The organism is Hymenobacter psychrophilus (assembly GCF_900107135.1).
In the GTDB taxonomy this organism is placed as follows: domain Bacteria; phylum Bacteroidota; class Bacteroidia; order Cytophagales; family Hymenobacteraceae; genus Hymenobacter; species Hymenobacter psychrophilus.
In genome coordinates, this window is the sequence record NZ_FNOV01000002.1 from 171,305 (window position 1) to 228,975 (window position 57,671).

Below are 57,671 nucleotides of genomic sequence, written 5' to 3' on the forward strand. Positions count from 1 at the left end.
GGTGCAGGTGCCGCCTGGCGGGCAGCCCATCGTGCTGCTGGCCGACCACCAAACCACCGGCGGCTACCCCCGTCTGGCCCTGATAGCCGCCGCCGACTGGTCCCGCCTGGCCCAGGTGCCCCCGGGCGGCACGTTGCGGTTCCAGGAAATCAGCCTGCCGGAAGCCCAGCAGTTGTATTTAGCCCAGGAAGACCAGCTGCGGCAATTGGAACGGGCCGTGGCACTGCGGTTTGGTGGAACGATGTAGAGACGCGTATTCGCGTCTCGTCGTTGCTGACATTAGGTACACTTGGTGCCGGTTTACTTTAGCGCCCATACTCGCCTGGCTCCCCCTCTCCTTTTCCGGAGAGGGGGCCGGGGGGTGAGGCGAACCAACAGAACAGTCCGGACACAAACCTGAAATTCGTTTTATCTCGGCTTCCCAGCTGTTCCGCGCCTCATTCTGGCGGGGCGGTCCTTCCCGTTCAACGAGGAGACGCGAATACGCGTCTCTACATCGACCCGACAACCTACCCAATCCCCCGCTTCCGCCTATCTTGCCGGCCATGAATCCAACCCTTACCATCGACCTCAACTGTGACCTGGGGGAAAGCTTTGGCGCGTACTCCTTGGGGCAGGATGAAGCCATTCTGCCCTTCGTGACGTCGGCCAACATTGCCTGCGGCTACCATGCCGGCGACCCGGCCGTGATGAAGCGCACCGTGCGGCTGGCCCTGCACCACGGCGTGGCCCTGGGCGCCCACCCCGGCCTGCCCGATTTGGTGGGCTTCGGCCGGCGCGAAATGGCCATTTCCCCCGAGGAAGCCTACGACATGACGGTGTACCAGATGGGAGCCCTGCTGGCTTTCGTGCGGGCCGAGGGCGGCACTCTGCACCACGTGAAACCCCACGGCGCCCTCTACAACATGGCCGCCGTGAGCCCCGCGTTGGCCGAAGCCCTGGCCGAAGCCGTGTACCGCGTGGCCCCCGAAGCCTGCCTCTACGGGCTGGCCGGTAGCGCCCTGACCCGAGCCGGCGAAAAGCTCGGCCTGCGCACCGCCCACGAGGTATTCGCCGACCGCAGCTACCAACCTGACGGCACGCTTACGCCCCGCCGCCAACCCGGCGCCCTGCTCACCGACCCCGCCGAAGCCGAGGCCCAGGTGTTGCGCATGGTCCGCGAGGGCCGGGTCCGGGCCCAATCGGGCGAGGACGTGGTTATCCGGGCCGATACTGTGTGTTTGCACGGCGACGGGCCCCACGCCCTGGAATTTGCCCGCCGGCTCCGGGCCGCGCTGGCGGCGGCCGACGTGGCCGTGCAAATGCCCGCCGGGCTCCGGGTATGAGGCCGGCGCGTAACTGGGGCGTGCTGCTGGGGGCCGCCTTTCTGATGGCCACTTCGGCCGTGGGGCCGGGCTTTCTGACCCAGACCACCGTGTTTACCGAGCGGCTCGGGGCCAGCTTCGGCTTCGTGATTCTGCTCTCCATCGTGCTCGATATCGGGGTGCAGCTGAACGTGTGGCGGGTAATTGCCGTGGCCGAGCTGCGGGCCCCCGACATTGCCAACCGGGTGCTGCCGGGCCTGGGCAGCCTGATTTCGGTGCTGATTGTGCTTGGGGGCCTGGCCTTCAACGTGGGCAACGTGGGCGGGGCCGGGCTGGGCCTGTCGGTGCTCACGGGCCTGCCCGTAACGGTCTGCGCCGGGCTGGGCGCCGGCGTGGCGCTGGGCGTGTTTCTGGTGAGAGAGGCCGGCCGGCTCATGGACCGCTTCGCCCAGGTGATGGGCCTGGTGCTGGTGCTCACCATCGTGTACGTGGCCTTTTCCACCCACCCGCCCCTGGCCGAAGCGGCCCGCCGCAGCCTAGCCCCCACTCAGCTCGACCTGACGGCCATTATCACGCTGGTGGGCGGCACGGTGGGCGGCTACATCACGTTTTCCGGCGGCCACCGACTGCTCGACGCCGGCATCCGGGGCGAAGCGGCCCTGCCCGAAGTCACGCGCAGCGCCGTGCTGGGCATTTCGGTGGCCTCGCTGGTGCGGGTGTTTCTGTTTCTGGCCACGCTGGGCGTGGTGAGCCAGGGCTTGGCCATTGATGCGGCTAACCCGCCCGCTTCGGTGTTCCGGCTGGCGGCCGGGGAGCTGGGCTACCGGCTGTTCGGGGTGGTGATGTTCGCGGCGGCCGTTACGTCCATTATCGGTTCAGCCTACACGTCCATTTCTTTCCTCAAGGCCTTGCTGCCCCGGGTGGCAACTCACGAAAACCGCTGGATTATCGGCTTTATTGTGCTTTCGACGCTCCTGTTTCTCACCATCGGCCAGCCCGTGCAGGTGCTGCTCTGGGCCGGGGCCCTGAATGGCTTCATCCTGCCCCTCACCCTGGGCACTTTGCTGGTAGCGGCCTACCGCCCGGCCATCGTCGGAAGCTACCGCCACCCGCTGGTGCTGGCCGTGTTCGGGGTGTTGGTAGTACTGGTCATGACCTGGCTCAGCGGCTCGGTGCTGCTGAAGGCGCTGGGGGTGTAGCGCGAAGCTCCAGCTTCGCGTATCGTTGCTGACTTCCGGTATCGTTGCTAACTGCCACACGACTTCGTTCAACGAAACGCGAAGCTGGAGCTTCGCGCTACTTACCTTCAACCTATGCGCAACCCCGCCCGACTCCTGCTTTCCGCCGCCCTACTGCTGGCCGCCGGCTGCACCACACCGCCCGCCACCACGCCCTACGACCTGGTTATCACCCACGCCAACGTGGTGGACGTGGAAACTGGCACCATCCGGCCCGACCAGATGGTGGCCGTAGCCGGGGGCGTTATCCGCCAGCTCGGTGCTACTACGGCCAGCACCCCGCGGGCAGCCCGTACGCTTGATGCCCAGGGGCGCTACCTCATGCCGGGGCTCTGGGATATGCACGTGCACTTTCGGGGCGGCGACTCGCTGATAACTGCCAACCGCAACCTGCTACCCCTGTACCTGGCCCACGGCATTACCACAGTGCGCGACGCGGGCGGCGACCTGACCCCAGCCGTGATGGAGTGGCGGCGGCAGATTACGGCAGGACGGCTGGCGGGGCCCACCATCTTCACTTCAGGCCCGAAAATAGACGGACACGGCGCGTTTTGGGCCGGCTCGCTGGAAGTGGAAACGCCCGCCCAGATTGCCCGGGCCCTCGATTCGCTCCAGGCCCTGAAGGTGGACTACGTGAAGATTTACGAGAGCACGATTTCGCGCGTGGCATTTCTGGGCACCGTTGCGCAGGCCGAAAAGCGCGGGATGCGTACCACTGGCCACATGCCCTACACTGTGACGCTGGCCGAGGCCGCCGCGGCGGGCCTCGACGCCTCCGAGCACCTCTACTACGTGTTCAAGGCCTGCTCTAACCGCGAAGACAGCCTCACGGCCGTTATCCGCCAGAGTCAGGGCACCGCTAAGCCCATCGGGCTGTTTGCGGCCCTGCCGGCCGTCTACCGTACCTACGACCCGGCCACCGCCGCCCGCACGTTCCGCATGCTGGCCGAGCGGCGCACGGCCGTAGTGCCCACGCTCTACATTCAGCAGCTACTGGCCGATCTGCCCACCACCGACCACTCCCGCGACTCGCTGCTGGCTTACATCGACCCCGCCCTGGAGGCCACCTACGCCCGGCGCCTGGCCGGAGCCCGGCAGCAGTCGGCCGCCACCCGGGCGTTCAACCAGCAGCTCGGGGCCCGGTTCCGCAGCCTGATTCCGGGCCTGCAAAAGGCCGGCGTGCTGCTGCTGGCCGGCTCCGACAGCGGGGCCTCCAACTCCTACGTCTACCCCGGCGCCGCCCTGCTCGGGGAGCTCGACCAACTCGTGCGCGCCGGCCTCACGCCCGCCGAGGCCCTGCGCACGGCCACTATCAACGGGGCCATCTTCTTCCACCAGGAAACCACGGCCGGCTCCATCGATGCTGGCAAAGCGGCCGATTTGCTGCTGCTCGAACAGAATCCGCTCACCAGTCTGGCGGCGTTGCGCGGGATTCACACCGTGGTAGCCCGGGGCCGGGTGTATTCGGCGGCCGAGCTACGCCAGCAGCTGCAAGCGGTGCGGCGGCGGTAGCCACGGGTGTGGTTCCTGGTCAGGGCGGCGCAAGTAGCCCGCCCGAAACCTCTCCGCTCCGGCTGGGTTGGGGTTTACTAGTCATAGGATTTACGCAGTCAGGTCGGTTTTGAGCCCCAGCGGGGCGCTTTGTCTATAGCAAAAGTTCCTTCCCTGGCAACCGAGCCCCGGAGGGGCGGCATATATCCGGTGAACCATTAATGCCGCCCCTCCGGGGCTCTGAAACTTTAACGGCTCAATTTGCTATAGACATAGCGCCCCGCTGGGGCTCAAAACCGACCTGACTGCGTAGGTCTTAGTTCTCCTCCTCCTCCCCTGAACCCCACCAGCTTATGCGTCTTCTCTACTTGTTACTGCTGTGGCTGCTGCCACTCATCAGCTGGGCCCAGACGGGCGTGCTCAGTGGCACAGTGCGCGACCGGGCCACCCAGCAGCCGGTGCCGGGCGCGACCATCACGCTGGAAGGCAGCGCCCTGGGCACGGCGGCCGATGAGCAGGGCCGCTTCCGGCTGGCCGATATTCCGACGGGCAGCTACAACGTGCGGGCTTCGTTTATTGGTTACGAGCCGCTGCTGCGCGCCAACATCGTTATCACCAGCGGCAACGCCAACATTGTGGGACTGGAGCTAGTGGCGGCTCAGCAGCAGCTCGGCGAGGTAACCGTAACGGCCAGCCGCGCCATTCGGGTGGCTACGGCCGAAACGCCGCTGAGCGTGCAGCGCCTGAGCGCCCAGGAAATCAAGAGCAACCCGGGCGGCAACTTCGATATTTCGAAGGTGGTGCAGGTGCTGCCCGGCGTGGGCGGCGGCGGTACGGGCGGCACCGCCGGCTTCCGCAACGACATCATCATCCGGGGCGGCGCGCCCAACGAAAACGTGTACTACCTCGACGGTATCGAGGTGCCGGTCATCAACCACTTCCAGACCCAGGGCAGCGCCGGCGGGCCGGCCGGCATGCTCAACGTGAGCTTTATTGAGGACGTGACGCTGAGCACCTCCGCCTTCGAGGCCCGCTACGACAACGTGCTTAGCAGCGTGCTGCAATTTCGCCAGCGCGAGGGCAACCCCGACCGGGTGCAGGGTAACGTGCGCCTGAGCGGCACCGAAGTGGCCGGCACCCTCGAAGGTCCGCTGGCCCCGAACACCACCTTTCTGGCCTCAGTGCGCCGCTCCTACCTGCAGGTGCTCTTCAAGCTGATTGACCTACCCATCCGCCCCGATTACTGGGATTCGCAGTTCAAAATCACTTCCAAGCTGGGGCCCAAAACCACCCTCACGGCCCTGGGCCTGGGCGCTCTGGACCACTTCGAGGTGGCCGTGCCCCGCTCCACGACGCCCGAAAAGGCCTACATCCTCCGCAACACGCCCACCATCGACCAGTGGAACTACACCGTGGGCCTGAGCCTGCGCCAGCTGCTGCCCCGGGGCTACCTCAACCTGGCCCTGAGCCGCACCCAGCTTAGCAATCAGGTCGATTTTTTTGAGGGCGGTTCTGAATTCCGTGGTGATGAGAGCCGGCGGGTGCTGCTCACGCGCTCGGGCGAAACCGAAAACAAGCTCCGCCTCGACGTGAACCGCAGCGCCGGCCGCTGGCGCTACGCCTACGGGGCTGTGGGCCAGCTCGTGCACTACGACAACCGCTTTTTCAACCGCCTGCGCCAGGCCGTGCTGGCCCCCGACGGCACGGTGCAGCAGCCGGCCGTAACGGTCAACTTCAACTCCAGCCTCGACTTCGCCCGCTTCGGCGCCTTTGCCCAGCTCACCCGCTCCTTTCTGGCGGCCGACCGGCTCACGCTCTCGGCCGGGGTGCGCACCGACGGCAACAGCTTCACCGACAGCGGGGCCAACCTGCTGCACACCGTGTCGCCGCGCCTCTCGGCCACCTACGCCCTCACGCCGCGCTGGAACCTGAACGCCAGTGTGGGGCGCTACTACAAAATCCCACCCTCCACCCTGCTCGGCTTCCGCGACAATACGGGCCGGCTCGTGAACAAGTCCAACCGCTACATCGGCAGCACCCACTACGTGGCGGGCCTGGAATTTCTGCCCAGCGCCAGCCGCCGCGTCACGCTAGAGGGCTTCTGGAAGCAGTACGACCACTACCCCGTGAACGTGCGCGACGGTATCTCGCTGGCCAACCTGGGCGGCGACTTTATTGCCCTGGGCAACGAGGCCGTGACGAGCACCGGCCGGGGGCGGGCCTTCGGGGGCGAGCTATTTTTTCAGCAGCAGCTCACCCGCAACCTCTATGCAGTGGCCTCCTACACGCTCTTCAACAGCGAGTTTACCGGGGCCGATGGCCGTTACAAGCCCTCGGCCTGGGACACCCGCCACCTGGCCTCGGCGCTGCTGGGCCGCAAGTTCGGCCGGGGCTGGGAGCTGGGCCTGAAGTACCGCTTGGCCGGCGGCGCGCCCTACACACCCTTCAACGCGGCCGCCTCCCGGGCCAACTACCTCACCGTGGGCAACGGCGTGCTCGACTACGACCGCCTGAACACCCAGCGCCTGGGCACCTTCCAGCAGCTCGATTTCCGGCTCGACAAGAAAATCAACCTGCGCCGCTTCACCTTCGATTTCTACGTCGACATCCAGAACGCCTTCGCCTTTAAAACGCCCGGCGTACCCAGCTACGCCTTCCAGCGCACCCCCGACAACACCGAGTTCGTCTCCACCGATGGCCAGCCCCTGCGCCCCGACGGCAGCAACGGTATTCCGGTACTGCTCGACAACACCGGCGCCACGGTGCTGCCCACCATCGGTTTTATCGTGGAGTTTTAGTGGTGGAGTTGTGTGGAAGCAGGACTTGCGCAGAAGGGGCATAAACCCAATTTTCTGAATAAATCAGATTTCAGAATCCGGCCCAAAAGCACCGGCCAACCTACTCAGTTGGCGTTTGGCTGAGGTTTAGGAACGCCCTGATTTCGTCGGCAGTGGCGCGGGCCGAGCGGCCCACGCCGATGAGCGTGGCCGAGGCAAAACCCGTCCAGGTGCCGTAGCCCACCAGCCACAGGCCAGACACGGCGGTGGCGCGGGTACCAGCGGTAGCCACCCGGCCATCGGGCTGTAGCACGCTCAGGTCGGCCAGAAACGATAGTGCGGGCCGGAAGCCAGTACACCAGATAACCGCGTCCACGGCTTCCTCGCGGCCATCGGCCCACACAACGCCCGTGCGCGTGAACCGCCCGAATGGCCGCACGCTGCCCAGCACGCCCCGGCCGCGGGCTGCCTTCACGGGCGGCACCATCACGATGTCGCCGAGCGTGGCTGGCGGGGCCGCCGCCGCGCCGGCCTGGGCGTGGTAGCGCTGGGTGGCCTGGGTGAAAAGTACCCGGCCATCCACGTCGTCGGGCAGAAAGCGGGGTTCTTTTTCGGTGATCCAGGTGGTGTGGGCCACCCGCGAAACTTCGGCCAGCACCTGGGCCCCGGAGTTGCCGCCGCCCACCACCAGCACCCGCTGCCCGGCAAACGGGGCCGCTTGCTGATACTGGGCCGAATGCAACTGCACGCCGCCAAAATCGGCCTGGCCGGGGAACTGCGGCACGAAGGGGTTGCGCCAGCTGCCCGTCGCGCACACCACGGCCCGCGCCCGGTACGTACCGACATCTGTTTCCACCGAGAAGCCACCTGCTGCTTGGCGCACGACGGCTACGCGCACGGGCCGGCGCACCGGTAATTCGTAGCGTTGCTCGTACTGCGTGAGGTAGTCAATCACTGCGTCGCGGGTGGGGAAGCCGCTGTCGTCGGCGGGTGGGCGGGGCATGAGCCAGCCGGGCAGGGAGCTGGCATCGGCCGGCGAGAACAGCCGGAGCGAGTCCCAGCCGTGGGGCCAGGCACCACCGGGGGCCGGCTGGTCGTCAAGCAGCACAAAACTCAGGCCCGCCCGCCGCAGGTAGTAGCCCACGGCCAGCCCGCTCTGGCCGGCCCCGATAACGAGCACATCGGTAGTGAAATCAGCAGAAATGGTATCCATAGGCGTCAGGTTGTTGGGAATTCGGCCCGCGCGAAGTCGTGAGCATAGGCCTTCACCTGGTCGCGCACCTGGCGAAACTGCTGGCTTATTTCTTCTTCGGTGCCCGTGGCTTTGGCGGGGTCGGGGAAGTTGTGGTGGCGTTTCTGGGCCGTAGACGGGAACACCGGGCACACTTCCTGGGCATGGTCGCACACAGTCAGCACGTAATCGAAGGGCACGGCCGCGTACTCGTCGACGTGGTTGCTGGTGTGGGAGCTGATGTCCAGGCCATCCTCGGCCATCACGCGCACGGCGCGGGGGTTAAGGCCGTGCACTTCCACGCCGGCGCTATACACGGCAGCTCGCTCGCCCAACACTTGTTCGAGGTAGCCGTGCAGCAGCTGGCTCCGGCAGGAGTTGCCGGTACAGAGCACCAGCACGTTTTTCTTGCTTTCCATAATCAGGGGTGAGAAGCGGGAGATGAGAAGCGGGAGATGAGAAGTGAGAAGAACTTAGGCCGCCGCCGGCTGGCCGTACCAGCGGCGGCGAAACCAGAAGGCCACGTTCACCAGCGCAATCAGGGCGGGCACTTCAATCAGCGGGCCAACGACGCCGGCAAAAGCCTGGCCCGAGTTCAGGCCGAACACCCCAATGGCCACGGCAATGGCCAGCTCGAAATTGTTGCCGGTGGCCGTGAAGGCGATGCTGGCATTCTCGGCGTAATCGGCCCCCAGCCACTTGCCGGCCGCGAAGCTGACCACGAACATGATACCAAAATACAGCGCCAGCGGCAGGGCAATGCGCAGCACATCGAGCGGCACCTGCACGATGGTTTCGCCCTTGAGGCTGAACATGACCACGATGGTCAGCAGCAGGGCCACCAGCGTTATCGGACTGATGGCCGGGATGTAGACCCGCTCGTACCAGGCGTCGCCCTTGAGCCGGCGCAGCACCAGGCGCGACAGGAACCCGGCCGCAAACGGGATGCCCAGGTACACGAGCACGCTCTGGGCTATATCCCAGATACCGATGTTCACGGCGTAGCCCTGCAGCCCAAAATACGGCGGCAGCACCGTGATAAACAGCCAAGCCAGCGCCGCGTAAAACAGCACCTGGAAAATGGAATTCAGCGCCACCAGCCCGGCCGCGTACTCACGGCTGCCATCGGCCAGATCGTTCCAGACCAGCACCATGGCAATGCAGCGGGCAATCCCGATAAGGATCAGGCCCATCATGTATTCGGGCTTGTCGGGCAGCAGCCAGATGGCCAGGAAAAACATCAGCAGCGGCCCCACCACCCAGTTGAGTAGCAGCGAGAGCCCGATGATGCGCGTGTTGCGGAAGACCGTGGGCAGCTGCTCGTACTTCACCTTGGCCAGCGGCGGGTACATCATCAGCACCAGTCCGATGGCCAGCGGCACATTCACGGTGCCCACCGAAAAGTAGTTCACCGCGTCGTTGAAGCCGGGCACGAAGTAGCCCAGACCCACGCCCAGCAGCATGGCCAGAAATATCCAGAGCGTGAGGCCCCGATCGAGGCCCGAAAGCTTTTTTTCGGCCAGCACGGCGGGCGCCGGGGCGGATTGGGTGGATGGGTGCGAAGTCAAGACGAAATGAAGAAAAAAGGACTCAAAGCAATTTCCACGGCTATCTACCCGCCGTTGCGCCTATCCCTTGCCCGGTAATTGTTCAACGACGCGGCACGAAGGATCAGGTTTCTGCAGCGGATACGCCAAGCCCTAGCAGCAACCGCCGCCGGGCGTGCAGGCAGCCATTTGCAGCTGCGGTAGGGCCACTTGCTGGGCGGCGGGGATGCCGCAGGCGTCCTGGGCCAGGCAGGCGGTTTGCTTGGCCGTGAGCACGAAATCGGTGCCGTCGAAGGTGAGGCCGAACTTGCCGATGGTGGCCTGCTGGTACTCTACTTCGATGGCTAGATCCTCGCTGCCCAGAATCCTATCCGACAGGTTGAGGATGTGCAGGAATTTCTGGGGAGCCAGCCGGTGGTCGTAGTCGCCGGCCTCCCAGAGCTGGAAGTTGGCCACTGTTTCGCGGCGCTCGACTCCGCCGCAATCAATGAAGTGCTTGCTGACCAGGCCTACTTCGGTCACGTGGAAGTGCGGGGGCAACTGCTCACCGGTGGGCAGGCGAAAGTTCACGGCGCTGAGCCCCGTCAGGGCCTGCTTCATTTCAGAAATATTCATGGTTAAGGGGATTAGAAAAGCATGGATTGAATGTCTGTCACAGTGTTTTCTAAGGAAATTAGCTGCTATCGAACCGGAGAGCTAATGGCTATCAGCTAAAGGCTAACAGCTTACCAATCAGCACATGCAACTATCGTCCGGGCCGCAGGCCGCGCCGGCAGTTGCGGCCGTAAAGAAGCTGGTGAACTGCTGCTGCACCTGCAGTAGCAGCTCGGTATTGAGGCAGTAGCAGACCGTAAGCCCATCGATTTCACCCCGAATCAGGTCCAGGGCTTTGAGTTCCTGCAGGTGCTGAAAAACGGTGGTGCGCGAGAGCGGCAGCTCGGCGGCAATATCGCCCGAAATGCAGGTGTGCTTGCTGGCCAGCAGCTGAATAATGGCCACCCGCGCCGGATGGGCCAGGGCTTTGGCCACGCGGGCCAGTTGCTGCTGGTCGGCGGTAAAAGCGGCAGTTTTAGCGTAGGTCATAGAGGAAGAGAAGTAACTATGTCGCAAATATACGACATATTACGACGTATGTTTGCGACATAGTTATTTAAAGTAGCGAGCGACATGCTCGGTTTCAGGTAAACCAACTTACTCTTCCTGACAATCAACTAGGTAAACCCAATAGCTTATCTCCGAATCGTCATTCCGAAACTGCCGCTTTTCAATGTGTGGCGAGCTGCTGCTGACTATTACCTGATTCGGGCGTATTTCGCTATTCGACTGCGGTTTACTTCTTCATTCGTCGCTGTGGCCGCTTCCGAAACCGATTGGCTACTTGAGCTCCCCGCTTTCCTCTTGGCCGCCGAGTGTGCCAACCCAATTGCCCACAAGGAGCAGCGAGGAGTTGTCTGAAGCCGCTTTGGCTCCCGGGGGAAGAGGTGATGCCGACAATTTCACGATAACCAGCTAGCCCGCCATCCCGCCGTACCTTGCGGTCCTATGCCCACAACGCCCCCCGACACCCACCCCTTCATCCTCACCCAGGTTTCGCCGGAACTGCTGACGCCCGAGCGGCAGCAGCGCCTGTTGGTCGACCTCTCGGACATGGACGATTACTACGTGGTGTTTGAGCGGTATGGATTTGGCGGCGGCGGGGCCAGCTGGGCCGAGCACATTGAAACCATGCTGGAGGAGCACGACCCGGAGCTGCTCGACCATGTGGAGCTGGCCGGAGCAGGCGAGATTTTCCGGGCCTACACCGACGGGCCGGATGCCACAGCGCGGCTGCTGGCCTTGGTGCAGCCCGTGTTTGCCGATTTGGGAGCCTTGAGCAAGTACCTGGCCCAGGCCGACCCCACCGACTTTTTCGAGTAGCCGTGGGGGCTACTTAGCTGGCCTGAGAGTAGCCCGGCATGAAGAGCACAGACATATAGCTTATTCGTGATACTTTCGTGAGATGCAGGGACGAACTTTAACACATTGTTCATCCATTTTCTCCAACGCATGAAAAAGCTACTGTTTCCCCTTTTGCTAGTGGCCCTGCTAGGTGTGCCGGGCCTGCTGTCGTCCTGCTCCAGCAGCAACGACGACGACCCGGCTCCGCAGACGCCCACCACGGGCACGGTTACGCCCAACGGCAACCTCACCACGCTTAAAACCGGCACTATTGCGCCCCAGAGCGGCACGCCTACCACCGGGATGCTCACCATTGTGCGCGACACCGACAACCGCGAATTCGTGCAGCTGGCCGATGATTTTGTATCAGATTTCCACACCGGTACCGTTACTATTTACCTGGCCAAAGACGCCACCAACATCGGAGCCCAGCGCCGGGCCGATGCCACTAACGTGAAGGTGGTGGCCTTGGTGAACAAGAACGGCCGGCAGGTTTTCCTCATCGACCGGGGCGGGCTGGAGTCGTTCTCCACCGTGGTGTTCTACTGCGAAACCGCCGCCATTAACTTCGGGGCGGCCCCGCTGAAATAGTGCGGGCGGCTGTTCGGACCGGCGTGGGGCTGCTGCTGGCGGGCAGGCTGCTGGGCACGGGTGGCCCCGCTCATGCTGGTGGTGGCTGGATTCGGCCCGCCGGTGGGGCCTACGCCAAAATTGGCCTTACCAGCGTCAATACAAACAAATATTACACGCTCGCGGGCCAGGAGATTACCACCAATCGTTTCACCCAGCAGGTGGCCAGCCTCTACGCCGAAGTGGGGCTGGGCCACCACCTGGAAGCGGTGCTGAGTTTCCCGGCTTACCGGCGGGCTAGGTTCAGCGCCTCCACGGCCACGCAGGGCATCGGCGATGCGCAGCTGGGGCTGCGTTACGGGGTGCTGCGTGGGGCCTGGCCGCTGGCCGTGAGCGTAACCGCCGAGCTGCCCACCGGCAACCCCGATGCCCGCGGCACCAACACCAGCAACTCACAAATAGCCATTGCCCTGCCCACCGGCGACGGCGAGTTCAACATCTGGACCCACGCCGTCTTGTCGCACAGCTTCTTCGAGCAGCTTTACGGCACCGTAGACGCGGGCTTTAACGCCCGCACCAAAGGCTTCACCAATCAGTATAGCTACAGCGCCCAAGTGGGTTATTTATTGCTGCGCAAAGTCTGGCTGACGGGCACGGTCCGGACGCTGGCCAACGTGCAGACACCGCGTTCCGGTCGGCTGGCCAGCATCGGCATTGGCGAGGGCGTGGCCTACTCCACAGCCGCGCTGGGGGCCAACTACGCCGCCACCGACCACCTCTGGTTTACGGCCGACTGGGCCACCGGCTTCGGCAAGCTGCGCAATGTGTACGCCGGCAGCCAGTTCACGGTGGGCGTGGCCTGGGAGTGGAAGTAGTTTTTGAACTGCGTCTTACGGGTTATCCTGCGTATGTTCGTTACTCTGATAGAAGCTGATTAGGAAGTCAAGCTTTGTAGTGGGTTTGTCATCCTGAGCGGAGCGAAGGACCCTATCAAGTCGGAACAATGACCGTTCAGGCGTGATAAGGTCCTTCGCTTCGCTCAGGATGACAGTGATACTGACTTTATAAACAACTTCCCCAGAAGCTAACAGCTACTAGCTATCAGCTCAAAAAAATACCCACCAAACACGCCCTGATTGTGGAGGACGACGCCGACATTGCCGCGCTGGTGGCTGTGAATCTGCGCGACATCGACTGTGGTGCAACGGTGGCCACTAATGGGTTGGAAGGGCTACGGCAAGCCACCGAGGGGGATTTTGACGTGATTATTCTCGACATTATGCTGCCCGGCTTGAGTGGCATTGAGGTGTGCCGCCGCATTCGGGAGCAGCGCGTAAGCACACCCATTCTGATGCTCACCAGCAAGGCCGAGGAAATCGACAAGGTGCTGGCCCTGGACCTGGGTGCCGATGACTACCTGACTAAACCGTTCAGTGTGCGTGAACTGCTGGCCCGGGTGAAAGCCCGCCTGCGCCGCTCGGCCCCCGATAAGGAGCCCGGATTTGCCGGGGCCGCCGCGCCCATCCGCTTCCGTTGCGGGGCGCTGGAGCTCGATACCGAGTTGCACCGCGTGAGCGTGGCCGGCCGGCCAGTGGAGCTAACGGCCAAGGAATTCGCCCTGTTGGCCCAGTTCATGTGCCACCCCGGCCGCACGTACTCGCGCACCGAGTTGCTGGATCAGGTGTGGGGCTACTCCTACTCGGGCTACGAGCACACGGTGAACTCGCACATCAACCGCCTGCGACTCAAAATTGAGCCCGACCCTGCCCAGCCCACCTACGTGCTGACTGTGTGGGGCGTGGGCTACAAGCTCACCGACGACGCGCCTGTATGCTAAGTTGGCCCCGCCCCCGGAGCCTGCAGCTGCGCCTCTCGCTGCTGTTCGTAGTCCTGCTGGTGACTGTGAGCGGGGTGTACCTGCTGCTCATCTCGCGCACTGCCGATGACTACCTGGCCGAAAACATGCAGCGCCGCAACCTGGATTTGGCCGCCTCAGTAGCCAACGTGCTCCGCATCGACTCGGCCACCAACGAAATTCCGCCTGCCGCCATTGCCGAAACCTTCCATGCGGCCATGGTCATCAACCCCAACATCAAGCTCTACCTCATTGGGCTCGACGGGCACCTGCTGGCCGCCTCCGCCCAGCCCAACGAAATCCAGACCCGCACCGTGGCCATGGCGCCGGTGCAAGAGCTGCTGGCCGGCCGCCAGCCCCTGCCCCTCTACGGCACCGACCCCCGCCATCCCGCCCGGCCCCGGCCCTTTTCGGTGGCCCCGCTGCATAACGCCGGCGGCGCGGTACATTGTTACCTCTACATCACCCTCGACGGGCCGGCCGCCGCTTCTTCCGAACCGGCGGCGTTGCGCCAGAACCATTTGCTGGGCGTGCTGCTGCGCACGCTGCTGGTAGCCGGGGCGGGCGTGCTGGTGGTGGGCCTACTGCTAATTTCGCTCCTCACCCGCGACGTGCAGCGGCTGGTGGCAGTGGTGCGCCGCCTGCAAGCCGGCGACTACTCGGCCCGGGCCCGCGGCATTGGCGCCAACGACGAACTGAGCGAGCTGGCCGCGGCCTTCAACGCCATGTCGGTGCGCACCGAGCAGGCGCTGGATGAGCTGCGCACCACCGATACGCTGCGCCGCGAGCTGGTGGCCAACATCTCCCACGACTTGCGCACCCCGCTGGCCAGCATTGAGGGCTACACCGAAACTATCCTGCTCCGCCAGCACCTGCTGGCCCCCGCCGAGCAGCAGCAGTACCTGGAAACCATCCTCAAAAACACCCACAGCCTGAAGCGTTTGATGTCCGAGCTCTTTGAACTCTCGAAACTCGAAGCCCACCAGACGGTGCCCCAGCCCGAGCCTTTTTCGCTCCCCGAGCTGGTCCACGACGTGGTGCAGCAGCTCAAACCCACTGCCCAAACCCAGGCCGTTACCCTGCGGGTTGAACCCACCCCCGCCGCCCTGCCCTTTGCCTACGCCGACGTGGGCCTGCTGGAACGGGTACTGCAAAACCTGCTCGACAACGCCCTGCGCTACACGCCCGCCGGCGGCGCAGTGTGCGTGCAGGTAACCCCCACCGCCGGCCGCCTCGCGTTGCAGGTGCGCGATACCGGCCCAGGCATTGCCGCCCCCGACCTGCCCCACCTCTTCGATCGGTTCTACCACTCCGACCAGGTGCGCCGCAAGTCGCGGGGCGGGTCGGGGCTGGGGCTGGCGATTGCCCGCAAGATTGTGGAGCTGCACGGCGGCGAGCTGACCGTCAGCAGCACCCAGGGCCAGGGGGCGTGCTTTACGTTTTCGGTGCCGGTATACGAGCCTTGAGCAGTCGGGGCAAGCCTGAAGATGCGCCGGCAACTTCTCTCCCCAAAAGCGTTCTGCTGCCGCCAATAGCAGCCACCCGTCAGGCGCTACCGATTTGCTGGTAATTATTCCCGCCGCCGCCGCTGGGATTCTCTTTCTATCAGCCAGCGCATGCAGCCTCTGGTATCCTATATATACACCCGATAAAATCAGCAGTTCCGAACGGTTTCTCGTCCCTAACGAGGCCGGATTGCCGGCTTTGCGCCTGGTAGCGGGAGTAGCCGGGGGACGGGTAGGGCATTAACGCTTTTTAATGTCGCCTTAACCTGACCCTAATCCGGGGGAATGACTTTTGTGCCGTCGGGCTGCCTTCCGACGCACTTCTTTCGTCCCCAACTCCTCTCCAATGCCCCTGCCCCTGCTCGCCCGTTTCCGTTGGTTGCTGCTGCCGCTGTGCGCCGCTTCGCTCGCCGGCTGCGGGGCCGAAACCCAGGCCGACACGCCCAGGAAAGACACGCTGCCCGAAATTCTGGTGACGGCGCTGCACGCCCGCGACACGGTGCTCACCCACGCCTACGTGGCCGACATTCAGGCCGTGCGCAACGTGGAAGTCCGGGGCCGGGTCGAAGGATTTCTAGAGGAAATTTACGTGGACGAGGGCCAGACCGTGCGCAAGGGACAGACGCTTTTCCGCCTCAACGACACCGAGTACCGTAGCCGCCTGAGCCAGGCCCGCGCGGCCTTGGGCAGCGCCCGCGCCGATGCCCGTGTGGCCCAGCTGGAAGTGGAGCGCGTGCAACTGCTGGTGAGCAAAAACATCATCTCGAAAACCGAGCTCGATGTAGCCCGCGCCAAGCTGCACGCCGCCCAGGCGGCCGTACAGCAGCAGCTGTCGGCCCAGGCCCAAGCCAACCTCGACCTATCGTACACACTCGTCAAGGCCCCTTTCGACGGTGTTATCAACCGCATCCCACTTAAGAAAGGCAGCGTGATTGAGGACGGAAACCTGCTCACGTCCATTTCCGACGCGGCCGACGTTTTCGCCTACTTCAACGTGTCGGAGGCCGAATACCTGGAATATGTGAAGACCCGCCGCCAAGACTCGGCCCGCGCCACCAACGTGGCCACACTCATTCTGGCCGACGGCAGCACCTACCCGGTAGCGGGCAAGGTAGAAACCGTCGAGTCGCAGTTTGCGCCCAATACCGGTTCCATTGCTTTCCGCGCCCGTTTCGACAACCCCAAGTTTCTGCTGCGCCACGGCGCCACGGGCAAGGTGCTGCTCACCAACACCGTGAAAGACGCCGTGCTCGTGCCCCAGAAATCGGTGTTTGAGGTGCAGGACAAAAACTATGTGTACCTGCTCGGCACTGGTGGCAAGGTAAGCCAGCAGGCCTTCGAGCCCGAAGCCCGCCTCGCCGATTACTACGTGGTGAAGGCCGGCCTCAAGCCCGGCGACCGGGTGGTGTACGAAGGCATCCAGGAGCTGCGCGACGGCGCCATCATCAAGCCCCGGCTGGTTACGATGAAAGAGATGCTGAACAGGTAAGAACAGCGGGGAATAACGGGCTAATAGAACCGTCATGCTGAGCATGTGGCGCATAGAGCCAGTGTCGGAGCGTAGTCGAAGCATCTCGCGTGCAATGGTAATCCAATCATCACAAGCTACTTCTGCACGCGAGATGCTTCGACTACGGCTGCGCACCCTGGCTTGATGCGCCATATGCTCAGCATGACGTCCTTATAAGCCCCACCCCTACTGAACGACCTAAGCACAAAAAACTAAGCACCAAGCACTAACAAGAAAGAATGCTCGCACTCTTCATTCGCCGGCCGGTTTTGTCGCTGGTTATTTCACTCTTTATTACCCTGCTGGGCGGGCTGGCGCTGTTTACGCTGCCCATCACCCAGTTCCCCGACATCGTGCCGCCCTCCGTTACGGTGACGGCCAAGTACACCGGCGCCAACTCGGAGGTGCTGGCCAAGGCTGTGGCCACGCCGCTGGAGCGGGCCATCAACGGCGTACCGGGCATGACCTACATTCAATCGGTGAACAGCAACAGCGGCACCACGCTGATTACCGTGTTTTTTGAGGTGGGCACCGACCCCGACTTGGCCGCCGTGAACGTGCAGAACCGGGTGCAGACTGTCATTGACGAGCTGCCCGAGGAGGTAATTAAGGCCGGCGTGGCCACCGAGAAAGAGGTGAACAGCATGCTGCTCTACCTCAACATCATGAGCGAAGACCCCAAGGTGGGCGAGAAGTTTATTTATAACTTCGCCGATATCAACGTTTTGCAGGAGCTCAAGCGCATTGATGGCGTGGGCTTCGCCGAAATCATGGGCTCGCGCGAGTACTCGATGCGGGTGTGGCTGCAACCCGACCGCATGGTGGCCTACAACGTGTCGGCCGACGAGGTGGTGGAGGCCATCCGGGCCCAGAACGTGGAGGCGGCCCCGGGCCGCTCGGGCGAAAGCTCGGGCTCGCAGGCCCAGGTGCTGCAGTACGTGCTGCGCTACACCGGCAAAATGTTCGAGCCCAAGCAGTACGAAAACGTGGTGCTGCGGGCCAACCCCGACGGCTCGGTACTGCGTCTCAAAGACGTGGCCGAAGTCAAGTTCGACGTGCTCAACTACGGCATGACCTCGAAGATTGACGGCCGGCCCTCGGCCGCCATCATGCTCAAGCAGCGCCCCGGCTCCAACGCCTCGGAGGTAATTGCCAACGTAAAAACGCGCATGGCCGAGCTGAAAGGCACCAGCTTCCCGCCCGGCATGACCTACAACGTGTCGTACGACGTCTCGCGCTTCCTCGACGCCAGCATCAACGCCGTACTCATCACGCTACTGGAGGCCTTCGTGCTGGTGTTTATTGTGGTGTACCTGTTTTTGCAGGACTGGCGCTCGACGCTGATTCCGGCCTTGGCCGTGCCGGTGGCGCTTGTTGGCACGCTGTTTTTCATGCAGCTGCTGGGCTTCAGTATCAACCTGCTCACGCTGTTTGCGCTGGTGCTGGCCATTGGTATTGTGGTCGATAACGCCATTGTGGTGGTGGAAGCCGTGCACGCCAAAATGCACGAAAAGCACCTCTCGGCCATGGATGCCACGCTGGAAGCCATGGGTGAAATCGGGGGCGCCATTGTGGCTATTACCCTCGTGATGTCGGCCGTGTTTATTCCGGTGTCGTTCATGGACGGGCCGGTGGGCGTGTTCTACCGCCAGTTCTCGCTCACGCTGGCCATTGCCATTGTGATTTCGGGCGTGAACGCGCTGACCCTGACGCCGGCTTTGTGCGCGCTCATGCTCAAGCCAATTAACGAAGGCGAAGAGGCTAAAAAGGGCCTGATTGACCGCTTCTTAGCCGGCTTCAACCGGCGCTATGAAAACCTAGCCCAGGGTTACCAGCGTCTGGTGCGCTACGTGGCCAACCGCCGCGTCATCACCATTGGCCTGCTGCTAGGTTTCACCCTGGCCACCTGGGGCGTGCAGTCGGTGCTGCCTTCGGGATTCATCCCGACCGAGGACCAGGGCATGATTTACGTGAACGTGACCACCCCGCCCGGCGCCACCGTCGAGCGTACCGAGCGCGTGCTCGACGAGGTGGAGAAAGTGGCCGCCAGCCTCAAGCCGGTCGAGTCGGTATCGACGCTGGCCGGCTACAGCCTCATGAACGAGGTGGCGGGTTCCAGCTACGGCATGGCCATGATCAACCTCAAAACGTGGAAAGACCGCGACCAGTCGGTAACTGAGCTGATTGCCGAGCTCAACGAGAAAACCAAGGACATCAACGACGCCGACATCCAGTTCTTCCCGCCGCCCACCGTGCCCGGTTTCGGCAACTCGGCCGGCTTCGAGCTGCGCCTGCTCGACCGCACCGGCCGCGGCGACCTGCAGCAGACGGCCAAGGTCAGCCAGGATTTCGTGGCGGCCCTGCGCCAGTCGCCCGCCATCGGCTCGGCCTTCACCGGCTTCGACGCCAGCTTCCCGCAGTACTTGATTCACGTGGATCAGGACCAGGCCGCCAAGAAGGGCGTGACCGTGGACAAGGCCATGAGCACGCTCCAGACGCTGATGGGCTCGTTTTACGCCTCCAACTTCATCCGTTTCGGCCAGATGTACAAGGTAATGGTGCAGGCCGACCCCAGCTTCCGCACCCAGCCCGAGGACGTGCTGAAGTTGTACGTGAAAAACGACCGCAACGAGATGGTGCCCTACTCGGCCTTCGTGCGGCTGGAGCGCGTGTACGGCCCCGAGCAGCTCACGCGCTACAACATGTACACCTCGGCCATGATCAACGGCGACTCGGCCCCCGGCTTCTCGTCGGGCGACGTGATTTCGACTATCGAAAAAGTAGCCGCCACCGAGCTGCCCCGGGGCTACAGCTACGAGTGGAGCGGCATGACGCGGGAGCAGATTTTGAGCGGCAACCAGGCCCTGTACGTGTTCGGCATCGTGCTCATTTTCGTGTACCTGCTGCTGGCCGCCCAGTACGAAAGCTTCCTGCTGCCGCTGCCGGTGCTGCTGAGTTTGCCCACCGGCATCTTCGGGGCCTTCCTGGCCCTCAAGCTGCTGGGCCTCGAAAACAATATCTACGCCCAGGTTTCGCTGGTAATGCTGATTGGTTTGCTGGGCAAAAACGCCATTCTAATCATCGAATTCGCGGTGCTTAAGCGCAAGGAAGGCCTCTCGGCCCTCGATGCGGCCGTGGAAGGCGCCTACGCCCGCCTGCGCCCCATCCTGATGACCAGCTTCGCCTTCGTGGCCGGCCTGATTCCGCTCACCATCGCCACCGGCGCGGGCGCGCTCGGCAACCGCTCCATCGGCACGGCCGCGGCCGGCGGCATGCTCATCGGCACCCTGTTCGGCGTCATCCTGATTCCGGGCCTGTACGTGCTGTTTTCGGGCGGCGGCCAGAAGAAGAAAGACAAACCCGCTGAACCGGTGGAAACGCCCGTGGAGGAAGCCGTTCTGGTTTGACCCGCGTCCCAGGGTTGAAACCCTGGGCTACGGAGCGTTTTCGTTGCACATGCCCGCTGACTAGCCCAGGGTTTCAACCCTGGGACGCGGGAGCCTTTGCCAAGAAATTCCAGCTTCCAGCTCCTGATTCCTAGCTTCTCCCTAAAAATGCCCCGCTTTTCCCGTTCCGTTCTTTCCTTTCTTACCGCTGCTTCGCTGGCGGCCACGGGCTGCCGGGTGGCCGCGCCCCCGGCCCTGCCCCGGGCCGCCGCTGTGCCACTGGTCTTTCCGCTGTCCACCGTCACGCCCAGAACTGATTCAGTTGTTATGGCCCCGGCAACCGACTCCGCCTCGTTTGCCCGCCAGCCCTGGCGCGAGCTGTTCGCCGACCCGAACCTGGTTTCGCTGATTGACACCGCGCTGCAGGCCAACCCCGATTTGCGCATCACGCTGCAGCGCATCGAAATTGCGCGGGCCGATTTGCTGCTGCGGCGCGGGGCATTACTGCCCCAGGTGGAAGGCGTGGCCAGCGCCAGCGTGGAGCGTTTCGGCGACTACACGCTCAACGGCATTGGCAACTACGACACCAACCTGTCGCCCAATATCGAGGGCAAACAGCGGATTCCGACGCCTACGCCCGACTTTTTTCTGGGTTTGCGCTCGTCGTGGGAAATTGATTTATGGGGCAAGCTGCGCCAGCGCCGCCAGGCTGCCTACCTGCACCTGCTGGCCACCGAGCGGGGCCGCCACCTGGTGCAAACCCAGCTGGTAGCCGAAGTAGCCCGGCAGTACTTCACCCTGCTCAGCTACGACAACGAACTGCTGGTACTGCGCAAGAACCAGCAGCTGCAGGAGCGCGCCCTCGACATTGTGGGCACGCTTAAGCGCGCTGGCCGAGCCAACGAGCTGGCCGTGCAGCAGTTCAGAGCCCAGCTGCTGCGCACCCGCGCCCTGGAGGCCGAAACCCAGCAGCGCGTGGCCGCCACCGAAAACACGCTCAACCGCTTACTCGGCCGCTACCCTCGCCCTATTGCCCGCCCTGTGGCGCTGCTGGAGCAGGCGCTGCCCAACCGGGTAATGGCCGGCCTACCCGCCGCCACCCTGCTGCGCCGCCCCGATGTGCGCCAAGCCGAGCTGGAGCTGGTAGCCACCCGCGCCGATGTGTCGGCCGCTCGCGCTGCCTTCCTGCCCTCGCTGCGCCTCACGCCCTACGTGGGCCTGAACGCCTACCGGGCCTCGGTCCTGTTCACCACGCCCGGCTCGCTGGCCTACGGGCTGCTGGCCGGCCTTTCGGCCCCGCTCTTCAACCGCGCCGAGCTGCAGGCCGACTACCGCCGCTCGGTAGCCGGGCAGCAAATTGCCTACAGCACCTACCAGAAGGCCATTCAGGTGGGTTTTGAGGAAGTGACCACCAACCTGCGCGGCATCGAGAACTACCAGCGCGTATTCGAGCTGCAGCAGCAGGAAGTGGAGGCCCTGCAACAAGCCGTGAGCATCTCCGACGACCTGTTCAAGGCCAACTACGCCACCTACCTCGAAGTCATCAGCGCCCAGCGCAGCGTGCTCGAGGCCGAGCTTAACTTGACCAACACCCGCCGCCAGCAGTTCCTGCAGCTTATCGACCTGTACCGCGCCCTGGGCGGTGGCTGGACTCCGGTTGCGGCCGGGGAATAATTATCCGTTAATTCACTCTACTTTTATAGTAAATTCGCAAATTGCAGAACTGGATGCATGTATACATTAAATTCGTTTGTGAATATTTTAATTAGAATACACATATATGATAAAGTCTAATTACATACTCAATATTTTAAATTTACTCTTTGATGGAGATATTGAAGGAACTTCTGCAAGAAAACAGTTATCCTTTCTCACGCACAAAGATTTAGAATATACTGACACTGGCGTATTTATCAGGTTTTCACATTTGAATGAAATAGAAAACTACAGGATAAATAACTTATGTTTGGTTCTTGATGGTGTCCGAATACAATCCTCAGTACACAGAATAGAAGCAGACGCAACCCTATTCTTCAAAAATGGTCTTGTAGACTATTTGGAGATTTGGTGTTACATAGGCACTTACCCCAAGCAAGAAATAAAGGCATACACATTGACGCAACACTGGGTCAATTCACCTAACAGAATAATTACAACAGAATAACCTACACATCTTTAATCTTACAGCTTCAATGTATACGATGGGCATCGATGACAGGGTCCGCACCTCGTAGTGAGTAGCAGTAGTAAGTACGAAACCAAATCCGGCAAATTTTCAGCTTGGCGTAGGTAATCCCCCCACTAGCCTACCACACCCCACAACCGTCAGAGCCGATGGGGGCGCCATCGGGCATGGTTAGGGCAGGCGCGGGCTCGAACTTGCCGGGGTTCTCCTCGAACTGCCCGATGGTACGCAGGGCCAGCAGGGCGGCGGCGCGCTGGCTTTCGTTTTTAGCTGATTTCTGGGTCTTTTGCAGCTGGGTTTTCAACTCTTCGATTTTCAATAACGCCGTAGCCCGCACGCCTGAGGGGGCCGTGGGGGTGGCGGCCAGCGTGAGCAACTGCCGCAGCGTGAGTTGCTGCACGAGGCGCTGCAACTCGCCCGCCGGGCCGATTTCGGGGCGGGCACGCCAGGTGGCGGCCAGCAGCTTGTCGAGCACGGCGCTCAGGCCGGGCTGCTCGGGGTGGCGGGCGTGGTAGTCGGCCAGGCGGGCCGCCCGCTGGGGGTTCAGCAGAAACTCCAGGGTGGTAACCGCCGCCGATTCGGCCGCGCCCAGGGCATCGAAAGTGAGGCCGGTGCGGCTGGGGAAGGTTTCGCGGGAGCGGCCGTAGTTCACGGGCCGGGGCGGAATCTTAGCCAGCAACTCCTCGGGCAGCCCCAGCTCCCGGGGTGAAATCGTGCGTAGCAGCGCCTCTACGGCCTTCCACTGCTCGGCGGGCGGCACGAGCTTGGTGATGATCTGGCCGTCGCCTTTGAGTGCGTAGGTGTAGTAGAGGCCGCCGACCTGCTTGGCCGCCGCCTCTACCTGGTAGCGCTGGAGCAGGTAAATGGGCACCAGCACTTCTTCCAGCAGCGCCATCGGCTGGCCGGGGGCCAGGGCTTTTTCGGAGAAGCGGGCCAGCAACTGCCCGCGCACGTCGAGCACGCGGTTCAGCTCGTCGGCGGCGTTGGCGCCGTCGTCCCACAGGTGGGCCGTGGGGTGGGCGCCCCCGGCGGCGCGGGCATCGGCATCAGCCATAAAGGCGAAGCCCTCGGCCAGGGTCTGGCGCATAATGGCGGATAGGGCCGTTTTCTCGGCGGCCGCCGAGCCGAAATCCTGGTAGCCGTAGAGGATGGCGCGCTTATCCCAGCTGCCAATGCCGGCGGCGTAGGCCTGGCTCAGGTCGATGCTGCCATCGGGGCGCAGCAGGATGCGGGGCATGGGGTAATCCATCACCGAGGCCCGCTCCTGGGGGCTGGCGGCGTAATTGTGGTAGAGGCCCAGGGTGTGGCCCACCTCGTGGGCGGCCAGCTGGCGCAGGCGGGCCACCGCTATTTGCAGCATAGCCGGGTTGGTGGGCTGCCCGTCGTCCCCGTAAGGCTGCAGCAGCCCCTCGGCAATCAGGTAGTCCTGGCGCACCCGCAACGAGCCCAGCGACACTTGGCCCTTGATGATTTCGCCGGTGCGCGGGTCCACGATGCTCGCCCCGTACGACCAGCCCCGGGTGGAGCGGTGCACCCACTGAATCACGTTGTAGCGGATGTCCATCGGGTCGGCGTCTTCGGGCAGCAGCTTCACCTGGAAGGCGTTGCGGTAGCCGGCCGCCTCGAAGGCCTGGTTCCACCACGCGGCCCCTTCGAGCAGGGCCGAGCGCACGGGCTCGGGCGCGCCCCGGTCGAGGTAATACACCAGCGGCTCCACGGCCTCACTCACGGCCGCCGCGGGGTTTTGCTTGCGCAGGCGGTGGCGCACCAGCTGGCGCTGCATCAGGGGCTGGTTGATGGGGGTGGCGTAATCGGCGAATTCGTTGGCGTAGAAGCCGGCCCGCGGGTCGAAGGCGCGGGGCTGGTAGTTGGAGTCGGGCAGCTGAATGAAGGAGTGATGCAGGTGCACCGTGAGGGCGCTGGGGTCGGGCGTAACGGAGCTGATTTCGCGGCCCTTGGCCTTGCCGACCAGCGTCACCATGGCCTCAAACTCCACGTTCTGCGGAAAGCCCTTGGTATTGGGCAGAAACACCGCCGAGCGGCTTTCTTCGGCCTTGTAGCTGCCCTGCTTGAGTTCCTCCAGCTTGTCGCCGAGCTGATGGGAGTCGCGCAACAGAAAAGGCGTGAGGTCGACCAGCACCCGGTTGCCCTCCCGGGCTTCGGCCTTGAAGCCCCAGATGACGGACTGGGCAAAGGCCTGCTCCACCGATTTGCGCTCATCGGGGTTGGGGCTCACGGCGCGGAAGTCGTAGTTGGGCTGGAGCAGCAGGATTTTGGGGCCGCTGCGCACGAATTTCACGATGCGCGTCTGGCCAATCTGCCCCCTATCCAGGCCCAAATCGTTGGAGCCCACGCCGTGGGGCAGGCTGCTCACGTAGAGGATTTCCTGGTCGAGCTTGTCGATTTCAAGCAGAATCCGCCCGCCTTTTTCATCCCAGTAAAACGGGAAAAAGCCCTCGAACTTTTGCAGCCCTTTCGTTTTTTCGGCCAGCGTCTGGGCTTTCAGGCCGTGGGCTGCCAGCAGCAGCAGCAGGCTCAGCAGCAATGCGTAGAATTTGGTCACGGGCAGGAATGGTTTGGGAGGTGGCAAGCTGCGGTAAGGTAGCAAGGGAAACCCAGTACGCGCCCGGCTGCTTTGCTCGCGCTTGGGTACGGCTGCAGTTGCAACCGCATACCAGCCGCCCGACTCCTGTAAGGGTCATCCACTCCCGATTCCGTTGACTGCTCTACTCCTCCCGCTGCTGCTGGCCGGCCCCGCCGCCCCCAGCCCCGCGCCGCCCGATTCGCTCACGCCCCGCGAAACCCGCAACCTCACGGCCCTGGCCCGCGTGGTCGGCGACCTCAAATACTTCTACCCCAACCGCCACACGGCCCGCGTAAGCTGGGAAACGGTACTCACCCGCGCCATCCCGGCCGTGCGCCGCGCCCGCACCGACCAGGCCCTGGCTACTGCCCTCGTCAGCCTGCTGCGGCCGCTGGCTCCCAAAGCCGTTTTCACGATTTCGCCGGTTTCAGCTGCCTCGGCTGCTCCATCAGCAGTTGCCGCCGGCTACTTCTGGGAGCATCACGGTTTGGGGCTCGACCAGAATGGCCTGGGGCTGGTAAGGAGCCTAATGCGCCTGGGCGGCCTACGCTACGAGAGCCGGATTCGGGCTGCTTCGGCAACGGAAGTGGCGGTGGCTTTTCCGGCCGGGCAGCCGCAGTACACCGAGCTTCTCACCGATTCGGTGCGCCTGACTTTGCCGCTTGTGCTCACAGAAGCCCAGCACCAGCAGCGGCTACGTTACCAGCCAGGCCGGCGGGTGCGGCGGCTACGGGCTAACACCCCAGCGCAGCGGCTGGCCGCAACCATCCTCACCTGGAACATCATCCGCCACTTCTACCCCTACCGCATCGTGCTCGATAGCGCCGGGTGGGCCGATGCGCTGACCGTGGCCCTGCCCCGGGCGGCCCGCGCCACCTCTGAAACTGAGCTTGTAACCGCCACCCGCCGAATGCTGGCCCACCTGCCCGACCGCCACATCAACTTCGTGCCCAGCACCCGTACTGGCCTGCACATCAGCCCGCCCCCTTACGCCTTGCAGCTGGAACTGGTAGACAGCGCAGTAGTGGTGCGCCAAGTACCCGCCGAACTGCGGCCGCTCGTGGCTCCTGGTGCGGTCTTGACCCACCTGAACGGCCAATCCATAGGCCGGCTGCTAGACTCAATGCGCCTGATAATTCCGGCTACCTCGCCTGCTGTAGCCCGCCAGTTGGCAGCTCAGCAACTCGTGTCGAAACTGGGTGCCACGTACCGGGCGGCTGCTTTCACCTTTCAGGATTCGGCGGGCCAGTCCCGCACCTACCATTGGACGTTCCGTCAGCTGCGCGGCAGCAACTACCACCCACTGCCACCAGTGTGGGAGTTGGCCGCAGGCATTATGTACCTCGATGCGGCCCGCCTGCGCTACAAGGATTTCCAACGGGCGCTGCCGCAGCTACAGGCGGCCCGGGGTTTGGTAGTTGATTTGCGCCGCCGACCCCACTACGAATTATCGCGCATGTTGCCTCACTTCTCAGCCGAACCGCTGCTTTCCATCAGTACGGCCACGCCGCAATTGCGGCAGCCCAACTTTCGTCATGCCGTATTTCGATTTCGGGAAAATACGCCCAAAACGCCCCAGCTACCGCTGCTGGCTATGCCCAAGATATTCCTGACCGGCCCTGACACCTACAGCTACGGCGAAACGGTAGCCGCCATGGTGCGCAACAACGGCCTCGGCGTGCTGCTGGGCCAACCCACCGGCGGCACTAACGGCGAAATGAATTTCGCTACTATTGGTCGCACTTATAAGCTGAGTTTTACCGGCCGCCGCGTCCGGCCCACGGGCGAGGCCTACCAGGGCCGGGGGCTGGCTCCTGATATTCTGGTGACGCCTACCCGGCAGCAGCTGGCGCGCGAGCAGGATGCGGCGTTGCAACGGGCCGTAGCATGGTTGCGGGAGCACCTGTAGCAGGCTTTTACACCCAGAAGCGCAGAGGCGGGCACAAGGAAAAAGGGAAGCCCTGCTTTTCAACCTCCGCCCATGCCTCCACGCTTCTGGGCGTGAAACCCCGCTACCCCAACACTTCCTCAATCCGTACCAGCTCTTCCGTGCTGAACGCCAGCTGCTCCAGGCAGCGCAGCGAATCGTCGAGCTGCGCGGGGCGGCTGGCCCCGATGAGCACCGACGTTACCCGCTCGTCGCGCAGCACCCAGGCCAGGGCCATCTGGGCCAGGCTCTGGCCACGCTCCTGGGCCAGCTCGTTCAGCGCCCGAATCTGCGCTAGACGCTCCTCCGTGAGGTTGTCTTCGGTGAGGAAGCCCACGCCCTTGGCCACCCGCGAATCGGTAGGTATGCCCTGCAGATACTTGCCCGTGAGCAGCCCCTGGGCCAGCGGCGAGTACGGGATACAGCCCACCCCCTCGCAGCCCAGTAAATCGAGCAGGCCGTTTTCGGGGCCGCGCTCGAACAGGGAGTATCTGGGCTGATGAATCAGGCAGGGCGTGCCCAGCTCGCGCAGCAGCCGGATGGCTTCGGCCGCCTCGGCGGGCTCGTAGTTGCTGATGCCCACGTACAGCGCCTTACCCTGCCGCACGGCCTGGGCCAGCGCGCCCATGGTTTCCTCGAGAGGCGTATCGGGGTCGAAGCGGTGCGAATAGAAAATATCGACATACTTCAGGCCCATCCGCTTCAGGCTTTGGTCGAGGCTGGAGAGCAGGTATTTGCGCGAGCCCCACTCGCCGTAGGGGCCGGGCCACATGTCGTAGCCCGCCTTGGTTGAAATCACCAGCTCGTCGCGGTAGCCCCGGAAATCTTCCTTCAGAATGCGGCCGAAGTTGGTTTCGGCCGAGCCGGGCGGCGGGCCGTAGTTGTTGGCCAGGTCGAAGTGCGTGATGCCGGAGTCGAAGGCCCGGTGCAGAATAGCCCGGAAATTTTCCAGCACGTCCACGTCGCCGAAGTTGTGCCACAGGCCGAGCGAGACGGCCGGCAGTTTCAGGCCGCTGCGGCCGCAACGGCGGTAGGGCATGGCGGCGTAGCGGGCGGGGTTGGGTTGGTACAACATCAAGTTCCATAGAAGGGTGCGGGGCAAATATCCGAACAAACCACCGCCCCGCCCGGCCCATTCCGCCTACCCTTCTACCTTTGCCCTATCCACTACCCTATTCACCCACCCCAATAAGCCCGCTACTATGGCCAACGCCAACGACCCCACGCTGCGCTCCTGGATTGATATTGCCCCCGGCAGCGACTTTCCGATTCAGAACCTGCCCTTCGGCGTGTTTGAAACCCCGGAGCGCGGCCCGCGGCTGGGCGTGGCCATTGGCGAATACGTGCTCGACCTGTACGCTATAGCCCAGTTCGGCTTTTTCGAGGATTTGGAACTGGGGCCGAAGATGCCCAAGGTGTTTCGCCGCCGTAGCCTCAACCAGTTTATTGCCCTGGGCCGGCCGGCGTGGCGGGCCGTGCGCCAGCGCCTGAGCGAACTGCTGCGCCACGACAATCCCGCCCTGCGCGACCAGGAAGAAGCCATGCGCGAGTGCCTGCTGCGCCAAGATGCCGTGCAGATGCTGCGCCCCGTCAAACCCCAGAACTACACCGACTTCTACTCCAGCATCGAGCACGCCACCAACGTGGGCACCATGTTCCGCGACCCCAACAACGCGCTGCTGCCCAACTGGCGCCACATCCCCATCGGCTACCACGGCCGGGCCAGCTCCATTGTGGTCAGCGGCACCGATATCCGGCGGCCCAACGGCCAGCGCAAGGCGCCTGATGCTACCGCGCCCACTTTTGGGCCCTGCCAGCAGCTGGATTTTGAGCTGGAAATGGCCTTCGTGGTGGGCCGCCCCACCCAGCTCGGCGACACGCTGCCCGTACAAAACGCCGAGGACTACATTTTCGGGCTGATGCTGTTTAACGACTGGAGCGCCCGCGACATCCAGAGCTGGGAGTACGTGCCGCTGGGGCCGTTCCTGGGCAAGAGCTTCGGCAGCAGCGTGGCGCCCTGGGTGGTGACGCTTGATGCGCTGGAGCCCTTCCGCACCGCGGGGCCGGTGCAGGAGCCCGAGCCGCTACTGTACCTGCGCCAGACCGGCGACCATAATTTCGATGTCAACCTGGAGGTGACCATCCAGCCCGAGGGCGGCCCTGAAACGGCGGTTTCGTACGCCAATTTCGGCCTCATGTACTGGAGCATGGCCCAGCAGCTGGCCCACCACGCCTCCAATGGCTGCAACCAGCAAGTAGGCGACCTGTACGCCTCGGGTACTATTTCGGGCACCACGCCCGACTCGCTGGGCTCGATGCTGGAGCTATCCTGGAAGGGTACCCGGCCCGTGCCGCTGGCCGATGGCACGGAGCGCAAGTTTTTGCTCGATGGTGACCGGGTAACCATGCGCGGCTTCGCCGAGAAGGACGGCGTACGCATTGGTTTTGGCGAGGTAACAGGCAAGGTACTGCCAGCGCCCAGTCTGGATTTCTAGAGTCGGCCGCCTTCACCGGTACCCAACAACTCAACGAACCCGAATCACTGTCCGGGCCAACCATAACGGAGCTGAATCGCCTGCTACTCAGTAGCGCCGATTCGGCTCCTTTTCGTTTGTAGGCGCTTCATCGTTCAACTACGGAAACCTTCAAGCGCCACTGTAGTAACCTTCTGACCAAGCAGAAAGTAAATAAACGGGTGAATGATCAGGCTATGAACGTGTCTATCTGGCTGCTCTTACTCCTGATTTCCACTCATCTGTTCCCTTTCGTATCCTTTCCCAAATCCCTATGTTAGCAATGGAATACCGGGGCCCTAAGCGGGTCCGCGCCGTGCAGAAACCCATGCCGGAAATCAAGCATCCCCAGGATGCCATTGTACGCGTGTTGCGCGCCTGCATCTGCGGCTCCGACCTGCACCTATACAACGGCAACATCCCCGACACCCGCGTGGGCTCCACGTTTGGCCACGAGTTCGTGGGCGAAATCGTGGAAGTCGGCACCGAGGTAACCAAAGTAAAAGTGGGCGACCGGGTGATAGTACCCTTCAACGTTTCCTGCGGCGAATGCCACTTCTGCAAGCAGGAAATGTATGGCAACTGCCAGGAATCCAACACCGAATCCGGGGCGATTGGCGGCATATATGGCTACTCACACACTGCCGGCGGTTTCAACGGTGGCCAGGCTGAGTACGCCCGCGTCCCGTACGCCAATGTGGGCCCGGTTATCATTCCGGCCGATATGGACCTGGACGACGCCGTGATGCTCACCGACGTAATTCCGACGGGCTACCAGGGCGCCGAAATGGCTGGCATTCAGGAAGGCGATACGGTGGTCGTATTCGGAGCTGGACCCATCGGCATTACGGCCGCCCGTTGCGCGTGGCTGTTCGGCGCGGGTCGGGTTATCATTATCGACAAGCAGGAATACCGCCTCGACTTCGCCCGCAACTACGCGTACTGCGAGGCCTATAACTTTGAGGAAATCGGCGACCCGGTGATGTTCATCAAGAAAATCACCGATTTCATGGGGGCCGATTGCGTAATTGACGCCGTGGGAGCCGAAGCTGAAGGCAACACGCTGCAAACCATTACCGGCCGCAAGCTGCTGTTGCAGGCGGGTTCGGCCACGGCACTACACTGGGCTATTAATGCCGTGAAAAAAGGTGGTGTGGTGTCGATTGTGGGCGTGTACGGCCCGACTGACAACCTGATTCCCATCGGCAACGCCATGAACAAGGGCCTGACCATCCGGGGCAATCAGACCTCGGTGAAGCGCCTGCTGCCGCGCCTGATCAAGCATGTGCAGGATGGCGTGCTGGACCCCAAGGGGCTGATTACGCACCGCCTGCCGCTGGAAGAGGTGGCCGACGGCTACCGCATGTTCTCCAACAAGCTGGACAACTGCATCAAAACCGTGCTCATGCCCCCAACCGCCAACCAGTAACCTTGCTTCCCATGAAAGATAACGCCATAAACACCCCCATCGACCCCAAAACCATTAAGGGTTGGGGCATCGATGCCGACCCCAAAAACGACCCCACTTACCCCATGCGCAAGCGCATGAACGCGGACGAAGACCCCGATAGCAAAAGCCGCCCCGATAATCTGCAGCCCGTCGATGAGGAGGTGCTAAAGTCGGTGGAACGCAAGAACGTGTCGGCCGTATTTGGCACGCCGGAGCCGCCCCGTGGCCTGAGCGGCATGATCCGCCGCCAGGCTTACAAATACCCCGAAAACCAGTATAAGCGCTGGCTGCCGCTGGTGTTGGCCGACCGCGTTGACGTGGTAGAAAACATAGTAACCGATCTGGCCCACGGCAAGCTGCCCAACATCTGGGCCGAGAAAGGCTACGACATGGAGTGGAAGTACAACCGCACGGCCTTCGTTACCAAAATGGCCACCATCGGCGCCGTTACGGCCGGGCTGGTGGTATGGCTTTCTTCAGGCAAGAAAAATAAGAAGAGCAAGTATGTTAAGAAAGACTATCTGAGCCGCTTCTAGCCGCTTCCTGGCAAGGCCGACTCATGACCACAAAAAGCCCCTTCGCAGTTGAGCGAAGGGGCTTTTTGCTGATTGGATTCCCGGCGGCCTAACGCTGACCGGCGCGGGTTCCTCCTACTTCGCGCCCTTGATAATGTCGTCCACCACGGCCGGATCGAGCAGCGTAGAGGTGTCGCCCAACGAGCCGGTTTCGCCCTCGGCTACTTTGCGCAGGATGCGGCGCATGATTTTGCCCGAGCGAGTTTTGGGCAGGCCCGTTACGATTTGAATTTTGTCGGGGCGGGCGATTTTACCGATTTCGGCCACCACGGTTTCGATGATACTGGCTTCCACGCGGGGCTCGTCGGCGGTGTTTTTGCAGGCGCCCTCGCGGCAGATGATATAGGCGTAGATGCCCTGGCCCTTCACCTCGTGCGGGTAGGCCACCACGGCGCTTTCCACTACGTTGGGGTTCTGGTTGATGGCGTTTTCGATTTCGGCCGTGCCGAAGCGGTGGCCGCTCACGTTAATCACGTCATCGACGCGGCCGATGATGCGGTAGAGGCCGTCGGCGTCGCGGCGGGCGCCGTCGCCGGTGAAGTAATAACCGGGGTAGGGCGCGAAGTAGGTTTGTACGGCCCGGTTGTGGTCGCCCCAGGTACTGCGGATGATGCCCGGCCAGGCCTGCTTGATGGCCAGGTAGCCTTCCTCCTCGTTGCCTTCGATTTCGGTGCCATCCTGGCGCAGCAGCACGGGCCACACGCCGGGCAGCGGCAGGCCGGCGTGGGTTGGTTTCGAGGGTGTAACGCCCGCCAGGGCCGAAATCATGATGCCGCCGGTTTCGGTTTGCCACCAGGTGTCTACCAGCGGGCAGCGGCCCTTGCCCACGTGCTCGTTGTACCAGTGCCAGGCCTCCTCGTTGATGGGCTCGCCCACCGAACCAATTACCCGCAGCGAGTCGAGCGAGTAGCTGAGCACGTTATCGAGCGGCTCGGCCATGAGGGCCCGGATGGCAGTGGGTGCGGTATAAAAAATGCTGACCGAGTGCTTGTCAATCACCTCCCAGAACCGGCCGGCATCGGGATACGTGGGGATGCCCTCGAACATGAGGGTGGTGGAGCCGGCCAGCAACGGGCCATAAATGAGGTAGGTGTGGCCGGTTACCCAGCCCACATCGGCGGTGCACCAGAACACGTCGTTTTCCTCTACCTGAAACACGTTGCGGAACGTGTAATCGGCCCACACCATGTAGCCGGCGGTGGTGTGCACCACGCCCTTGGGCTTGCCGGTGCTGCCCGAGGTGTAGAGAATGAACAGCGGATCTTCGGCCTTCATTTCCTCGGCGGGGCAGGTTTTGGCCACGCCCTCGGCCTCCTCGTGGTACCATACATCACGCTCGGCCTCCATCTGCACCGGCCAGCCCAGGTGCTCCACTACCACCACTTTGCGCACCGAGGGGCAGGTTTCGAGGGCCTCATCCACCACCCGCTTCACCGGAATCTGCTTGGCGCCGCGGTTGAGGCCGTCGGAGGTTATCACCAGTTTGGCCCGGGCATCATTCACGCGGTCGGCAATGGCGGTAGCCGAGAAGCCGGCAAATATCACCGAGTGCACCGCTCCGATGCGGGCGCAGGCCAGCACGGCAATCGAGAGCTCGGGTATCATGGGCATGTAGAGGCACACCACGTCGCCCTTCTCCACGCCATTATTCAGCAGTACGTTGGCAAACTGGCACACGCGCTGGTGCAACTCCCGATACGTCAGGCGCAGGTGGCGCTCCTTGATGTCGTTGGGCTCGTAGATGAGGGCCAGCTTGTTACCGCGGGCCGCCAGGTGGCGGTCGAGGCAGTTTTCGGTGATGTTGAGCCGCGCCCCCGCAAACCAGCTCGTTTCGCCGGCCGCCATATCCGACTCCATCACCGTGTCCCACTTGCGGCGCCAGGTAAAGGGCGCGGCCACCTCGCCCCAAAACTCGTTGGGGTGACGGGTGCTGAGGTGGTAGGCTTCGTGATAGGCTTCGATGGTACGGATGCGGGCGTGTTGGGGGGCAGTGGCAGTTGGCATGGGAGTATGGGGAAACGGTGAATATGTGAGTGGCTGAATAAAGCGGATGCCTTGCTTAAACGGGCGAGTCGCCGGCCGTTCTCAGCATTTCGCGCCGGTACAGTACGGCCCGGATTTCGTCGAGGATGGCGGGGTCATCAATGGTGGAAGGTAGCGTAAATTCTTCGCCGTCGGCGAGTTGGCGCAGGGTTTTGCGCAGGATTTTGCCCGAGCGGGTTTTGGGCAGGCGCGCCACCACGGCCGCCCGCCGGAAGCAGGCTACCGCCCCCACTTTATCGCGCACGAGCCGGATAAGCTGCTGCTCCAGCTCGGTTTCGGGCAGCGTCTGGCCGTCTTTGAGCACTACCAGCCCTACCGGCACCTGCCCGCGCAGCTCATCGTAGAGGCCCAGCACGGCGCACTCGGCCACGGCCGGGTGGGCGGCCAGAATTTCTTCCAGCTCACCGGTGCTCATGCGGTGACCAGCCACGTTTATTACGTCATCCACCCGGCCCATAATGTAGCAGTAGCCCTGCTCGTCGCAGTAGCCGCCGTCGCCCGAGAGGTAGTAGCCGGGGAAGGTTTCGAGGTAGGCCTGCTGGAAGCGCGAGTCGTCGTTCCAGAGCGTGGGCAGGCAGCCGGGGGGCAGCGGCAGGCGCAGCGCCACCAGCCCGGTGGTACCGGCCGGCACGGGCTCGCCCGCCTCGTCGAGAATCTGCAGATCGTAGCCCGGCACGCGGTGGCCGGCCGAGCCGGCGAGGGGTGCCGGCGCATCGGGGTAGCCCACGCAGGTGGCCAGCATGGGCCAGCCCGACTCGGTTTGCCACCAGTGGTCGACCACGGGCACGCCCAGCAACTCGCCGGCCCAGGCATAAGTGGCGGGGTCGCACCGTTCGCCGGCCAGAAACAGGTGGCGCAGCTTGCTCAGGTCGTAGCGGCGGGCCAGCAGGCCTTCGGGATCTTCCTTGCGGATGGCGCGGATGGCCGTGGGGGCCGTGAACAGCACGCTGGCTCCGTACTCAGCGGCCAGCCGCCAGAACGTGCCCGCATCGGGCGTGCGCACGGGCTTGCCTTCCAGCAGTACGGCCGTAGCCCCGAGCAGCAGCGGCCCATATACGATGTAGCTGTGGCCCACGGCCCAGCCGATATCCGAGCCGGTAAACACCGTATCGCCCGGTTGCAACCCGAATACGGCCCCCATGCTGTAGCGTAGGGCTACGGCGTGTCCGCCATGCTCGCGCACTACGCCCTTGGGCCGGCCGGTAGTGCCGCTGGTGTACAGAATGTAGAGTGGCGCCGTGGCATCGACCGGCACGGCCGCCACCGGGGCGGCCTCCAGCAGGTGGCCGTAGTTTACAAACCGGGGCCCTGCCAGGCCAGCGGCCGGCCGGGTTTCAGGCAGTTCGGCCGGGCAGAAGTCGCGCTGGCTGACCACTACGCAGGCGGGCTGGTGGGTGGCCAGCGCCAGGGCCTGCTGCACCAGAGGCAGGTAGGGTATCACGCGGTCGAACTCCATGCCGGCCGAGGCGCAGATGATAGCACGGGGCAGCGCGTCATCAATACGCACGGCCAGCTCGGGCGGCGCGAATCCTCCAAACACCACCGAGTGCACCGCCCCCAGCCGGGCGCAGGCCAGCATGGCTACCACCGCCTCGGGCATATTGGGCATGTAAATGAGCACCCGGTCGCCCTGCTCTACGCCCTGGGCGCGCAGGCCCCCAGCCAGCCGGGCCGTCAGGTCGAGCAACTCGGCGTAGGTGTAGCTGCGGCGCGTGCCGGTTACGGGCGAATCGTAGTGCAGCGCGGGCTGGTCGGCGCGGCCGTTGGCTACGTGGAAGTCGAGGCACAGCCAGCTGGTATTCAGCCGGCCGCCCCGAAACCAGCGGTAGAAACCAGTGCCCTCGTCCTGGCTCAGCACCGGCCGGGGCGGGTCGTGGTACCAGGCCAGGCGGGCAGCCTGCCCGGCCCAAAAACCGGCCGGATCGGCGAGGCTGGCGGCGTAATCGGCGGCGTAGGTGGGCATATTACGGGCGTTTTAGGTGGGTGAATGCGTGCTTACCGGGGCCACAACGGCCGCTTCAACTACTGCCGACAGCCAGCAGCTCTTTTACCTTTTCCATCAGCTGGCGGGTACTGAAGGGCTTGGTCAGGTAGAGGTTGGCCCCGGCATCGTAGCCCTGCTGCATGTCGGCCTCTTTGCTCTTGGCGCTTAAAAACACCACCCGCGTGTCGGTTTGCAGGGGCAGCGCACGCACGTGGCGGCACACCTGGTAGCCATCCACGTCGGGCATCATAATATCGAGAATAATCAGGTCGAAGGGCGTCTGGTTGATGGCTTCCAGCGCCTCCGAGCCGTTACGGGCAATGCTAACGCGGTAGCCGGCCTTGCGCATCAGAAATTCGAGCGACATCACAATATTGGGCTCGTCGTCGACTAGCAGTATGTGCGGAGTCATAGGAATTAAAAATCAAAAGTGAAGAATTAAAAATAAGCGTGAATAGCTTTCATAAATAAGGGATTTATTTTTCTTATCCGCCGCATATATTCGTGTTTGGATTTATATTTTTAATTTCTCAATTTTAATTCTCCTGCAAAGGGATTTCCAGCGAAAACCGCGCGCCCTGGTTGGCTTCGCTTTCCACCCAGATGCGGCCGGCGTGCAGCTCCACTATTTTTTTGGTGATGGCCAAGCCCAGGCCCGTGCCCTCGGGCTTGCGGGTGGTTTGGTTCTGGGCCTGGTAGAACTTGTCGAACAGCAGGTGGTGGAACTCGGGCGCGATGCCCTTGCCGTTGTCCTGCACCCACAGCAGCAGGCCGCCGGCCGTGGGCTCCACCCCCACCGCAATGCGCCCCGCCCCACCCGGTTGGCACGATTTGATGGCGTTGCTGAGCAGATTCACCAGCACCTGCATCAGCCGGTCGCGGTCGCCAGGCAGGGCGGGCAGCGCGGGCGGCACAGCCAAATCCAGCCGAATCTGCTTGGCGCGCAGCTGCGGGCCCACCGCTTCGAGGGCGTCGGTGATGATGTCGGCCACATCAAGGGGCACCTTAACGAGGCGCGCCGTGCCCGACTCGTACTTCTCCAGATCGAGCACCAGCGCAATCAGGCGGCTCAGGCGCTCGGCCTCGCGGGTGATGGTGTGCAGAAAACGGTGGCGCTCCTGCTCCTCCAGATCGGGGTTGTCGCTCAGAATTTCCGACAGCGCCCGGATGCTGGTCAGGGGCGTGCGCAGCTCGTGGGTAACGGTGTAGAGGAACTCGTCCTTGTGCTGGTCGAGCTCCTGCAGCTGGTCGTAGGCCTGCTGGAGCTGGCTGGTGAGGGCCTGCAGCTGCCGCTGCTGCTTCTGGAGCTGACGGTTGGCTTCGAGCAGCTGCTGGCTTTCCTTCAGAATGACCACCACATTGTCGAAACTGATATCCTCCACCCCCACCGAAGAGCGCAGCAGCAGCCGGGCCGAAGCCGGACCGATAGCCCCGGCCAGCAGCTTTTCGGCGTACGCCAGCAGCCGCGGGTCGGCGGGCGCTTCGGACGCGGCCGGGTCCGGTTTTACCGCGGCGGCGGACAAAGCGGAGCCTACCCCGAGCGAATTTAGCCCGCGTTCGGCCTCCGCCGGGCCGGTGGCGTAATCGGAGCGGGCAGGGTTGCCGGGGAAGTGCTCAAGGAAGGCATCGAGGGCCTGCGTGGTGCGCTTGCGGCCCAGAAAGCCCGTCAGCAAAGCCCGCACATCGGGCAGCGAAGCCACGCTGTGCCAGCCGGTCGGCCCGGTTTCGAAGCCTGGCTCGTGCCGGAATACGTGCACGAACAGCTGCGCCTGCCGCTGCTCCAGCGCCGAGGGTGCCCGCCCCAGCAGCGACACGCCCACGTATAGTCCCACATTGAAAAACCAGCTCCAGAACAGCCCGTGCGAAAGCGGATCGAGCCCGTGCAGGCCCAGCAGCGCCCCTGGCCGCAGCCCGCCCTGGCCCAGCGGCCCCTCGGTCAGCAGCGTTTTTGCCAGCAGCCCCGCCTCCACCATCGTGGGCAACACCAGCGTATACAGCCACACCAGCAGCCCCGCCAGCAGCCCCGCCGTGGCCCCAGCCCGGGTGCCGCCCTGCCAGTACAGCCCGCCCAGCACCACGGGGGCGAACTGGGCCACCGCGGCAAACGAAATCAGCCCGATGTTGACCAGGGGCAGCACATGGCCCACGGCAGCGTAGTAGCCGAAAGCCAGCGCCAGCACCAGCACCACGGCCAGCCGCCGGGTGTGCAGGGCCAGCTGCCCGAGGCGGGCAAACCAGCGCGGCCCCTCGGCCCGGCCCACGGGCTCGCGCACGAGCAGCGGCATGAGCAGATGGTGGCTTATCATCACGCTCAGGGCAATGGTTTCCACCACAATCATGCTGCTGGCCGCCGATAGCCCGCCCAGGTAAATGAACAGGGCCAGCCAGGGCCGACCGGCCTGCAGGGGCAGCGCCAGCACGTACATATCAGCGTCCAGCTGCCCGGTCCCATCGAGCAGGCGGCCCCCGAAGGCCAGCGGCAGCACCAGCAGGTTGATGATGATGAGGTAGAGCGGGAACAGCCACATGGCTTTGCGCAGGTGGTTTTCGTTCACGTTTTCCACCACGCTCACCTGAAACTGCCGGGGCAGCAGCAGAATGGCCGACATGCTCAGTAGCAGCAGCGTCAGCCACTGCCCGGGCGCGGTGCCGGCCCCTTCCAGCGTAAACAGCCGCCGCAAATCGGGCACTGCCGCGGCCTGCTCAAACACGTCGGCAAAGCCATTGAAGAGCCCGTAGGTCACAAACAGCCCGGCCACCAGAAAGGCCACCAGCTTGAACACGCTTTCGATGGCCACGGCCAGCACCATGCCCTCGTGCCGCTCGGTGGCCTCAATGGAGCGCACCCCGAACACGATGGTGAAGAAGGCCAGCGCCACCGTGGTGTAGAACGCCGACGTGACGGCCGCCGCCTCGCCCACGGGCAGCCCCAGCGCGCCGGGCCCATGGGTCAGCATCTCAAACGAATCGGCAATGGCTTTGATTTGCAGCGAAATATACGGCACCACACCCAGCACGCAGCCCACCGTGGCCAGCGCCCCCAACCCGGCGCTCTTGCCGTAGCGGGCCGAAATGAAGTCGGCAATGGAGGTGAGCCGCTGGGTGCGGCAGATGCGGATGATTTTGCGCAGCACCAGCCAGGCCAGCGGAGCCATGAGTGTAGGCCCCAGGTAGATGCCCACGAACTCCAGCCCAAACTTCGCGGCCCGACCCACCGAGCCGTAGTACGTCCAGGCGGTGCAGTACACGGCCATGCTCAGGGCGTACACGTAGGGGTTGCTCACCAAACTCCGCCGCGCTTTAGCCCGCCGTTCGGCCGCATACGCCACCCCGAACAACAGGCCGAGGTAGCCAAACGAAAAACCGATTACCAACAGCGGGCTCATATTTTTTCAAGTAAAAATTGAAAGTGAAAAATTAAAAATCTGACAGTTTGATTCGGTATTTTTTTTAAATGGAGCAGCTAAATAAGGTCTTTCGAAATCCGGCGTACGGCAATTTTTAATTTTTCACTTTTAATTTTTAATTCCCTTCACCAGCCAGCCCGTGAGGGAAACCAGGGCGGCCCAAACGGCCAGCACGTAGAGGTAGAGCACCGGAATACCGGCCAGGCGGGCATCGTGGCTGAAGGCACCGAGCAACGGGAAGTTCAGCAGCACGCCGAATAGCAGCGCCAGAAACAGCAGCCGTTGTCCCCGCCGCTGCTCGGGCCGCTCAGATGGTTGGGGGTTAGACATGGCGTTGGGAAAAGTGGGGAAATTCACTGTTTAGCTTCGTTCTGGGTTTGCACCTCCCTCTGCCCCCTACTTTTCCGGGACGGGGTCGGAGGGGGGAAGGCGCAAACCCAGAACGACTATCCGCCAAAGCAAGCAAAATCCGCCGAACCAACGGCCCGGCGGATTTTGCTTGAGTACGCCCGGGGGGCGTAGTTTGCTTACTGTACGTCGCCGGAATTCTCGTCCATCAGCTTCACGTTGCGCACGTCCTTCACCAGGGCCATACCCACAAAGAAGCAGATGAGTGCAATGGTTACCGGGTACACGAGGCCCAGCAGGCTGCTGTGCTCCTTGGCAAACGTGCCGACCGGCTGCGCAGCGGCCCACACACCGATGGCAGTAGCAATAAGCGGCACGAAGCCTCCAAACACGCCATTACCAATGTGATAAGGCACCGAGAGCGAAGTGTAGCGCACGCTGGTCGGGAACAGTTCGACGAGGTAGGCCGCAATGGGCCCGTATACCATCGTCACGAACAGCACCAGAATGAAGGTGAGCACCGTCATCATAAACACGTTGGGAGCCAGCGCCTTCATCACGGCGGGCACGGCAACACCAGCGGCGTCGATGGTGGCGGGCGTGATTTCGCTGAGCGGCCCGGCGTAGGCTTTGATGCCGTAGAAGAGCGGAATGGTGAACAGGGCCCCGCAAATCATGCCCATCATAATGATGCGCTTGCGGCCAATGCGGTCAGAGAGGGAGCCGAAGTAAATGAACAGCGGCGTAGCCAGCACCATGGCCACCACCAGAATGGTGCTGGAGTCCACAATATCGAGCTTCAGCGTGTTGTTCATGAACGAGTAGGCGTGGAACTGGGAGGTGTAGAAAATCACGCCCTGGCCCATTGTTACGCCAAACAGCGCAATAAGCACCAGCCGACGATTAACGGGGTTCATGAACGAGTCGCGCAGCGGATTCGCGCTAGTGGTGCCGGTGGCCTTGGCCTTGGCAAAAAGCGGCGACTCGTGCAGTTGCTTGCGGATGTAGTACGAGGCAATAATCAGGACGCCCGAAAGCAGGAACGGCAGGCGCCAGCCCCACTCTTTGAATGCCTCTTCACCCAGCGTTTTGCGCGTGATGATGATGACCAGAATACTGAGAATGAGGCCGCCGGTGGCCGTAATCTGGATGAAGCTGGTGTAGTAGCCGCGCTTTTTATCGGGGGCGTACTCGGCGACGTAGGTGGTGGCGCCGCCGTACTCGCCGCCCAAGGCCAGGCCCTGCAACAGGCGCAGCATCACCACGATAATGGGCGCCGCAACGCCAATTGTATCGTAGCTAGGAATGAGGCCCGTTACGAACGTGGCCCCACCCATGAGCAGCAGCGTCACCATGAAGGTGTACTTACGCCCAATCATGTCGCCGAGGCGGCCAAAGAACAGAGCGCCGAACGGCCGCACCACGAAGCCAGCGCCAAATACGGCCAGCGCGCCCAGTAGCGTGTCCTCAATCTTGCCCGCATGCCCAAACAGCACCGGCCCGATGATGGCCGCCAGCGAGCCAAAAATATAGAAGTCGTACCACTCGATAACCGTACCCACGGACGAGGCCGTGATAACCTGCCAGATTTTGCTGACTGGGGTTGAATTATTGTCGTGCTCAACCGCAACCGTAGTGGCCGAAGAGCCGGGACGCTGTACTCCTGATTCCATAATGTGCGAGGTAAAATGGTGAGTTGGTGAGTTTGCTGCTTGAAGGACCCGGTGATAATGGACCAGGTAGCGCACGCTGAGCGGCACTCCTCATCTCCCCATTTCACCATTTCACCTCAGCTCTTACAAGAAAATCATGGTCTGGAGCGTGATTTCGGGGCGGTAGTTGATATTCTGGGGGTTGGAGTAGTCGGGGCGGGCGCGGTAGTTGAGCGTGAGCTTGGCGTTGTGGCCGTCGAGCAGTAGGTTGGCCCCCAGGTCGAGCACGTTCACTTTTTTGGCCCCAATAGTTTCCAGCCCGTCGTAGTCGCCGTGCAGCCAGGCGGCGTAGGGTTGCAGGCGGGCCTTAGGCCCGAGCACGTTTTTGGGCAGCAGGTAGCCGGCCTGCGCATACAGGGCCGAGCCCGTGCCCACGGTTGGGAAAGCGTTGCCGCGCAGCGTGCCGGCTCCCGGAATAGCGGTCGAGCCGCCGGCCGAGCTCGGGTTCAAGATGCCGATGTTGCGCACGTAGTTCGGGCCAAAATCGAAGTTGTAGTACACCGCGTAGGCCGTGAAAGCCGTGCCGGCTTCCTTGTTGAGGGGAGTATCGAAGAACACGTCGGCCGACCAGATGCCCAGGTTATGGGTTTTGAAGGGCACGTAACTGTAAGGGTCGGCGCCGGGCTGGCCCGTGGGCGGGGGTGGCAGGGCGCCGGGCCGCGAGAACATGGCGTTCTTGTTGAACAGGAACCCTGCCCCAATATTGAACACCCGCTTGGTTCCCAGATACGAGCCTACCGCGTAAGGGAGCAGGTTGGCTTCCTGGTCGAGAAACTCGTAGGCGAAGTAGCCCTGGAAGTTCTTGGAGTGGTTGCGCGGGTAGTATTCGGCCACGTTGGTGGGCACGGTGGCCGGGGTAGCCGTCGGGCTGGTCACAAACGGGTCGTTGACGGCCACGGCATAGTCGAGCTTGCCTATCCGGCCCTTGGCATAAATACCCATGTAGCGGGCAAACTGATCGGTTTTTTCGATGGTGGGCCAATTGGTAATAGGCGCATCGAAGGCCAGGAAGTTGAGCGTGCTGGCCCGCGTCATGCGCGAAATACCGTTCTGGTAATGCAGGCCCGCACCAACGCTGAGCTGGTTAATCACTTTGTACTCCACGATGGCTTCGTGTACAAACAGCTGGGGTTTCTTGCCGGGGTCGCCGATACCAACGCCGCCGCCCACCGCGTTCTGGTTGTTGATGCCGATGTGGGTCAGAATCAGAAACCGGGGGTTGAGCTGGGCGTACAGAATCAGGCGGGAGCGGCGCAGGCCCACATCAAACGTGTTGCGCTGCGGGTCGCCGGAGGTATGCTGCGAGCCGGTATTGTTCTGGTTGAAGCGCGTCCAGACCTGGTGCCAGGTGATGAAACGCAGGTACTTCGAGCCGTCGGGTGAGAGCGGTAACTTGAGCCCCGCGCCGTAGGGCACCGACTCGGTGGGGGCGGCCGACGCGGGCGCGGGGGCCTGGGGCGCGGGCGGCGGGGAGGGCTGATTGCCGGCGGGCGGCGGCTGCACCTGGGCCGAGGCCGCAGCGGCCAGCAGCAAGGCACTCAGGGCCAATGGGTAGCGAACGTTACGCATGTGGGTGGGGAGAAATGGGACGAAACTGGTTCAATCCGGAACTCACCAACCCTAAGGCGATGCTCCGGTACCCCCAAATAGAAAATCTCCGCCCGCAAATCCGCACGCTGGCTATACTTCCGCTAAGCGCCTATAGTCTCAGGCCTGCCGGAACCGCTCCCACTTAATCAGCATGTACTTATCGCCCAGCTCCGTTATCATCATGCCCGAGCCTTTGATGTTATCGGGATGCTGAAAAAAATCGGCCAGTTCTTTCTGGTTGAGGATTTTATACGTCGGATGGTAGTCGGTCTGTCGCGGGGCCTTCACGCCGTACTTCTTCACCCAGTTCATTACGCTCACGTGGCTCACGCCCAGCAGGCGCTCAATTTCGCGGTAGCTTACTCCTTCCACATACAGCTGTAAGGCCTTGATTACGTAGTATGGATTGGTCTCCTTACCGGCTTTAGCCACCGAGTAATGGTAGCCGCAATTTCGGCACTTATACCGCTGCCGCCCCCCCACAATGCCACTTTTGGTGGCTTCCATAGATTCGCATTTGGGGCAACGGAGCTGAGACATTTCGAGTGAGTGAGTGAGTGAGTAAATGCTTACTTAGCTATAGCTAGTTAGTAAAGATATAGCAATTGAGCAACTATTGCGTTTTATCTTTCCCTCCATGAAGTTCTCTCCACGCAGAAAGTTCAGAGGCAGAAGGCGTCACTCTCGCCGTCTTCTTAGCCTTCAGCCTCAGCCAGGCCCTTTGCCGCTGGCTTTACTCAATCAGTACCATTATTTTCATCGTCGGCTAGGATTAGGTATCTGGCACTGGCACGGCAGACTACCGCCACGCCAGATCCGGCAACGGGCTGCTACGCATCTACTCAATACCTTCTTTGCCTGGGAGCATAACCTGCGCAGCCGGTCCGAGCCGTATGTGTTGACGCTTTGGCTCGTTTCCCCGGATTTCGCGCACGAATCGGAAGTCGTAGTCAGCATTCGGGAAGAAAGGGAGCATTACCAACGCATGAGCCGCGAACACGACTCCACGGGCCCTGCACTGCCGCCGGAGTACCAGCAGCTACCCGGCGCAGCGCTGCTCACCTGGAAGACCCGACGCTGGGAAATCCTGCTGGATGCCTCGGATTACCCGACTGGCTGGCCGGCGTGGGGGCTTGCCAAAAACCATCACGAGTACGTGGCCGAAGATGGCTCCCCGTATCTGGTAGTCCAGACCGGCTGGGCTTGGGTGGGGCAGCGGTCCTGACTCTGTCAACCCGCTAGCACCACGGCCAGCAGCGCGTCCACGGCCAGGCCCAGGCGGCGCATATCCAAGCGGGCCAGGGTGTCGGTGGGCTCGTGGTAGCTCTTGTTGCGGTAGAAGGCCGTGTCGGTGAGCAGCACGGCCGGGTAGCCGAACTGCCAGTAGTTGAGGTGGTCGGAGAAGTCGATGCCGGGCAGCCAGGCGGGGGCTTTGAAGCGCTTCACGGGCAGCGCGGCGGCCGCTTTGTAGCGGCGCGCGAACTGCCGGCCGAAGCGGCCGTTGCCGAATTTCTGGGCCACGGTTACGTAGTTGCCCCGGCTGCCATACACCCATTTCAGCGGGCCCAGCGGGTAATTCTGGCTGCCTTTGCGCTCATCGTAATAGCCCAGCATTTCCAGGGCCACCATGCCGCGCACCGGTACGCCGGCCGTGTGCAGCGACTTGGCATGTACATAACTGCCCATTTGCGGGGTCCGGAAAAAGGGTGGCTCCTCCAGCGTGTAGGCTACCAAATCGATGCGGTAGGGCAGCGCGGGCTGCTGGCCCAGCAGCCGCGCCAGCTCCAGCAGCGCCGCCACGCCAGTGCCATTGTCGTCGGCGCCGGGCTGCTCGCCGCATACGTCGTAGTGCGCCCCGATGATGAGGCGCGGCCCGGTATCGGGGCCGAAGCTGGCCAGTACGTTACGGTAGGTCTGGCCCTGCACCTCGTAGCACTGCGCGGTGGGCCGCCCCCCGGCGGTGGCCAGCTCGGCCGCGATATAGTCGGCCGCCTGGTTGAGGCTGGCCAGGTGCTGGTAGTTGCGGGGCTCGGGCGTGGTGGTGAGGGCCACGAGGTGGCGGCGTAGCCGGGCCGTGTCGGCCGGGGTTTGGGCCAGGGCCGGGGGGGTAAGCAGCAACAACAGGAGCAGACGTAACAACATACTATATGCGGGGAAAATGAGTGGCAACTACCTACCGATACCGGGGCGCCGCCTGGCGGCCGGCGGGAAATTACGCGACTATTCCGACCTTCGCCCCATGTCCTTCCGCACCATCAACCCCACCGACCTCTCCCCGTCCGACTGGCACCCGTTTATGGTGGGCGCCGTAGCCCCGCGCCCGGTGGCTTTCGTGAGCACCGTAGCCGCCGACGGCAGCGTGAACCTAAGCCCCTACAGCTTCTTCAACTGCTTCGGCTCGAACCCACCCATTCTGGCCTTCTCGCCCGCCAACCGCGTGCGCGACAACTCCCAGAAGCATACGCTGCAAAACGTGCGCGAGGTAGCGGAGTGCGTCATTCATATTTGCGACTACGCCATGGTCGAGCAGATGTCGCTGGCCAGCACCGAGTACGCCAAGGGTGTGAACGAGTTTGAAAAGGCCGGCTTTACGCAGGTGCCCAGCCAGCAGGTACGCCCGCCACGGGTGCAGGAAGCCCCGGCCGCCTTCGAGTGCGTGGTGGAGCAGATTATTGAGCTGGGCCAGAACAACGGAGCTGGCAACATGGTCATCTGCCGGGTGGTGCTGGCGCACTTCCGCAACGATATCGTGCTGCCCTCCGGCGTCGGCATCGACCCGCGCAAGCTCGACGCCATTGCCCGCCTCGGCGGCGACTGGTACACCCGCCCCGCCCACAGCCTGTTCGAAGTGCCCAAGCCCAACCGCAACCTGGGCATCGGCATCGACCAGCTCCCCGAGTTCCTGCGCACCTCCGACGTGCTCACCGGCAACAACCTGGGCCGCCTGGCCAACATCGAGGCCCAATCCATCCCGACGCCCGACCAAGTAGCCGCCTTCCGCCAGGAGCCCATCGTGAGCTACACGCTCAGCCAGCACGCCGATGCCCCCGCCCGCCAGCGCCACGAACTGGTACTGCTGGGCCAGCAGCTGCTGGAAGAAGGCCGCTTGCTGGACGCCTGGAAAACGCTGCTGCTAGCCGAATCAGTGGTTAGTGGTTAGTGAAACGTCATTCGGAGCATGCCGCTGCTATTTGTTTCTTCATGAATTGCCCGGAGCCGGTTGCCTGAACCGGCCGTGCTCCTCCCCTTTTTACCGCTCATGCCGCTTCCGCACCTGCTCGATTTTCCTGCCACTGGCTCCGCTGAGCTGGGCCACCTGATTATCGCGGAAGGCGGGCAACTCCCATTCGCGGTGCGGCGCGTGTATTGGACGGCCGGCGTGCCCGCCACCAAAGTAGCCGGCAACCACGCCCACCACGAGTTGGAGCAGTTGATTGTGGCCGTCCACGGCACCATCGAGCTACTGGTAGAAACGCCCGACCGCCAGCGCCACACCTTCTGCCTCGACCACCCCACGCAGGGCCTGTACGTGCCGCCGCTATGCTGGCGCGAAATCCGCTTCGGCCCCGGTGCGGTACTTATGTGCCTAGCCTCGCAGGAGTACGACGAGGCCGACTACATCCGCAACTACGATGACTTCGCGCAGCTGGTGGGCGGCAGTGGCAATGTGAACGAGTAAAAGCGCAGCATAAACCAGTCAGCGCAACGCCCCACTACTGCGCCACCGCCTGGGCCCGCTCCTGGCGGCTACCCAGCGGTAGCAGTCGGAAGTACTTGGTTTTGAGCTTGCGGTTGAGGTAAGGCGGGAGCGGCTGGCCCTGCTGGTAAGCGGCCACCACCCGCTGGTACTGTCGCGGCCCGAAGCGGCTGAGGCGGAATATGCCGTAGCCCGTCATCAAAGCACCAAATACTATATCTTGGTTAGCCTGCTGATCGAGGTCCTCATAGTGGTCCTGCACATACTCCGGCTGTTTTTTGCGTTTGGAGGCTTTCACCACCACCTTTTTTACCGCACCATCCAGCAGAATGCCCGTGCCGGCCTGCAGCCAGCCGCGCGTAGCCTTGGAGCGCTGCATAAACAGGTGTTGCACGGCCCGGAGCGTATCGGAGTGGCCGTAGCGCAGGGTGCTGAGGCTGGGAAGCGTAACCGGCGCGGCAACTGTATCGGCGCCCAGCGGCAACGATTGGCCCCAAGCTTTCGGCCCCACGGCTACGCTCAACAGCAGGCCAGCAAAAATAATAGCGAGCTTATACATAATCGGATAGCTGAATTTTTCTCAAGAGTCCGAATCAAGTTCAGAAGTTGCAGCGGGCTACAAAATCTGTGCAATCCGTTAAAATCCGCGCTAATCCGTGGTCTGTTAGTTGCGCACGGCAATCATCAGGGCCAGCTCTTTGTAGCGCATATTGAAGCGGCGGGCGATGCTGGCATTCGTGAGCGAGCCTTTGTAGGCGTACACGCCCGAGCGGAAATGCTCGTTGGTGAACAGCACCTCGTTTACGCCGCCGTGCTGGCTGATTTCCTGCAGAATGGGCGTAAAAATGTTGCTCAGCGCGTTAGTAGCCGTGCGCGGTACCCGCGAGGCAATATTGGGCACGCAGTAATGGATAACGTCGTACTTGCGGAAAACGGGCTTGGCATGGCTGGTAATCTCGCTGGTTTCAAAGCAGCCGCCCTGGTCGATGCTGACGTCGATAATTACCGAGCCGGGCGACATCTGCGACACCGCCTCCTCGGAAACCATGAACGGAATGCGGCCCTCTTCGGGGTTCAGCGCCCCGATTACCACATCGGCGCGGCGGATTTGCTGGTTGAGGGCGAACGTATCGAGGGTGCTGGTGTAGAGCTGGGGCTGGCCCAGGTTCTGCTTGAGGCGGCGCAGTTTGTAGAGGTGGTTGTCGAACACCTTCACCTCGGCGCCCAGCCCAATGGCGGCCCGGGCCGAATACTCGGCCACCGTGCCGGCTCCCAGAATAACCACCTGCGAAGGCGGCACGCCGGTAATTCCGCCCAGAATGATGCCCTTGCCCTCGTCGCCGCCCCGGGCCGCCAGGTACTCGGCGGCCACCAGCATCACCGTCGAGCCCGCAATTTCCGACATGGCCCGCACCACCGGCCGCGCTCCGCTCGGGTCCTTTATCAGCTCGAAGCTGATGGCGTTGATCTTCTTGCGCAGCAGAGCCGTGATGTAATCGGCCGTGAGCGTACCGAACTGCAGGGCCGAAATCAGCGTCTGGCCGGCCCGCAGGTACTCCATCTCGTCGTAGGTGGCAGGGGCCACTTTCAGGATGATATCGGCCTCGAATACCTCTTTCTGCGAGTAGGCAATGGTGGCCCCGGCCTCGGAGTACGCGTGGTCGGAGTAGCGGCTGGGCTCGCCGGCCCCGCTTTCGAGCAGAATCTCGTGCCCTCCTTCCACCAAGTGCTTCACGGCCTCGGGCGTAAGGCAGATGCGGTTTTCCTGCAGCGACGTTTCGCGGGGCAGCCCGATAAACAGTTTCCGCTTGCGCGTTTCCACGGCCAGCATCGATTCCTGGGTGAAATAGGCGCGGCTGGCGGCCAGCGACTCGAAGCCGGATGGTACTGCTTGGGGCATCTTTTTTTAATTAAAAATTAAAAGTGAAGAATTAAAAAATCGAGAACAGCTCCTTTGGGGTCGGACTGGCCGCCAGCAGAGTAATTTTCGACTTTTAGTTCTCAATTTTTAATTCCCGCGAGGCGGGCCCGGTTACGGTGAGCGTGAGCGTAAGACGGTGGTCGGGTAGCAGGGGTGCCACGCGGCCAGGCCACTCAACCAAGCAAAGATAGCCAGAATCGAAGTACTCCGAAGCGCCGATTCCCTCGGCTTCGGCAGGCTCATCGAGGCGGTAGAAATCGAAGTGGTACACGGGAGTGTCGGCGGCCGTGCGGTACTCATTTACGAGCGCGAAAGTGGGGCTGCTAACTTCATCGGCCACGCCCAGCTCGCGGCACAGGGCCTTGATGAAGGTGGTTTTGCCGGCCCCCATCTCGCCTTCGAAACAGATGATGGTGTAGCCCTCAAGGGCGGCCCGCACCTGGGCGGCGGCGGCGGGTAGGTCGGCCAGACTGGAAATGGTAATCGTACGCATAGTGGCAAAGGTACACCAGCCGGTCGGGGGGCCAAACCGGTAGCCATTGCGTACTTTTAGCCAGCTTTCCTTTCGACCTAAACCAACCATTACCATGCACGTTTCGAAAATGGCCGCGGGCCTGATTGGCTCCGAAATCATCAAAATCGGCAACGAGGTCAACGACATGATTCGCCGGGGCGAGCAAATCTGCAACCTCACCATCGGCGACTTCGACCCAACCGAATACCCGATTCCGGCCGAGCTGAAGGACGGAATTATGTCCGCCTACGAGGCCGGGCAGACCAACTACCCGCCCGCCAACGGCATGGCTGGCCTGCGCGAGGCGGCGGCAGCCTTCACCGCCAGCCGCCTGGGCCTGGCATACCCGGCCACCGATTTTCTGGTGGCCGGCGGTTCGCGGCCGCTCATTTATGCCACCTACCTGGCCCTGGTGGATGCCGGCGACCAGGTGGTATTTCCGGTGCCGAGCTGGAACAACAACCATTACTGCCACCTTTCGGGCGCCGAGGCCATAACAGTGGAAACCCGGGCCGAAAATAACTTTATGCCCACCGCCGCCGAGCTGGCCCCGCACCTGCCCGGCGCCACGCTACTGGCCCTGTGCTCCCCGCTCAACCCCACCGGCACCGTATTCAGCCGCGAAGATCTGGAAGCCATCTGCGACTTGGTGCTGGCCGAAAATCAGCGCCGCGGCCCCAATGAAAAGCCGCTCTACCTGCTCTACGACCAGATTTACTGGCTGCTGACCTTCGGCGCCACCGAGCACTACGACCCCGTGAGCCTGCGCCCCGCCCTACGCGACTACACCATTTACATCGACGGCATCTCGAAGTGCCTGGCCGCCACCGGCGTACGGGTAGGCTACGCCTTTGGGCCGAGCGAAGTCATCAACAAGATGAAGGCCATCCTGGGCCACGTAGGCGCCTGGGCCCCCAAGGCCGAGCAGGTGGCCGTGGGCCAGTACCTGCCCCAGACCGAAGCCGTTGACACATATATGGCCGCTTTCAGGCAGAAAATCCAACATAGCCTGAACTTGCTGCACGAGGGCCTGCAGGCCCTGAAGGCCGAGGGCCTGCCTGTTGATTCGCTGGTACCCCAGGGGGCCATCTACCTCACCGCCAAGCTCGACGTGCTGGGCCGCAGCACGCCCGCCGGCCAGCACCTCGAAACCACCCAGCGAATCACGTCTTACCTCATCAGCGAGGCGAAGCTGGCGCTGGTGCCCTTCAGCGCCTTTGGCACCGACGGCACCGCGCCGTGGTTCCGGATGTCGGTGGGCGGCGCCTCGGCCGAGGCTATTGCGGCGGCGCTACCCCGGCTGCGGGCGGCGTTGGAGGCACTGCGGTAAGCAACTGCAGCCTTGTGTTTAAGACTTAAAAGAAAAGGGCCGCCATAACTGGCGGCCCTTTTCTTTAGTCATCGTATGGAATTTGCGTTACAAAGACATCTGTTATGAGATAGATGTTTCACATTTCAACAATTATCTTCTGCCCATGCACATCCATTTTTATTGGTCAGCTTTATTTATACTGCTTACGCCCGATGCCCTGCTCGCGCAGGCTTTAACGCCGCGGTTAGTCACTGCAGTGCTACCGCCGGACTCAACGCCGTCTAAGTCTTTTCGAATCATTTGTTACAATACACTAAAGCCCGGCAACGAACCGCTTTACGTTGTAGACGGTCGTCCGATTTCTGCCGAACAGTTTAAGTTATTGAATCCGGCTGAAATTCAAAGAATATCCGTTCTTCAGCGTGCTCAAGCTACCACTTTATATGGCTCCAGCGCCAACAACGGCGCAATACTTGTCACGCTAAAACAATCCGATGGGGTTCGGACTAAAAAACAGAAAAGGCCGGTCAACTGACCGGCCTTTTCTGTTTTCGTTGATTTATCCCCCTACCCTTTTGGGCTCAGCGTGACGTACGGGATGATACACTCCTCCAGGGAGATGCCGCCGTGCTGGAACGTGTCCTTGTAGTAGTTCACGTAGTAATTGTAGTTGTTGGGGTAGGCGAAGAAGAAGTCGCCGACCGTGAACACGTAGGCGGTGCTCACGTTTTCGCGGGGCAGGAAAATGTTATCGGGCTTGCGCACGGTGTACACGTCCTTGCTGTCGTCGAAGCCCAGGTTTTTGCCGTGCTTGTAGCGCAGGTTGGTATTCGTGTTCCGGTCGCCCACGATTTTGTAGGGCCGCTTTACGCGAATCGTGCCGTGGTCGGTGGTGATGATGACCTTGCCCTTGCGCTCGGCAATCTGCTGGAACATTTCGTACAGCGGCGAGTGCAGGAACCACGATTTGGTCAGGCTGCGGTACGCCGATTCGTCGGCCGCCAGCTCCCGGATCATGGCCATGTCGGTGCGGGCGTGGCTCAGCATATCCACGAAGTTGTAGACGATGACGTTGAGCTTGTAGTTGTTGTGCAGGTTGGCCATTTTGCCCAGCAAGTCCTTGCCGGCCTGCAGGTTGGTTACCTTGTGGTAGCTGAACTTATGCTTCTGGTTGGCCTTCTGGAACATAATTTCCAGAAACTCCGCCTCGTGCAGGTTCTTGCCCTCGTCGTCGTCGTCCCATACCCACAGGTTAGGGTATTTCTTCTGGATTTCGCTCGGCATCATGCCCGAGAAAATGGCATTGCGGGCGTAGGCCGTGGTAGTGGGCAGAATGCTGTAGTAGGTTTCCTCCGAATCGACGGTAAACATCTCCGCGATAATCGGCTCCAGCACCTTCCATTGGTCGTAGCGCAGGTTGTCGATGAGCATGAAGTACACGGGCGTGTCGCCGGTTTCCTTAAGCAGCGGAAACACCCGCTCCTTGAACAGCTGGTGCGACATGAGCGGCGCGTCGGCGTCGCCGTGCAGCCAGTCCTCGTAGTTTTCCTGAATAAAGCGGCCGAAGTAGGTGTTGGCCTCGTCCTTCTGCATGTTGAAGACCTCGGCCATGCTCTTGCCCTCGGTTTCGTTGATTTCCAACTCCCAGTACACCAGCTTCTTGTACACGTCGGCCCACTCGGTGGGGCTGAGCCGGTCGCCAAACTGCATGCCCAGCTGGCGGAAGTCGCGCTGGTAGCCCGAGTTGGTTTTCTCGCTCACGAGGCGCTTGTTGTCGAGCACCTTCTTTACGGCCAGCAGAATCTGGTTCGGGTTGACGGGCTTGATGAGGTAATCGGCAATTTTGCTACCGATGGCCTCCTCCATTATGTGCTCCTCCTCGCTCTTGGTTATCATGATAACCGGCACGGTGGGGCGTAGAGCCTTGATTTCGGTGAGGGTTTCGAGGCCCGTCAGGCCGGGCATGTTCTCGTCGAGGAAAACGATGTCGTAGGTTTTTTCCTGGATTTCCTCCACCGCGTCGGTACCGGAATTGACGGCGGTTACGTCGTAGCCTTTCTCTTTCAGAAAGAGGATGTGCGGCTTAAGCAGGTCGATTTCGTCATCGGCCCAGAGGATACTGTATTGCATATGGCGGGTTGAGAGTTACACAAGAAAGCCCGGACCGATGTCCGGCGCGAAGAAAACTACCTTGGCCAAAATGGTGGGCCGGCCGGGTAGTTCAAAGATGTCGGGCTGCCGGCAAAAGTTGCGGCGGCGGTTTCATAAGTAGCTTTACTCCCAATCCTTGCCTTTAGGTTGTTATATTTTTCTGCGCTGGCGCCATTTCAGACCAACTCAGCCGTAAAGAAACCAAAAATCAACGGCTTGAGTCCTCGTAGCTATACAACTGAGCCTACTAGTGTGTTTTGCGGCCCTTACTTCAAGCCCCGCACAACCACCTGAAAACCCGCCGCTTTCCCGAGCTCCCGATGAATAAAAAGAAGATTTTCAACGACCCTGTCTACGGCTTCGTCACCATCCCGACCGAGCTGCTTTTCGACCTGATTGAGCACACGTATTTCCAGCGCCTGCGCCGGATTCAGCAGTTGGGCCTGACGATGTTCGTGTACCCGGGGGCGCTGCACACGCGCTTTCACCATGCGCTGGGGGCTATGCACCTTATGTCGCTGGCCCTGCGCACGCTCAAAGACAAGGGCGTGAACATTTCGGCGGCCGAGGGCGAGGCGGCCATGGCAGCCATTCTGCTGCACGACATCGGCCACGGGCCCCTGTCCCACGCATTGGAGCGCAGCATTTTTTACGATATACACCACGAAGCCGTGAGCCTGCACATCATGCGCAAGCTTAACGCCGAATTTGGCGGGGCGCTGGATTTGGCTATTGCCATCTTCCAGGGCACCTACGCGCGGCCGTTCTTTCACCAGCTCGTTAGCAGCCAGCTCGATATGGACCGGCTCGATTACCTCAACCGCGACTCGTTTTATACCGGCGTGCAGGAAGGCCGCCCGGGTGCCGACCGCCTCATTAAAATGCTGACCGTGGTAGACGAGCGGCTGGTGCTGGAGGAAAAGGCCGTGTACAGCATCGAGAACTTTCTGGTGAGCCGGCGGCTGATGTACTGGCAGGTGTATTTGCACAAAACCGTTACCAGCGCCGAGCAGATGGTTATTCGCATTATGCAGCGGGCCCGCGACCTGGCGCGTGGCGGCACCGAAGTACCCGCCTCGCCCAACCTGCAGTTCTTCCTGACCCGCAACGTCACGCAGGAGCAATTCGAAACCGACGACACCATCCTGCGCCGCTTCGCCCGCCTCGACGACACCGACGTGTGGGGGGCCGTAAAACTCTGGGCCGACCACCCCGACACGGTATTGCGCTACCTGGCCCAAAGCCTGCTCGACCGGCACCTGTTCAAAATCACGCTCCAGACCGAACCCTTCGACGAAGAATTCCAGCTCGGCATTGTGGAGCTCATTGCCACCCGCTTCGAGCTGAGCCTCGCCGACGCGGCCCAGCTCATGCTAACCGGCCGCATCAGCAACAACGCCTACGACGCCGACGGCCACGATTCCATCGACGTGCTCACCAAGCGCGGCGAAGTAGTCAATGCCGCCGAGGCCTCCGACCTGCCCAACATCAAGGCCCTGAGCCAGCGCGTGGAAAAGCACTACATCTGCTACCCCAAGGAAATCCTTTGATCAGTGGTTAGTAGTTAGTGGTTAGTGGTTAGTGGTTAGTGGTTAGTGGTTAGTGGTTAGTGGTTAGTGGAAGAACGCCATTCTGAGTAGAACGAAGAATGTCAGGCATTACTATTGAAACAGCTGTTGTTCAATAACTTCAAACGCGGTGGTTTGCTGCAGTTGAAACGGCCCTAACCACTAACCACTAATCACTAGTCACTAACCCCTACTTTTGCCCTCATGGAATTTACCGTAGGTCAGATAGCCGAGGTTCTGCACGGCACCGTGGAGGGCGATAGTACCCAGCAAGTAAACCGGCTGGCCAAGATTGAGGAAGCGCGCATGGGCTCGCTCTCGTTTCTTTCCAACCCCAAATACGAGCCTTACCTCTATTCTACCGAGGCCACGGTGGTTATCGTGAGCCGCACGCTGGAGTTGAAAAAGCCCGTAACGGCCGCCCTGATCCGCGTTGACGACCCCTACACCAGCTTCACGGCCCTGCTCGAATTTTATCAGCAGGCCAGCCGCACTGGCAAGCGTGGGGTGGAAGAGCCGGCTTATATGGCCACCAGCGCCCGCATCGGGGCCAACCACTATCGTGGGGCCTTCTCCTACATCGGCGAGAACTGCGAAATCGGGGCCGATGTGGTGATTTTTCCGCACGTATTTATTGGCGACCGGGTGAAAATCGGCGACGGCACCATTCTGTATGCCGGGGCCAGAATCTACGCCGAAACCGTGATTGGGCAGCGCTGCGTGGTGCACGCCGGGGCCGTTATTGGCTCCGATGGGTTCGGGTTCGCGCCCCAGCCCGATGGCTCCTACCGCACTATTCCGCAAATCGGTAATGTGGTGCTCGAAGACAACGTGAGCATCGGGGCCAACGCCACCATCGACTGCGCCACGCTGGGCTCCACCATCATCCGCGAAGGGGCCAAAATCGACAACCTCGTGCAGCTGGCCCACAACGTGGAGGTCGGCCGTCACACGGTTATTGCGTCGCAAACGGGCGTGTCGGGCTCCACTAAAATCGGGGATTTCTGCGTGCTGGCGGGGCAGGTAGGCATGGCCGGCCACCTCACGCTGGCCAACCGCACCACCGTCACGGCCCAGTCGGGCGTGGGCAAATCCATCAAGCAGGAAGGTGTGCTGCTGCAGGGCTCCCCCGCCTTCGGCCTGCGCGACAGCCTGCGGGCCAACGCTATTTTTCGGCACCTGCCCGAGTTGGAGCGCCGCCTGCGCCTGCTCGAACAGCAAGCCCAGCCGCCGGAAAAGCGCTAACTTTGCGTTTCTGAAAGGAGTTAGAAGCTCGGGGAAGCCAGGAGTTAGAATTCGTTGGCTGCCCTGTTCCGATTTTGCTGCTCTCAGCCTTCCCCATTGACTTTTCTTCCAGCTTCTAGCTTCCTCAGCTTCTAGCTCCTTTAGATGAACGACAAGCAACACACCATCAAGGCCCGCGTCACCGTTAGCGGTATCGGGCTGCATACGGGGGTGGTAGCCACCATGACGTTTTGTCCGGCCCCCATCAACCACGGCTATAAGTTTCAGCGCATCGATTTGCCCGGCCAGCCCATTGTGGAAGCTGATGTGGACAACGTGGTGGACCTCTCGCGCGGTACAACTATTGAGCAAAACGGCGCCCGCGTAAACACCGTGGAGCACACGCTGGCCGCGCTGGTAGGCCTACAGATCGACAACGTGCTCATCCAGCTCGACGGCCCCGAGCCGCCCATCATGGATGGCTCCAGCTTCGAGTTCATCAAGCCGCTACAGGCCGCGGGCTTAGAGGAACAGAACGCGCTGCGCAACTATTACGAGATTCCGGCCGAAATCCGCTACCTCGACAACGCCCGCTCAGTAGAAATTGCCGCTTTGCCGCTCAACGATTACCGTCTCACGGTAATGGTAGACTACAATTCGCCGGTGCTGGGCTCCCAGCACGCCTCGCTCACCGACATCACCCAGTTTGCCGCCGAAATCGGCTCGTCGCGCACGTTCTGCTTTCTGCACGAGCTGGAGGCACTCTACAAGTCCAACCTTATCAAGGGCGGTGATTTAAGCAACGCCATTGTGGTCGTGGACCGCGTGGTGAGCGACGATGAGCTAAGTGAACTGGCCACGATGCTGGGCAAGCCCAAGGTGTCGGTTAAGAAGGAGGGCATCCTCAACAATGTGGATTTGCGCTACAAAAACGAGCCCGCCCGCCACAAGCTGCTCGATTTGGTAGGCGACCTGGCCCTGGTGGGCCGGCCGCTGAAAGGCCAGATTCTGGCCGCCCGGCCGGGGCACGCGGCCAACGTGGCCTTCGCCAAGCGCATCAAGAAAAAGATGATGGAGGCCCATACCAGCCCCATCCCGACCTACGACCCGAGTCGCGAGCCGGTGATGGACATCAACCAGATTGCCGCCACCCTGCCCCACCGCTACCCGTTCCTGCTGATTGACAAAATCATTCACCTCGACGCCACTACGGTAACGGGTGTCAAGAATGTAACTTTCAACGAACAGTTTTTCGCCGGCCATTTTCCGGGCAACCCCGTGATGCCGGGCGTGCTCCAGATTGAGGCCATGGCCCAGACTGGCGGCATTCTGGTACTCAACACCGTGCCCGATCCCGAAAACTACTGGACTTATTTCCTGGGCATCGAAAACTGCCGCTTCCGCCGCATGGTGAAACCCGGCGACACGATCATCTTTAAGTGCGAGTTGACGGCGCCCATCAAGCGGGGCATCGCCAAGATGAGCGGCAAGGCCTACGTGAGTGGCAAGGTGGTGATGGAGGCCGAAATGTCGGCCAGCATTGTGAAAAAGAACAATTAATCTGAATTAGTAATTGGTAATTAAGAATGAATAATTCGCTGTTTTGTGCGCTACTTGAGCCAACGGGGAAATTCTTAATTATTAATTCTTAATTACTAATTAAAAAAAGAATGACCCAGCCGCTCGCCTATATTCACCCCGAGGCCATCATTGCCCAGAACGTGGTAGTGGAGCCGTTTACGACCATTGACAAGGACGTGGAAATCGGGGAAGGCACCTGGATTGGCCCCAACGTCACGATTATGGCCGGGGCCCGCATTGGCAAGAACTGCCGGATTTTTCCGGGGGCCGTTATTGCCGCCCAGCCCCAGGACCTGAAGTTTGCCGGTGAAAGAACCACCGTGCATATCGGCGACAACACGGTGATTCGGGAGTGCGTGACGGTAAACCGCGGTACCGTGGACCGGCTGAAAACCGTGATTGGCAGCAACTGCCTGTTGATGGCCTACGTGCACGTGGCCCACGACTGCGTTATCGGCGACAACTGCATTCTGGCTAACACCGTGCAGGTAGCCGGCCACGTCGAAATCGGCGACTATGCCATTATCGGGGGCTCCTCAGCCATTCATCAGTTTGTGCGCGTTGGCCAGCACGCTATGATTTCGGGTGGCTCGCTGATTCGCAAGGATGTGCCGCCCTTCGTGAAGGCGGGCCGCGAGCCGCTGAGCTACGCCGGCATCAACAGCATCGGGCTGCGCCGCCGGGGGTTTTCGGATCAGAAAATTTCTGAGATTCAGCAGCTTTACCGCCTGCTGTTTATGAGCGGCCTCAACAACGCCGCCGCCCTCGAACAGATTGAACTGGAGTTGGCCCCTTCGCCGGAACGCGACGAAGTGGTAAACTTCATCCGCAATTCCGGCCGCGGCGTCATCAAAGGCTACGGCCGCGGCTCCTACAACAGCGGCGAGTAGGGAGCTGGGGTGGAAGAACGACGTAGGGGCGAGGCTTGCCCCCGCCCGCCGTTGAACAAGCTTGTAGAACAAATTCAAGTACGGCCGTTCAAGAGTTCCTACCGGCGGGCAGGGGCAAACCCCGCTCCTACTGAACATCCTAA

46 protein-coding genes (1 of these 46 cut by a window edge) are annotated in these 57,671 nt (G+C 62.1%); 26 read left to right on the top strand and 20 right to left on the bottom strand.

The genetic code is table 11. The annotated features are described in order from the left end of the window. The 5 genes from BLW21_RS03220 to BLW21_RS03240 form a co-directional block, all read left to right on the top strand. On the top strand, positions 1 to 247 hold the end of the coding sequence (locus BLW21_RS03220; protein WP_092737868.1) for a 5-oxoprolinase subunit C family protein. It extends 770 nt beyond the left edge of the window; 247 of the gene's 1,017 nt are visible here — the last part of the coding sequence; its start codon lies beyond the left edge, outside the window; its stop codon occupies positions 245 to 247. Positions 248 to 545: 298 nt separating this feature from the next. Next, positions 546 to 1,325: a LamB/YcsF family protein gene (locus BLW21_RS03225; protein WP_092737870.1), complete on the top strand. Its 780-nt coding sequence runs from the start codon at positions 546 to 548 to the stop codon at positions 1,323 to 1,325. Continuing rightward, positions 1,322 to 2,503: an NRAMP family divalent metal transporter gene (locus BLW21_RS03230; protein ID WP_092737872.1), complete on the top strand. Its 1,182-nt coding sequence runs from the start codon at positions 1,322 to 1,324 to the stop codon at positions 2,501 to 2,503. The genes BLW21_RS03225 and BLW21_RS03230 overlap by 4 nt, the downstream gene beginning before the upstream one ends. A gap of 114 nt (positions 2,504 to 2,617) precedes the next feature. Further along, positions 2,618 to 4,054 (top strand): amidohydrolase family protein, encoded by a 1,437-nt coding sequence (locus BLW21_RS03235; protein WP_092737874.1) that lies wholly within the window; start codon positions 2,618 to 2,620, stop codon positions 4,052 to 4,054. 332 nt (positions 4,055 to 4,386) lie between these two features. Continuing rightward, the gene (locus BLW21_RS03240) at positions 4,387 to 6,831 is read left to right on the top strand and encodes a TonB-dependent receptor (protein ID WP_092737876.1); all 2,445 of its coding nucleotides are present in this window, start codon (positions 4,387 to 4,389) and stop codon (positions 6,829 to 6,831) included. 100 nt (positions 6,832 to 6,931) lie between these two features. Here the strand turns inward: BLW21_RS03240 and BLW21_RS03245 are convergent, their stop codons facing one another. The 5 genes from BLW21_RS03245 to BLW21_RS03265 form a co-directional block, all read right to left on the bottom strand. Continuing rightward, positions 6,932 to 8,023 (bottom strand): ArsO family NAD(P)H-dependent flavin-containing monooxygenase, encoded by a 1,092-nt coding sequence (locus BLW21_RS03245; protein ID WP_092737878.1) that lies wholly within the window; start codon positions 8,021 to 8,023, stop codon positions 6,932 to 6,934. Positions 8,024 to 8,028: 5 nt separating this feature from the next. Beyond that, complete coding sequence (locus tag BLW21_RS03250) at positions 8,029 to 8,460, bottom strand: arsenate reductase ArsC (RefSeq protein WP_092737880.1); 432 nt, start codon at positions 8,458 to 8,460, stop codon at positions 8,029 to 8,031. Positions 8,461 to 8,514: 54 nt separating this feature from the next. Further along, positions 8,515 to 9,609, bottom strand: a complete 1,095-nt coding sequence (arsB, locus tag BLW21_RS03255; RefSeq protein ID WP_092737883.1) for an ACR3 family arsenite efflux transporter — start codon at positions 9,607 to 9,609, stop codon at positions 8,515 to 8,517. A gap of 132 nt (positions 9,610 to 9,741) precedes the next feature. Continuing rightward, positions 9,742 to 10,203 (bottom strand): DUF6428 family protein, encoded by a 462-nt coding sequence (locus BLW21_RS03260; protein ID WP_092737885.1) that lies wholly within the window; start codon positions 10,201 to 10,203, stop codon positions 9,742 to 9,744. 117 nt (positions 10,204 to 10,320) lie between these two features. Further along, the gene (locus BLW21_RS03265; RefSeq protein WP_092737887.1) at positions 10,321 to 10,671 is read right to left on the bottom strand and encodes an ArsR/SmtB family transcription factor; all 351 of its coding nucleotides are present in this window, start codon (positions 10,669 to 10,671) and stop codon (positions 10,321 to 10,323) included. A gap of 459 nt (positions 10,672 to 11,130) precedes the next feature. Here BLW21_RS03265 and BLW21_RS03270 point away from each other — a divergent pair, with 459 nt between their 5' ends. The 8 genes from BLW21_RS03270 (at position 11,131) to BLW21_RS03305 (ending at position 22,026) form a co-directional block, all read left to right on the top strand. Beyond that, complete coding sequence (locus BLW21_RS03270; RefSeq protein WP_092737889.1) at positions 11,131 to 11,505, top strand: Imm51 family immunity protein; 375 nt, start codon at positions 11,131 to 11,133, stop codon at positions 11,503 to 11,505. A 129-nt stretch (positions 11,506 to 11,634) separates the two neighbouring features. Continuing rightward, positions 11,635 to 12,117: a DM13 domain-containing protein gene (locus BLW21_RS03275; protein WP_092737891.1), complete on the top strand. Its 483-nt coding sequence runs from the start codon at positions 11,635 to 11,637 to the stop codon at positions 12,115 to 12,117. Next, entirely contained in the window at positions 12,117 to 12,971 is an 855-nt protein-coding gene (locus BLW21_RS03280; protein WP_092737893.1) for a hypothetical protein, read from the top strand. The genes BLW21_RS03275 and BLW21_RS03280 overlap by 1 nt, the downstream gene beginning before the upstream one ends. Before the next feature lie 263 nt (positions 12,972 to 13,234). Beyond that, positions 13,235 to 13,933, top strand: a complete 699-nt coding sequence (locus BLW21_RS03285; protein ID WP_245711794.1) for a response regulator transcription factor — start codon at positions 13,235 to 13,237, stop codon at positions 13,931 to 13,933. Next, positions 13,927 to 15,417 (top strand): sensor histidine kinase, encoded by a 1,491-nt coding sequence (locus BLW21_RS03290; RefSeq protein WP_092737897.1) that lies wholly within the window; start codon positions 13,927 to 13,929, stop codon positions 15,415 to 15,417. Before BLW21_RS03285 ends, BLW21_RS03290 begins: the two co-directional genes overlap by 7 nt. A gap of 385 nt (positions 15,418 to 15,802) precedes the next feature. Beyond that, positions 15,803 to 16,945: an efflux RND transporter periplasmic adaptor subunit gene (locus BLW21_RS03295; RefSeq protein WP_092737899.1), complete on the top strand. Its 1,143-nt coding sequence runs from the start codon at positions 15,803 to 15,805 to the stop codon at positions 16,943 to 16,945. A 260-nt stretch (positions 16,946 to 17,205) separates the two neighbouring features. After that, positions 17,206 to 20,373, top strand: a complete 3,168-nt coding sequence (locus BLW21_RS03300; protein WP_092737901.1) for an efflux RND transporter permease subunit — start codon at positions 17,206 to 17,208, stop codon at positions 20,371 to 20,373. A 147-nt stretch (positions 20,374 to 20,520) separates the two neighbouring features. After that, the gene (locus BLW21_RS03305; RefSeq protein ID WP_092737903.1) at positions 20,521 to 22,026 is read left to right on the top strand and encodes an efflux transporter outer membrane subunit; all 1,506 of its coding nucleotides are present in this window, start codon (positions 20,521 to 20,523) and stop codon (positions 22,024 to 22,026) included. A 632-nt stretch (positions 22,027 to 22,658) separates the two neighbouring features. Here BLW21_RS03305 and BLW21_RS03310 read toward each other — a convergent pair. Next, positions 22,659 to 25,100, bottom strand: a complete 2,442-nt coding sequence (locus BLW21_RS03310; protein ID WP_245711795.1) for a zinc-dependent metalloprotease — start codon at positions 25,098 to 25,100, stop codon at positions 22,659 to 22,661. A 154-nt stretch (positions 25,101 to 25,254) separates the two neighbouring features. Between BLW21_RS03310 and BLW21_RS03315 the strand changes: the two genes are divergently transcribed. Beyond that, entirely contained in the window at positions 25,255 to 27,030 is a 1,776-nt protein-coding gene (locus BLW21_RS03315) for a S41 family peptidase (RefSeq protein ID WP_092737905.1), read from the top strand. 103 nt (positions 27,031 to 27,133) lie between these two features. On the opposite strand, the gene mgrA is transcribed toward BLW21_RS03315, so the two are convergent. Beyond that, positions 27,134 to 28,123 (bottom strand): L-glyceraldehyde 3-phosphate reductase, encoded by a 990-nt coding sequence (gene mgrA, locus BLW21_RS03320; protein WP_092737907.1) that lies wholly within the window; start codon positions 28,121 to 28,123, stop codon positions 27,134 to 27,136. Between the two features lie 127 nt (positions 28,124 to 28,250). Here mgrA and fahA point away from each other — a divergent pair, with 127 nt between their 5' ends. The 3 genes from fahA (at position 28,251) to BLW21_RS03335 (ending at position 31,547) form a co-directional block, all read left to right on the top strand. Further along, positions 28,251 to 29,543, top strand: a complete 1,293-nt coding sequence (gene fahA, locus BLW21_RS03325; protein ID WP_175470843.1) for a fumarylacetoacetase — start codon at positions 28,251 to 28,253, stop codon at positions 29,541 to 29,543. Between the two features lie 292 nt (positions 29,544 to 29,835). Continuing rightward, positions 29,836 to 30,990 carry a zinc-dependent alcohol dehydrogenase gene (locus BLW21_RS03330; RefSeq protein WP_092737909.1) on the top strand — a complete coding sequence of 385 codons (1,155 nt, stop codon included), beginning with the start codon at positions 29,836 to 29,838 and terminating at the stop codon, positions 30,988 to 30,990. Between the two features lie 11 nt (positions 30,991 to 31,001). After that, on the top strand, positions 31,002 to 31,547 hold the full coding sequence (locus BLW21_RS03335; protein ID WP_092737911.1) for a hypothetical protein: 546 nt from the start codon (positions 31,002 to 31,004) through the stop codon (positions 31,545 to 31,547). A 114-nt stretch (positions 31,548 to 31,661) separates the two neighbouring features. On the opposite strand, the gene acs is transcribed toward BLW21_RS03335, so the two are convergent. From acs to BLW21_RS03375, 8 genes are all read right to left on the bottom strand, one after another. After that, complete coding sequence (gene acs, locus BLW21_RS03340; RefSeq protein ID WP_092737913.1) at positions 31,662 to 33,590, bottom strand: acetate--CoA ligase; 1,929 nt, start codon at positions 33,588 to 33,590, stop codon at positions 31,662 to 31,664. A gap of 55 nt (positions 33,591 to 33,645) precedes the next feature. Then, entirely contained in the window at positions 33,646 to 35,592 is a 1,947-nt protein-coding gene (locus BLW21_RS03345) for an AMP-binding protein (protein ID WP_092737915.1), read from the bottom strand. Positions 35,593 to 35,647: 55 nt separating this feature from the next. Continuing rightward, on the bottom strand, positions 35,648 to 36,025 hold the full coding sequence (locus BLW21_RS03350) for a response regulator transcription factor (RefSeq protein WP_175470844.1): 378 nt from the start codon (positions 36,023 to 36,025) through the stop codon (positions 35,648 to 35,650). A gap of 124 nt (positions 36,026 to 36,149) precedes the next feature. Next, the gene (locus tag BLW21_RS03355; protein ID WP_092737920.1) at positions 36,150 to 38,999 is read right to left on the bottom strand and encodes a sensor histidine kinase; all 2,850 of its coding nucleotides are present in this window, start codon (positions 38,997 to 38,999) and stop codon (positions 36,150 to 36,152) included. Positions 39,000 to 39,128: 129 nt separating this feature from the next. Then, the gene (locus BLW21_RS03360) at positions 39,129 to 39,350 is read right to left on the bottom strand and encodes a hypothetical protein (RefSeq protein ID WP_092737922.1); all 222 of its coding nucleotides are present in this window, start codon (positions 39,348 to 39,350) and stop codon (positions 39,129 to 39,131) included. 197 nt (positions 39,351 to 39,547) lie between these two features. After that, on the bottom strand, positions 39,548 to 41,041 hold the full coding sequence (locus tag BLW21_RS03365; protein WP_092737924.1) for an MFS transporter: 1,494 nt from the start codon (positions 41,039 to 41,041) through the stop codon (positions 39,548 to 39,550). Positions 41,042 to 41,164: 123 nt separating this feature from the next. Next, positions 41,165 to 42,649, bottom strand: a complete 1,485-nt coding sequence (locus BLW21_RS03370; protein WP_245711796.1) for a hypothetical protein — start codon at positions 42,647 to 42,649, stop codon at positions 41,165 to 41,167. A 138-nt stretch (positions 42,650 to 42,787) separates the two neighbouring features. Further along, complete coding sequence (locus BLW21_RS03375; protein WP_139255067.1) at positions 42,788 to 43,210, bottom strand: IS1/IS1595 family N-terminal zinc-binding domain-containing protein; 423 nt, start codon at positions 43,208 to 43,210, stop codon at positions 42,788 to 42,790. A gap of 445 nt (positions 43,211 to 43,655) precedes the next feature. Between BLW21_RS03375 and BLW21_RS03380 the strand changes: the two genes are divergently transcribed. Further along, positions 43,656 to 43,895, top strand: coding sequence for a hypothetical protein (locus BLW21_RS03380; RefSeq protein WP_092737928.1), 240 nt, complete (start codon positions 43,656 to 43,658; stop codon positions 43,893 to 43,895). A 5-nt stretch (positions 43,896 to 43,900) separates the two neighbouring features. On the opposite strand, the gene BLW21_RS03385 is transcribed toward BLW21_RS03380, so the two are convergent. Next, positions 43,901 to 44,812 carry a M28 family peptidase gene (locus tag BLW21_RS03385; protein WP_092737930.1) on the bottom strand — a complete coding sequence of 304 codons (912 nt, stop codon included), beginning with the start codon at positions 44,810 to 44,812 and terminating at the stop codon, positions 43,901 to 43,903. Between the two features lie 16 nt (positions 44,813 to 44,828). Between BLW21_RS03385 and BLW21_RS03390 the strand changes: the two genes are divergently transcribed. Both BLW21_RS03390 and BLW21_RS03395 read left to right on the top strand, forming a co-directional pair. After that, complete coding sequence (locus BLW21_RS03390; RefSeq protein ID WP_317040216.1) at positions 44,829 to 45,830, top strand: flavin reductase family protein; 1,002 nt, start codon at positions 44,829 to 44,831, stop codon at positions 45,828 to 45,830. Positions 45,831 to 45,929: 99 nt separating this feature from the next. Continuing rightward, positions 45,930 to 46,349 (top strand): sugar 3,4-ketoisomerase, encoded by a 420-nt coding sequence (locus BLW21_RS03395; RefSeq protein WP_092737934.1) that lies wholly within the window; start codon positions 45,930 to 45,932, stop codon positions 46,347 to 46,349. A gap of 34 nt (positions 46,350 to 46,383) precedes the next feature. On the opposite strand, the gene BLW21_RS03400 is transcribed toward BLW21_RS03395, so the two are convergent. From BLW21_RS03400 to tsaE, 3 genes are all read right to left on the bottom strand, one after another. Beyond that, positions 46,384 to 46,926, bottom strand: coding sequence for a hypothetical protein (locus BLW21_RS03400; RefSeq protein ID WP_092737936.1), 543 nt, complete (start codon positions 46,924 to 46,926; stop codon positions 46,384 to 46,386). Between the two features lie 105 nt (positions 46,927 to 47,031). Next, entirely contained in the window at positions 47,032 to 48,267 is a 1,236-nt protein-coding gene (locus BLW21_RS03405; RefSeq protein ID WP_092737938.1) for an alanine dehydrogenase, read from the bottom strand. Positions 48,268 to 48,361: 94 nt separating this feature from the next. After that, on the bottom strand, positions 48,362 to 48,781 hold the full coding sequence (tsaE, locus tag BLW21_RS03410; RefSeq protein WP_092737940.1) for a tRNA (adenosine(37)-N6)-threonylcarbamoyltransferase complex ATPase subunit type 1 TsaE: 420 nt from the start codon (positions 48,779 to 48,781) through the stop codon (positions 48,362 to 48,364). Between the two features lie 94 nt (positions 48,782 to 48,875). Here tsaE and BLW21_RS03415 point away from each other — a divergent pair, with 94 nt between their 5' ends. Then, positions 48,876 to 50,132 carry a pyridoxal phosphate-dependent aminotransferase gene (locus tag BLW21_RS03415; protein WP_092737942.1) on the top strand — a complete coding sequence of 419 codons (1,257 nt, stop codon included), beginning with the start codon at positions 48,876 to 48,878 and terminating at the stop codon, positions 50,130 to 50,132. Between the two features lie 145 nt (positions 50,133 to 50,277). Next, positions 50,278 to 50,649, top strand: coding sequence for a TonB-dependent receptor plug domain-containing protein (locus tag BLW21_RS03420; protein ID WP_092737944.1), 372 nt, complete (start codon positions 50,278 to 50,280; stop codon positions 50,647 to 50,649). A gap of 32 nt (positions 50,650 to 50,681) precedes the next feature. Here BLW21_RS03420 and porX read toward each other — a convergent pair whose 3' ends face one another. Continuing rightward, a complete protein-coding gene (gene porX, locus BLW21_RS03425) occupies positions 50,682 to 52,244 on the bottom strand; it encodes a T9SS response regulator signal transducer PorX (protein ID WP_092737946.1) in 1,563 nt (520 codons plus the stop codon). A 341-nt stretch (positions 52,245 to 52,585) separates the two neighbouring features. Between porX and BLW21_RS03430 the strand changes: the two genes are divergently transcribed. The 4 genes from BLW21_RS03430 to lpxA all read left to right on the top strand — a co-directional run bounded on the left by BLW21_RS03430 (position 52,586) and on the right by lpxA (position 57,528). Further along, complete coding sequence (locus BLW21_RS03430; RefSeq protein WP_092738324.1) at positions 52,586 to 53,815, top strand: HD domain-containing protein; 1,230 nt, start codon at positions 52,586 to 52,588, stop codon at positions 53,813 to 53,815. Between the two features lie 222 nt (positions 53,816 to 54,037). Beyond that, positions 54,038 to 55,078: a UDP-3-O-(3-hydroxymyristoyl)glucosamine N-acyltransferase gene (gene lpxD / locus BLW21_RS03435; protein WP_092737948.1), complete on the top strand. Its 1,041-nt coding sequence runs from the start codon at positions 54,038 to 54,040 to the stop codon at positions 55,076 to 55,078. A 144-nt stretch (positions 55,079 to 55,222) separates the two neighbouring features. Then, on the top strand, positions 55,223 to 56,617 hold the full coding sequence (locus BLW21_RS03440) for a bifunctional UDP-3-O-[3-hydroxymyristoyl] N-acetylglucosamine deacetylase/3-hydroxyacyl-ACP dehydratase (protein WP_092737951.1): 1,395 nt from the start codon (positions 55,223 to 55,225) through the stop codon (positions 56,615 to 56,617). A 110-nt stretch (positions 56,618 to 56,727) separates the two neighbouring features. Beyond that, positions 56,728 to 57,528, top strand: a complete 801-nt coding sequence (gene lpxA / locus BLW21_RS03445; protein ID WP_092737953.1) for an acyl-ACP--UDP-N-acetylglucosamine O-acyltransferase — start codon at positions 56,728 to 56,730, stop codon at positions 57,526 to 57,528. Positions 57,529 to 57,671: the final 143 nt, after the last annotated feature.

Coding starts and splice junctions, on each gene's coding strand:
- BLW21_RS03225 (WP_092737870.1), top strand. CDS start 546: ATGAATCCAACCCTTACCATCGACCTCAACTGTGACCTGGGGGAAAGC.
- BLW21_RS03330 (WP_092737909.1), top strand. CDS start 29,836: ATGTTAGCAATGGAATACCGGGGCCCTAAGCGGGTCCGCGCCGTGCAG.
- fahA (WP_175470843.1), top strand. CDS start 28,251: ATGGCCAACGCCAACGACCCCACGCTGCGCTCCTGGATTGATATTGCC.
- BLW21_RS03295 (WP_092737899.1), top strand. CDS start 15,803: ATGCCCCTGCCCCTGCTCGCCCGTTTCCGTTGGTTGCTGCTGCCGCTG.
- BLW21_RS03385 (WP_092737930.1), bottom strand. CDS start 44,812: ATGTTGTTACGTCTGCTCCTGTTGTTGCTGCTTACCCCCCCGGCCCTG.
- BLW21_RS03240 (WP_092737876.1), top strand. CDS start 4,387: ATGCGTCTTCTCTACTTGTTACTGCTGTGGCTGCTGCCACTCATCAGC.
- BLW21_RS03290 (WP_092737897.1), top strand. CDS start 13,927: ATGCTAAGTTGGCCCCGCCCCCGGAGCCTGCAGCTGCGCCTCTCGCTG.
- BLW21_RS03335 (WP_092737911.1), top strand. CDS start 31,002: ATGAAAGATAACGCCATAAACACCCCCATCGACCCCAAAACCATTAAG.
- BLW21_RS03355 (WP_092737920.1), bottom strand. CDS start 38,999: ATGAGCCCGCTGTTGGTAATCGGTTTTTCGTTTGGCTACCTCGGCCTG.
- BLW21_RS03275 (WP_092737891.1), top strand. CDS start 11,635: ATGAAAAAGCTACTGTTTCCCCTTTTGCTAGTGGCCCTGCTAGGTGTG.
- BLW21_RS03305 (WP_092737903.1), top strand. CDS start 20,521: ATGCCCCGCTTTTCCCGTTCCGTTCTTTCCTTTCTTACCGCTGCTTCG.
- lpxA (WP_092737953.1), top strand. CDS start 56,728: ATGACCCAGCCGCTCGCCTATATTCACCCCGAGGCCATCATTGCCCAG.
- BLW21_RS03345 (WP_092737915.1), bottom strand. CDS start 35,592: ATGCCCACCTACGCCGCCGATTACGCCGCCAGCCTCGCCGATCCGGCC.
- BLW21_RS03260 (WP_092737885.1), bottom strand. CDS start 10,203: ATGAATATTTCTGAAATGAAGCAGGCCCTGACGGGGCTCAGCGCCGTG.
- BLW21_RS03270 (WP_092737889.1), top strand. CDS start 11,131: ATGCCCACAACGCCCCCCGACACCCACCCCTTCATCCTCACCCAGGTT.
- BLW21_RS03360 (WP_092737922.1), bottom strand. CDS start 39,350: ATGTCTAACCCCCAACCATCTGAGCGGCCCGAGCAGCGGCGGGGACAA.
- BLW21_RS03420 (WP_092737944.1), top strand. CDS start 50,278: ATGCACATCCATTTTTATTGGTCAGCTTTATTTATACTGCTTACGCCC.
- lpxD (WP_092737948.1), top strand. CDS start 54,038: ATGGAATTTACCGTAGGTCAGATAGCCGAGGTTCTGCACGGCACCGTG.
- BLW21_RS03245 (WP_092737878.1), bottom strand. CDS start 8,023: ATGGATACCATTTCTGCTGATTTCACTACCGATGTGCTCGTTATCGGG.
- BLW21_RS03370 (WP_245711796.1), bottom strand. CDS start 42,649: ATGCGTAACGTTCGCTACCCATTGGCCCTGAGTGCCTTGCTGCTGGCC.
- BLW21_RS03250 (WP_092737880.1), bottom strand. CDS start 8,460: ATGGAAAGCAAGAAAAACGTGCTGGTGCTCTGTACCGGCAACTCCTGC.
- BLW21_RS03390 (WP_317040216.1), top strand. CDS start 44,829: ATGAGTGGCAACTACCTACCGATACCGGGGCGCCGCCTGGCGGCCGGC.
- BLW21_RS03230 (WP_092737872.1), top strand. CDS start 1,322: ATGAGGCCGGCGCGTAACTGGGGCGTGCTGCTGGGGGCCGCCTTTCTG.
- BLW21_RS03405 (WP_092737938.1), bottom strand. CDS start 48,267: ATGCCCCAAGCAGTACCATCCGGCTTCGAGTCGCTGGCCGCCAGCCGC.
- BLW21_RS03380 (WP_092737928.1), top strand. CDS start 43,656: ATGAGCCGCGAACACGACTCCACGGGCCCTGCACTGCCGCCGGAGTAC.
- porX (WP_092737946.1), bottom strand. CDS start 52,244: ATGCAATACAGTATCCTCTGGGCCGATGACGAAATCGACCTGCTTAAG.
- BLW21_RS03440 (WP_092737951.1), top strand. CDS start 55,223: ATGAACGACAAGCAACACACCATCAAGGCCCGCGTCACCGTTAGCGGT.
- BLW21_RS03430 (WP_092738324.1), top strand. CDS start 52,586: ATGAATAAAAAGAAGATTTTCAACGACCCTGTCTACGGCTTCGTCACC.
- BLW21_RS03300 (WP_092737901.1), top strand. CDS start 17,206: ATGCTCGCACTCTTCATTCGCCGGCCGGTTTTGTCGCTGGTTATTTCA.
- BLW21_RS03265 (WP_092737887.1), bottom strand. CDS start 10,671: ATGACCTACGCTAAAACTGCCGCTTTTACCGCCGACCAGCAGCAACTG.
- BLW21_RS03235 (WP_092737874.1), top strand. CDS start 2,618: ATGCGCAACCCCGCCCGACTCCTGCTTTCCGCCGCCCTACTGCTGGCC.
- mgrA (WP_092737907.1), bottom strand. CDS start 28,123: ATGTTGTACCAACCCAACCCCGCCCGCTACGCCGCCATGCCCTACCGC.
- BLW21_RS03375 (WP_139255067.1), bottom strand. CDS start 43,210: ATGTCTCAGCTCCGTTGCCCCAAATGCGAATCTATGGAAGCCACCAAA.
- BLW21_RS03365 (WP_092737924.1), bottom strand. CDS start 41,041: ATGGAATCAGGAGTACAGCGTCCCGGCTCTTCGGCCACTACGGTTGCG.
- BLW21_RS03395 (WP_092737934.1), top strand. CDS start 45,930: ATGCCGCTTCCGCACCTGCTCGATTTTCCTGCCACTGGCTCCGCTGAG.
- acs (WP_092737913.1), bottom strand. CDS start 33,590: ATGCCAACTGCCACTGCCCCCCAACACGCCCGCATCCGTACCATCGAA.
- tsaE (WP_092737940.1), bottom strand. CDS start 48,781: ATGCGTACGATTACCATTTCCAGTCTGGCCGACCTACCCGCCGCCGCC.
- BLW21_RS03350 (WP_175470844.1), bottom strand. CDS start 36,025: ATGACTCCGCACATACTGCTAGTCGACGACGAGCCCAATATTGTGATG.
- BLW21_RS03400 (WP_092737936.1), bottom strand. CDS start 46,926: ATGTATAAGCTCGCTATTATTTTTGCTGGCCTGCTGTTGAGCGTAGCC.
- BLW21_RS03415 (WP_092737942.1), top strand. CDS start 48,876: ATGCACGTTTCGAAAATGGCCGCGGGCCTGATTGGCTCCGAAATCATC.